Source organism: Streptomyces sp. HSS9-12, from assembly GCF_054963655.1.
In genome coordinates this window covers 173,015-230,685 of the sequence record NZ_JBUEGC010000002.1, presented here as the reverse complement: position 1 = coordinate 230,685, position 57,671 = coordinate 173,015, and the positions used below count along the sequence as shown (strand labels likewise).

The window sequence follows — 57,671 nt, the reverse complement described above, 5'->3', positions numbered from 1 at the left end:
GAACCTGCGCAAGTGGGCCCACATGCTCGGCTTCCGCGGCCATTTCTCCACCAAGACCCGCGCCTACTCCACCACCCTCGGCGCCCTCCGGGCCGCCCGAGCCGCCTGGCACCGCCGCCACACCCTTCCGCCCTCCCCGGCCACCCTCGTGCTCGCCCACTGGGCCTACGACGGCACCGGCCTCACACCCGACCTCGAACGCCTCGCCGCCCTCATCGGCGGCGGCCCGACACGCGAACAGGAGGTAGCGACTCGTGCGTGACGACGAACTCCTCACCGTCCCCGAGGCCGTGGCCCGCCTCAAGATCGGCCGCTCCGCCCTCTACGACCTCCTGCGCACCCACCGCCTCGCCTCGCTGACCATCGGCCGCGCCCGCCGCATCCCCGCCCACGCCCTCGCTGACTACGTCCAGCGCCACCTGGAAGAGGCCACCCGATGACCGCCCCCAAGCGCAAAAAGGCCCGCGCCAACGGCGAAGGCACCATCTACCAGCGCAAGGACGGCCGCTGGGAAGCCGCCGGCTACGTCCTCGCCGCCAACGGCACCCGCAAACGCGTCCGCGTCTACGGCAGCACGCGGAGGGAAGCCGCCGACAAACTCGCCGAGAAGATCACCGAAAGCAACCGCGGACTGCCCGTCGCCACCGCAGACAGCACGCTCGGCGACTACCTCACCTACTGGCTCGGCAGCGTCGCCGTCCACCGGCTCCGCGAGAACACCCACACCCGCTACGCCGCCTGCGTCCGCCTCCACCTCATCCCCGGACTCGGCACCAAGAAGATCGCCCGCCTCACCGCCAAAGACGTCCGCACCTTCCTCGACCAGATCCGCACCACCTGCCAGTGCTGCACCCAGGGACTCGACACCGAGCGGAAGAAGTGCTGCGCGGTCGGCGAGTGCTGCCAGAAACGGCTGTCCCCCTCGACCGTGACCTACGTGCACTCGGTACTCCCACCAAGACCCGCGCATCCGAACGCCGCATCGCCCTCCCGGCCGAATGCCTCCGCTCCCTCAAGGAGCAGAGAGGACGGCAGGACAAGGAACGCGAGACGGCAGGAACGGACTGGAGCGACAGCGGCCTCGTCTTCACCACACCGACGGGCGGACCTCTCGACCCTGCCAACCTCACCCGCCGCTTCCGCAGCTTCCTCAACCGGGCCGGACTCCGACGCATCCGCTTCCACGACCTCCGCCATTCGACCGCCACCCTGCTCCTCGAACAGGGCGTCGACCTCGTCGTGATCAAGGAGCTGTTGGGTCACGCCCACATCGGCGTCACCGCCGGCGTCTACGCCCACGTGAGACTCCGACTCCAACGCCAAGCCATCGACGCCCTGGGCCACGCACTCGATGCGACCGACGACGGCACTGACGACCCACCCGCCGTGGCGGCTGTCCGCTGACGTTGCCGTCACCGTTGCCGTCAAACGCCCCAGAAGCCCCACCGGAATGAAATCCGGCGGGGCTTCTGGTGAACCCGATTAACGATCAGACTCTGGCAATCCGAGCCCATCGCGATGCGCTCTGGCGAGAGCACCCTCTTCGATGCCGATTTTCCCTTCATCGGCAACATGAAGGAGCGCAACTCTCATGGACGAATAATCAACATGCGGCGGCACATCGATTGCCCACAAGTAGCCCGTCGTATCGATCTCCCAGGAACAATCAAAGCTGTGGAGCATGGCGTCAATCTCGTCCCTCGCGTCGTCATCATTGATGATGACGCGGACCGTCGAATGCCCGGCCTCCGACACGAACTCCTCGAACACGAGCTCTCTGCGCTCGTGATCAGCTCTGACTCGCACAATGTCCCCGAAGGCGATTCCCTTCACATAGAAAGGAGTGTTACGAACCTGGACCTCCATCTGTACGGATGTCTTCCCAGTCCAGAGCCGTTCCGAAGAGGCATGGGCCCAATCGGCTGTCTCGTCGGGGAGGTCGAAGGCCACCTTGTACAGCCTCTCAGGCTTACCCGCCGGCACCGACTCGCCGCCGCTAGGGGCCGAGGAAGTCTCTGAGCTCATCGTCCCACTCTTCCATGGTCTTTGTGGACTTATCCCTGTTGCATCGACGGCAGGCTACTGCACCATTATGCGCGCCGCCATGCCCACCACTGGCCCTCGGCTCGATGTGATCGATCTGGGCGTCGTCGGGCCTTCCCGGGACGGGGTTGCCATTGGCATCTCGCGATCCCCGCCGCTCCACCTTCTGCCCGCAGTAATCGCACCTGTACTCGCCGCCATTCTTCGCGGCGTTGGCGTCGTAAACCTTCTGCCTCTCAGCATCGGTGAAATCCAAACCGGCTCTATTGCAGTTGTGCACCAGGACCGGCGCCTTCCCCGCCAGCACATAGTACGTGTGGAGGTCCGCGACCGTGAGGTTGTGGACGGCAGCGTGCTGGGTCCAGCGCTTTACCGACGTGATCAGGACATGCGTTCCGGCGCTCGTGCGGAGCCACTGGCCCGGGTGTAGGGCGGTGGCGTTCGCCCAGGCACGCAGTTCGGGAACCCAGAAGGGGTGGCCGTCGGTCGCGGTGACCGAAGCGGTCTTCTTGCCCTTCTTGCCGTCGGTGTCGACAGTGACCTTGACCAGGTGCTTGGTGCCCTTGCCCTTGATCTCGGCCGTGACCGTTTCCAGCTTGGTTCTGCCGGTCTCCGGGTCGGTGGCAAGCACCTTGTCACCGATCTCGACGTCCTCGATCGGCTTCGTACTGCCATCGGCCATCAGGACTCTGGTCTTCGGCGTGAAACTATTGACCGAACAGCTGGCGGCCTCCTCGGCTGCCTCTCCCAGCCTCTCGGCCCGCTTGCTGTTCTTCAGCCACGCCATGAAGCCGTTCTTGAGCTTCTTGAGCAGACCCCATGCGCGCTTGGCCAGCGCGGCAGCCTTGGCCCACTTCCACGGCAGGCCGTATTTCGCCGCGAACTTACCGGCCATGCCGCCTACGAAGCTTGCGGCGATGTTCAGCGCCGTCGCACCGCAGGCGCCAAGGCTGCCCGTCGTGAAGCAGTCAAGCGCATCGGTGAGGCCGAGTTCGTCGGCAATGATCGTGGCAAGTTCCTTTGCTGCCATGAGCGCGCGCTGCTTGGCCGCGTTGGCCCTGGCTCGTGCGGCTGCCGCCTTGCGTTGTGCCTCGGCTCTCCACTCGGCGTCCTGGCTGGCCGTCCACGCTATGGACCTGTCACGGCTCTCAGGCAGGAAGGACTGGGGAGCACGGGGGATGTACAACTCACCCGACGGGTCGGAGAAGGACACCGGGTTGTTGTTGCTGTAGCCATAGCCGTTGATCTGCTGCGGGTCAGTGAAGTCGACTACGGGGTCGGCCGATATGAACCGGCCGTTCTCCGGCTCGTACTCCCTCGCGCCAACATGTGTCAGCCCTGTTGACTTGTCGACCGGCTTGCCGAGGAAGCCCTTGTCGTCGACCCACGGCTTCGAGGCGTCACCGCGCTGGTTGCCGAAGGGATCCATACGCCGCCGGGTCGTCTCGCCCGTCGCCGCGTTGATCGCGATCTCGGCAGTGCCGTGGTGGTCGCCGGCGAGGAACTGCACGCCGTCCTTGGTGCGCAGGGCCACCGTCTGATCGCCGAGGCCGTAGTAGCGCGTCGCCGTGATCGCTTTGCTGGCCGCATCCAGCCGCAGTTCCATGCCGGGCAGGTAGAGCGTCGTCGCAGTGGGCTCCTTGCGGAGGAAACGCTCGCCCGCCGCGTCGTAGGCGAAGGTGGCCTCCTGGGTACCCTTGGTGGACTTGATCAGGTTGCCTTCGGCGTCCCAGTCCAGGTTCTGGGTGTCGCCGTTGAGGATGCGCTTGTTGGTGTTGCCCGCCACGTCATAGGTGAAGGTGTCCTGGGAGTGGACCGCCGGGTTCTGCCCGCTGGCGGGGACGTCCTGGACGACCTTGGTGAGCGTGTGCGGACCGCCGTCGCCGGCCTCGCCAGGTGTGCCGTCCTGGTCGGCGTCGCCGTAGCTGTAGGTACGAGTGGTGTCGCCTGCGCCGCCGACGCCGTGGATGATCTGCTGGCTGCGGTTGCCCGAGGCGTCGTACTCAAAGGAATGCCAGTACGGAGCCGGACCGCCGATGGTGCTTGCGGTCGGGGCATTCGCGCACGCCGCATTCCCAGTGCCCGAACCGACCGCGCCGTCCGACGCATTGGTCGTGGTCCAGGCGTTGGACAGCCGCCGCTCCCAGTCGTAGGTGAAGCACTGGACATCGGCCTGGCCGCCAGTGGGATTGTCGGCGATGGCGGTGACATTGCCCGACGCGTCGTAGGTGTAGCGCGCGTCGTATGTGACAGCGGACGCACCTTCGCGGTCAACCCGGGAACGAGTCATGCGGTCGGTACCGCGCTCGTACTCGTATGTGAGCCACGTCTTCTTGTCCGCCGCGCCCCCAGTCGTCAGCTCAAGCTGCTGCAACTGGCTTGTCGGGGCGTAACGAGCCGCGTTGATGTACGTGGTGCCGAGCGATGTCCTCAGCTGCGTGGGGCGTTGCAGCTCGTCGTAGACGTAGGAGACCGTCTCGGCGGGAAGTCCGCCTGCGGCCGGGATGGCGAGGGACTGGACCGTACCGTCACGGTTGTACTGAGTCGAGAACTCGTAGGTGGCATTGAGCTCCGGCGCGACAGTGCCCGCGAGGGTATAGCGGGTCTTGGTCGGCTGGTACATCTCATCCAGTTCGGCGATCACCGTGCTGGACTGGACGGCGCCGTTCGCGTAACGGTACGTCCCGTACGGCTCGCCTTTGGCAAGCTTGTCGTAGGTCGAGACGGTCAGTTTCGTGCCGGTGTCCGGTTCTCCCTCCCACGTGGAGAGGGTGCGGCCGATCGCGTCGTACTTGGTCGAGATTTTTTTGCCGCGCGCATCGGTCGTGGAGGTCATCCGGTCGAGTGCGTCGTACGTGAACGTCGACTTGCCCGTGTCCGGGTCGTTGGCCTCGATCCTCCGGCCGCGCTGGTCGTAGGAGTAGGACCAGGTGTTGCCCGCGGAATCCTTGACGGTCTTGAGCTGACCGGCCGGGGTGTAGGTGTAGCGGGTCGCCTCGTAGTCGGCCGTCGTACCGCCGGGCAGCGGTTTGTCACCCTTGTAACGGCGGATGTCGGTGGTACGGCCGCGGCCATCGGTGATGGTGGTCGTCGGCGTCTGGCCTGCGGGCGGGTCGACGTGTACGCGGTCGCCGCCGTAGGAGTAGGTGGCGCGCCACTTCTCCTCGCCCGCGACCTGGAAGATTTCCGCGGTCTTGCGGCCCGCGCCGTCGTACTCCATACGGGTCTGGGCGTCGACGTCACCGTTGACGGCGTTGAACAGCTGATCGCTGGGCGCGCCGGTTGTGTAGTAGGTGGAGTTCGCCTTGGCGATGTTGCCCAGACCGTCGTAGAAGGTGTCGGCGACCATCCGGCCGCCGTCGGGTCCCTCGGTCTGCTCCTGGCGGGGCCGCAGCAGACCGTCGTACAGGGCGTACTCGACGCCGTACGAGCCGTCGTTCTCGACCTTCTCGGTCTTGACCGCGACCGGAGCGGTCTTGCGGACCAGGTAGCTGTACTTGATCGAAGGGGTGAAGGCAGACGCCTTCGGCCGGTCCGGCAGCCACACCGAGGTGAGACGGCCCAGCGCGTCGTAGCCGACGTCGGTGCGCTTGCCATTCATGTCGACCTGCGCCGATGGCACGCCCCACGCCGGCGCATACTCGGTGGTGGTCACCCAGCCCAGCGCGTTCGTCTCTGTCTTCTTCGTCGTCAGACCGTCGGTCTCGGTGTAGGCGACGGTGGTGGCATTGCCCGCCGCGTCCGTCACCTTCGTGAAGCGACCGTAGGCGTCGAAATCCGTCGGCAGGCTCTCGGTGACGGTCTGGTACGTGGCCGTGGTGCCGTCGTGCGAGGCCAGCCTCTGGACCTTGGTGGTGTCACCCTTGGCCGGTGCCTCGCCGAGCCCCTTGCCGTCGTAGAAGGTCAAGTCATCGGAGATGACCTGGGTCTTACGGTCGACAGAGTCTCCGCACGACACGGCCACCTGCTCCACCCGGGAGACCAGAGCGAGCATGTGCTGTGCCGTGTTGTCGGCGTAGCTGGTGCGGATGCACTGGTTGTCGCCACCGTCGCCGACTGTGCCGTAGTCGTCGACCTCGGTGGCTCGCCCGTGTGTGGCGTCGTAGCGTGTGGTGCTCTTGGTCTCCTGCCAGCCGCCCCCCTCGAGCGCCGTGTAGGTGCTGGTCGTCTCCGGGCGGACATACCAGGCTTTGGTGGTGGCCCAGCTTCTCACCCGCGTCGCCGTCGTATGCGTCCACGGTGTGTTGATGCTCTTGGTGACGATCTTGTCGGCGGTGTACGCGCCGTTGTAGGCGATGGTCTCAAGCTCGAAGCCGGACAGCTCATCGGTGTCGGGATGCGAGCCGCCTTCGGAGTCGATGACTGGGTCGCCGTCGAGGCCGCGCAGGAAAGTGTGCTCGGTACGTGCGTTGGCCGCGCTTACGGTGCCGTCGGAGTTGGTGACTCGTACCTTGCCGTAGCCGCGCCAGTCACTGCGTGTGCGGTACTTGTCGTCGCTGATGCCGTCGGCCTTCGGCATCTTCCAACCGGCGTCCCCGAGGTAGTCGTAGGTGCTGACCATGTCCGGCGCGCCACCGGTCAGGTCGGTCTGGACTACTCGGTCAACGACGTATTTGTGGAACCAGTCGGTGATCGGATCGGTCACGCCCGGCGGATTCCATTTGACCGGGTAGCAGCGCTTCGTGGAGGAGTCGGTGGCAGGCAGGGAGTCAGCGGTGCAGTCCGCAGCTGCGTAAATGACGTCCACTTGGCCGCCGGTGTCGTTGTCGACGGCCGAGAGCCGGAATCGGTTCATCGGCTGGATGTTGTCGCCCGCCTTGTCCACCCGGTTCGGCAGCTGCTGGCCGAGAAGCTCCACGGATGGCATCGAGGCCGTGGAACCACCGGCGAGTCCGGTGTGGTCGATGTTGTTCAGCCACAGCGATTTGGAACCGTCGCCGTTGTCGGTGAACAGGTGGGTGAGCTTCCAGGAGTCAATGTCGCTGTAGTCGGCACCTGAGCGGATTTGCGTGGTGACCTTGTTCAGCTTCTTGCGCGTCCAGAAGGTCGGAGAGTTCTGACCTTCGCACTTGGTGTTGGGTTCGCAGTTGCGGTCCCAGGGGACGTCGGGCCAGCGCGAGGCCGTGGCATCGGTGAGGTCTCCCGGCTCGCAGTCCGCGGCCGCACCGGTGCAGCGCTCGTCGGTCTCGAAGACCACACGTGCAGAAGCAGCAGTGGTGTAGACCTGACCGTCGCGCTGGCCGTAGTCGATGCGCTTGGGATAGCCGCCGCGAATGTACGGCTTACCGTTCTCCGTGGTCTTCAGGCCTTGGGTGTAGTAGTTGGTCTCCCGGCCGTAGTAGAAGGACATCACGTTGCCGTGCGGGTCCTTGACGTAGTCGAGATTCCAGCGCCAGGCCTGGGTGCAGTAGGCATCGGCGAATGTCGCGTTGTAGCAGGGCTCTCCGGAGTCGTCGCCGTAGACAGGGACGGTCCAGGTGGAGTTCGTCTCCTCTTTCCCGGTCGTCCAACCAGGCAAGCGGTCAAGGCCGAAGTAGTACTCGGTGCCGTCGGTCGTAGTGATCCGCCAGTACTCGCCGTTGTTGTCCTCGTTGGCCCCGCCGGTCAGGCGCTCTACCTTGGAGTCGTTGTCGGATTCGACGCGCCAGTCACCTGTCGCGTCGTCCCAGATAAGTTCCCCCGAGGGGCCACCGGCGATCTGAATGGTGGCGTTGTAGTTGCCCCAGCACAGGTCGCCGTTGGTGTCGGCGTGGCCGTCATCCGCGCAGGCCTTGTAGCGGCGCTCGATGAAGCCCGGTTCATAGCCAAAGCCCTGGCCGATCCAGGAGCCCTGGTTGTTGGTAGTCGCAGTCTGGCCGTCGATGGACTGGGAGTTGTATCCCAAGTCCATCGACGGTGTGAGTCCGCCGGGAACCGGCGGCGTACGCAGCGGGTAGTTCCAGTTGAAGGCGCCTGAGGAGTTGGAGACGCTCCACTCCGCGGACGGCGAAAGCGAGGTCGCTCCGAAGGTGCCCTGGTCCGAGCCCGCCCCGGCAGTTGCCGCGAGGAGGGTGGTGGAGCCGGAGGTCGCGCTCGTCCCCGCCCTCATCAGCTGCGTGTGGGCACCCTCCTTCGAAGGTGCCACCGACACGTCCGCGCTCAGGGTCTGGTCGTCGGCGTCATTGCTGCTGGGTAGCTCACGCGGGGTCGAGCACCGCTTCTTCTTCGGCGTCGTGAGCAGGCACTCGGGGTACTGCACGAGACTCAGTCGGGAGCCGTAGTTGCCGCCGTAGGCGTCGGCGAAACCGGAGTAGTCCAGTTGCAGCCGGGCCATGCCCTGCTTATCGCTGTCGTCCGTACGGGCAACCTTGAGCAGCACACCGTCGATGCCTGCGGCCGTCGACTTCTTGCGGCTGATGACCTCGACCTTGACGGAGGCGGGGGACGGCCTTGCCTTGGTGGCTTTCTTCGGCCGCCCGACCTTCAGCGGTAGACCGTCGGCCTTCGCCGCCTTCGTGCCGAGCCGTATCTCATCGACGCCGGACTTCGGCCATACGACCTTGGCCGGCCTCTTCACCTTTGCGTTCTCGGCGGGATTGGACTTGTGTGACTTGTACTTGGCGTTCTTGCCGCGTACGGGGTTGCCGAGGTCCTGCAGACCAGGACGCTCGAGCCCCTTGGCCACGGCCGACGGCGCGTACTGCGGCAACAAGCCGACAGTGAGCGCTACACCGACCGCGATGGTGACGCGGCGCTGGGTGGAGCGTCGCCGGAATGGTTTCCGGCCCCTCCACCATGAGGGCATGGACATGACTCTCCGGTCCGTTGATTGAATCCAGCGCGGAGCGATGACATGGGGGGTGGAGAACAAGAGCAGGGGTGGGCGAACCAGTGGTCCGCCCACCCCTGTGGAGGTGACTACGACTCGCTCAGGCTTGAGCCTGAGTGCAGCCCGGCCACCGTTGCGACGGTGCTCGCGTCGAGAGCGCCCTGGTAGACGCGCACCTCGTCCAGTGCTCCGGAGAAGTACTCACTTCCCGTCGCACCCGTGAGGTTCCTTCCGACCTGCACGCTCGCCTTGGAGAAGTCCCAGGTGTTGCGCCAAGTGGTCTGCGCCCCGGCCAGCTGGCCGTTCACGTACAGCCGGACCTCGCCGAACAGCGCGTCGTAGACCAGCGCGAGATGATCTCCGTCGCCCTCGGCGCTGGGCAGTGCCGCCGTGTCAACCGCCGTTGTGGTGACGGCTCCCGTGGCGTCCTTGTCGGTCACCGCAAGTTGCCATCGGTCGGCCGTCTTCGAGTAGCGGACCACCACCGCGGTGGCGTTCGTGCCCGGGAGTGCCAGAACGGTCTGGTCCTGTGTTGCGGTGGGCGACGACAGTCTCGCCCGCGCGCTGAGCGTGAAGCTTCCCTCGGCCGGCAGCAGTCCGCTGCCGCGCGACGCGTAGTCCGTCGCGCCGTTCAGCGCCAGGTGACCGTCGCCTTTCAGCGGCTCAGCAACCGGCGGGCACTCCGGCTCGATATTTATGTCGCAGGAGTCGTCCGCCTGATAGATGGAGCTGTTGCCTGCCAGCGTGAGTCCCGTGCCGCCTGAGACCTCCGGAGTGCTGCCCGAAGCGGCCTCATTCAGCGGCCAGTAGGCGAGCTGGTGGGGCGGAATGCCGCCCACGAAGCTGCCTTCGCTCTTGGCGATGACCCGGTCGTAGATCTCGACATCCGCGATGTTGCCTTTGAAGTTGTACCGGTAACCGTCGAGTGACAAGGCTCGCCCTATCTGGACTCCGCCACGAGCGTTCCAGGTAGTACGGCGGGGCTGGATGTCCTCCTCGATGAGGTATCCGTTGACGTACATCTCCATCTCGCCCCGCTCGGCGTCATAGACACCGATCAGATGTGTGGGCACATTCTTCTGCGCCTTGATGCCCATGACCTTCCAGGAGCCCAGCGAGTCGATCTCGCTGACGGGTGCCCGGAACGACCACATCTGCGACTCGCCGTCGTAGCCGAGAGTGAAGCCAGATTCAGCGGTACCGTCTTGGCTCACCACCGCCATCGATTCGCTGGGCAGCTCCGAAAGGGTCACCCATGCCGAGACCGAAAAGGTCTTGCTGGTGTCGACAGCCGGCTGGCCGGCGTCGAGGTAAGCACCTGCGGTGCCATCCAACGCAGCCGATGTCTCATTCGGGCGACCCGGGACGGGCTCTCCAAACCTCACCCCGGACCCGGCGATGGCCGCCGGCGTGCCCGCCGATCCCGCAGCCTGAGTGGACCCCGCTGCATCACCAAGCGACCAGGCGACCTTGGGTGCCCGGCCATCGTTTACCAGGAAGGTGTGTGCGACCGCAGTCTCCTGGGTGTGGCCTGCTCCATCGACCGCCTTTGTCTCCAGGTTGAACGGACCCTCCCGGTCAGGCATGAAGCGGATTGTCGCCGCAGCGCCGGGGGAGGGCGCGTTCACCGTGGTCCAGCCCGATTGACCTGTGAAGCGGTACTGGTACTTGGTCACATCCGTGGACGGCGAGTCCATGGTGAAGCTGCCGTAGTCGCCGACGCCGTCGTGCCAGAGATCGTCATCCGGGTAGTCAGGGGAGCTGACCACGGGGGGCTTGGGCTTGGTCGCGTCATAGATGAACTCACAGCGAGTGGCGGCGTCACCAGAGCTGCTCCACGGGCCCGCCGAGGCCTCGTCCAAGCCCTGGACCTCCCAGGAGATGACCACATTCTGCGGGATGCTGAAGGTACCCACACCATCGCCGGGAATGTCAGTACCGACTTTGTATGAGAAGACGGCGTATCCAATATCTGGGTTTTTCTCGACACTGTGCGTCTGCTTCGCCTCTGCGACCGGGTAGTAGGTCTTCGTCACCCCACCCGAGGTCCAGTAGACCTTGAACTTGGCCTGGAGCCGTTCCGTGTTGCCACCGACATCGTTGTGGTCAGGATCACGGATGACCGCCCTCAGCGTCGGAACCTCGTCCGCGTAGTGCTCCTCGGCTGCCCCGTACTCGCAGCTGCCGCCGTGGTTCATCGACAGCTCGGACATCATCGGCTGGTACGGCGGGCGGTTGTACGTCACCTCGAGCTGCGCGTTACCGCAGAAGCGCTTCCAGTACGCATACGAGTCCTCGGAACCGGCCTTGAGGCGGAACGTCGTGGTGTCCCAACCACTGTCGGCCGCCTTCTGCACCGTGCTCTTGACGTTGAATCGCACATTTTGGTTGGTCGAGGTGCACGAACCTGCCGGGTTCGTCGGCGCCTGCGAGGCGATCGTCTCCTTGAGCGACGGCTGATTGCTCCAGTTGGTGCTGGAGCTGATCGCGCTACCGCCTGAGCTGTTGACCCGGCCGAGCTCGACGGACTTCCCCGTTGAGTCGTAGGTGTGCACCATCGTCACGGCGAACTCGGCCCCAAGGATGGTCTTGTCCTCGTAGAAGGCCGTCGGAATGGCAAAGAACTGCCGTTTCCGGTCATCGGGGCTCGCGCAGCGGTAGGACACGTCCGCTGGGCAGCGGCCCACGCCCTCGTCATCGGAGAACTTCCAAAACTCCGCGCTCGGGTAGTAGGAGGAGACCATCGTCCAGCCGGTGCGGCTGGAGGTCTTGGTCACCGGGTCGATGTAGACCGGGTAGATCGTGTCCTCGCCCTTGAGCAGCTTGGGGTCCGGCGTCAGCACCATAGCGCCGGACTTCACCTTGAGGCGGACGTCGGCGACCTTGGCCCCTTCTTTGGGCCCGTCCTCGGGCTTGCCCTTGTCCGCGTCCTCGCCGCCGCGGTCGGCGGAGGGCATTTGTACGGCTGTGTACGCGGCCGTCTTCGACGCGGTGTACGAAGTCTTCTTCGCCGTGCTCTCAGGCGTCTTCGACGCGGGCGCCTCCTTACCGGAGTCCCACATCATCGGTTGTGGGGCCTCGAATACCGGCCCGCCGACGGCCTTGTCTTCGGCGACCAGGCCGCCGCTCTCCTGCGTCGCCAGCTCCACGCCGTGGGCGGTTACCGGGAGTTCGATCGTCGACAGCTCAGGATTCGCGGCTGCCTTCGCCGACTTCACGACGAGCAGGTGGGAGAAGCCATCGTTGTCGGCACGCACGACAAGGTCGACGTCCGGCAGGACGTTCGAGTACGTGGCAGTGCTGCCCTCGACCGAGGGCTTGGGCAGTTTCTTCGGCCACGAGAGGGACATCGTCTTGCCGGTCCGCTCGATGGTCGCAAAGACGTTGTTCCCGCCGCCCGAGAAGGCCATGCCCGTGGTCGCGGCCCGGGGGGCGTAGGTGCCGTTGGGCTGCTTCAACAGCGTTGAGTCGAGGTCGACCCACTTGTCGTTCTTGCGGGTACGGACTGGCTGGACGTACTGCCTGGTGGTGAAGGTGCCGTCCGGATTGGCGAAGGTATCAGAACGCTCGTCCCGGAGGGACAGCACCTCCACCCGGTCACCGGACTTGGCCGCCGCAGCTTGCGCTGCCTGCTCGCTGACAGCGGCCTTCGTCCCGCTGTCGGCGGCCGCCGCCTCCTGGGCGATATCCGACGCACCGGTCGGAAGCCCTGTGAGTCCCGCGGCCAGAACGGCCATCAGCACGCTGGTCACGGCTGTGGCCCGACGCCTCCTGCGCCGCGCTCTGCTGGTGTTCACTCCCCCACCCTCGAGGTATCTTGCACCTTTTCTCACCGGATCACCGTGCCGAGTGCCTTGCCTGCGTCCGGCATCCCGTCGGCCCCGGGCTTCAGGGTCTTCACCGTGCCCGTGCCGCCGCTGATGGTCGCCCACGGCACCACGTACACCACGCCCTTCGGTTCACCTGCGGACTTGCTGTAGGGCACGCCGACGTACAGGTCGGTGGCGGAGGCAAACAGGCCCATGCCGGCGAAGTCCCGCTGCGTAGCGCTTCCGGGGATGATGCCTGCGCCCCGGGTAAGGATCTTGTCGCCGGTTCCTGCGGCTCCGAGAGCCGGGAGGACGTGCACGGATCCGGCATCCGATGCTCCGGTGACGTCGTGGCCCGGGACGCCCACCGCGAGCTGCATGGTCGTGGCCGTACCCACGGCTCCGGGGCTGGTGTTCGCCAGCGCGACTCGCTGTCCGAAGAAGTCTCCGGCCATCGGGTCACCTTCGACGTCAACTGTGCCCCGGTCAACGATGCTGATCTCCGCGTACGCGCCCGACGAGGGAATCTGCAGGATCTCAATCAGGCCTGCGTCGGCGGTGGTGCCGATGTCCTCGTTCGGGACGCCGATCGCCAGCAAAGCGTCAGTCTCCGACGAGGCGCCGGACGGTCGGTAGGGAACCAGGGAGATCGAGGTGCCGAAGCCGTCCCCGGTTTCCGCTGTTCCACTGATGCCTGGCTGGTCCTGGTCCAGTCCGGCCAGAGCGGTAGGCACTCCGTTGGCGATGGTGTGGTTGAACACTGCCACACCGCCTGCGAACGTCTTGTCACCGATCGCCTCGCCCGGCGCGCCCACGGCCACGTAGCGCGGAGTGGCCGCGAGCGAGTATCCGAACCGGTCATGCGCCTCAACCGTGCCGGGGACACCGGGGTCATCCTCGTTGGCCGTCGTCTTCGTCGTGCCCTGGACATAGTGGAGGCATCCCGCGTCGGCGATATCGCCGACGTTTTCGCCCGGGGCGCCGATCGCCAGGAAGGGCTTGCCCGCGGATGTCTTGCCGGCGGCTAGGGAATAGCCGAACCAGTCGTAGGCTTCGGTGCTTGTGCTCGCGTCGAAGCCCTGCTGGGAGTAGCCCTCGATCGGCGATCCGGCTCCGATTCCGGTAGCTGTGCCATGGATGATGTAGACAGCGCCGGCGTCGACCAAGTCGACCCCACCTTGAGTGATGTCCTCGTACGGCGCGCCCACGACCAGGTCACTGCAACCGTCGGCATCGGCGTCGTACGTGGCCACCGAGAGACCAAAGTGATCCCCGGCCTCCGGCGTTGCGTTCATGCCCGCGGTCGCCTGCGAGATTTCGCTGATCCCCTTGCCGCCGCCGAGAACCACGCGGACAAGACCGGCCCTCTGCGCACCGTTGACTGTCGCGAGCGGATCAGCGATCGCCGTGTCGCGAATGCCATCCCCATTGAAATCGGACTCGGTTTCCGCCGTACATGTCGCGGCGGACGCGGGTGCCGCACCGAAAGGTGACAAGCCGCCCGACAAGGTCGCAGCAGATAGCACCGCCAGACCGATCATGCCTACGCGTATGCGCACACACCCCACCCCAATATTCAGTAAATGTTCCCCCTGAACCGAGTTAAACAGCGGCTAAGTTACGGGCAAGATCAGCAGTCCTGTCAACCCCAACTTGCCGAAAGAGATGCCAAGTTCACTCGATAGCAATAGCAATGCCCACAGGTCACGACCTCTCTCGTAAATCCGGACAAATGGCCCACATCGTCCTTCGCGCGTTGACATTCCATTTGACGGCCCGTAATAGTTCGCTTGCTCGATCAAGCAGACGTTCGAGCTCCCCCCACGTTCATTGCGCCTGCCCGGAGTTCGGGCGTGCGCGCTTGTCGATGTACGTCTGCACACGGGGAGGCAGGCTTTGGTGGGGCGTCTTCTGGGCTCTCTCGCCTTCTGTGTCGCGCTGGTCGCGGCACTACTGACCGTCAACACGCCGGCAGGTCATGCAGCTACCGCACGCAGTGAGGTCACCTACTCATACGGGTCCCATGCCCGGCAGAAGTTGGACGCCTACTGGAATGCGACCGGTACCCCGCAGCCAGGGATCGTCATCCTGCACGGGGGCTACTGGTACGAGGACTCTGGCTGGGCCACCTGGTCCCGGACGTTCGCCGATAACGGGTACGCCACCTTCTCGGTCGACTACCGGCTCAACTTCGACGCTCCCTGGCCAGCCCAGCGAGACGACGCGCTCGCAGCGATCGACTGGATCAAAGCGCACGCCGCCCAGTTCGACCTCGATGCGCAGCGCATTGTGCTGCTGGGCTCATCGGCGGGCGGTCAGATCGCCACGTCGGTGGCCACGTACGGATCCGGCGGCAGCCGGGTCAAGGGCGTGGTCGGTCTGTCGCCTGTCGCCTCCCCATACCGTGCCTGGAGCGACGGCAACCATGACACAAGCAGCGACAAGGAACGCAAGGTACGCGACACCGCCGCTATCCTCGCGCGCTGTTACGCCGATCCAGCCGACATCGACACGTCGATGCACGCCAGTTGTTGGGACACCTGGAAGGACATGGTCGTCAAGAACCGTGCTTCCGGTGCCAACGACGCCCCCATGTACCTGATCCACTCCGAGGGCGACTTCATCCCGGTCCGCCACTCCCTCGACCTGGAGGCTGCCGAGGAAGTCGACCACGACATGTCCCCCGACGGGGTGACCGTCGAGAATGTCGCGGGAAGCAGCGCCCACGGCGGCGCCCTGCTCGACATCCCGGGAATGCCAGAGAAGGTCCTGGCCTGGATCGGATCCCACGTCTGACCCATCTGCGATCGAAGACAGACCCTCACACGATTCAATCCGCTGTCGTGTTTCACCCGGCGCTCACAGGCTCAGCAGCCCCGGCGCCGGGTGCGCGCTGGAGAGAGAGAACCGGACACGCCATGCCGTCACGTTTGAAGGCCGCCGGAGAACGTCTGCTTCCCGCCCGTATCCGCGATCGGCGGAAGCGGGAACGCGAGGAGCGGCGTCGCCGAACCGAGGCGGAGGCGGCCGAGCGAAAGCGGCGGGAGGCCGAGTGCGAGCGGGCCGAGAAGATCGCGGCCCGCCGCAAGGCGCTGCTGGAGGGCGACGCGGACCTGGTGGAGGTGACCATCGATGGTCGGTCCTTCTTCGGGCGACGGGTGGAGTCGTTCACGGCCGCCGAGGCATCGGCCCGGAACCTGTCCCTGGTCGCAGACGCCTTGGAGCACGCGGGCGTCGAGTACTTCCTGGTTCCCGGCCGTTCACCGCTCCGGCACGTGGTCGGCGTGCGCCTGCGGGACCGCAAGGCACTGCTGGAGGCGCTGCGCGAGCTGTACGGGGACACGGCGTTCTACGCGATAAAGCCGGGCAAGGAGGTGTGGCCGGCCGAGGCCGCGCTGTACGCGGACGGCGCCCTTCCCACCGCCCTCAAACGACAGGACACCATCCGCTTCGGCGTGATCCTGCTCGGCCCCGCTGACCAGGTGCTCGCCGACCTCTCTCAGGGCTGCGACGTGGAGTTCTGGCGCGAGGGGGACCACCTCCTCGCCGACGGCGACAGCGGTGACGAGCGCGCCGCCGAGCGGATCGCCGCCCTGCGCACACAGGCCCCGCCCGCCGTGCTCTCCAGCGCCCTGGTCGGCCCCCGCCCCAACGCTGTCTCCGACGTCCTGCCCGCCGACGCCCTCATACCTGCCACCCGCGAGATATCCAGCCGTGCGCACCCCACTTGGGCCCACTTTCTCCAGCCCCGCATCGACACCGTCGACTTCCCGGTCGACGTCGTCTACACCTGGGTCGACGGAAGTGACCCCGTCCTCGCCGCCAAGCGCGAGGCCTACCGCAGCAGCGACAAGGCCCGCATACATGCCCGCGAGACCGGCGCCTCGCGCTACACCAGCCACGGCGAACTCAAGTACTCCCTGCGCTCACTGGAGATGTACGCCCCGTTCATCCGGAACATCTACATCGTGACCGATGGCCAGACCCCAGACTGGCTGGACACCAGCGCTGCGGGCATTCAGATCGTCGACCACAAGGACATCTTCAGCGACCCGACTGCCCTGCCGGTCTTCAACTCCCACGCCATCGAGACCCAGCTCCACCACATCGATAGCCTGTCCGAGTACTACCTCTACTTCAACGACGACGTCTTCCTCGGCCGTCCCGTCACCGCCGACCACTTCTTCCACGGCAACGGAATCGCCAAGCTCCCTTTCTCCCCATTCCAGTTGGGTCTCGCGGCCCCACATCCGGATGAGCCCGCACCCAACGCCGCCGGCAAAAACGTGCGTCGGCTCCTCCTGGACGAGCACGGCCGGTTCACCGTCAACAAGTTCATGCACACCCCGCACCCGCAGATCCGGTCCGTCATGCGGGACATCGAGGAGCGATTCGCCGAGGACGTCGAGCGCACCAGCCGCTCCCGCTTTCGCGCCACCACCGACATCGCCATGGCCGCCTCGCTGCACCACCACCACGCCTACCTGACCGGTCGCGCCGTGCCCGGATCCTTCAAGCTGCGCTACGTGGACGTCGCCCAGCCCGATGCGGCCGGCCGCATGGCCGACCTGCTCGCCACCCGCCGCTTCGACTTCTTCTGCCTCAACGATGTCAACACCCCCGCCGACCAGCAGGAACGCATCAGCTATGAACTCCACGCCTTCCTGGAGTCGTACTTCCCGTACGCCAGCCGCTACGAGCGCCCGGCGACGCGGCAGCTCGCTGCCTGATCCCGTGATCCGCCACTACGTCCGTCCGCGAAGGCTCCTCCTGTACTTCGCCGCCTGCGTGACCTTGATCGCCGGATACCTCACCTTCGGCCCCGGTGCCGGCACCAGCCAGGCGGCCTCGCGCCTGGAGCGGTCGTACTCCTACGGCAGCCACGCGCGGCAACAGCTGAAGGCATTCTGGTACGACACCTTGAGCAGGCCGGCCTCCATCAGACGGTCCAGCATCACCTGCAACAGCCGATCGGCGGCGCCGTCCTGTCCGGCCAGCCGGGCCCGGAACTCGCACAACACCGAGTGATCGAACCCCGGATCCTCCAGCTCAAGGCCGAGGGCATACTTCCAGTCGATCCTGGTGCGGACCGCGTCCACCGCCGCGCGGTCGGACAGATTCTCCGCGAACTGCAGCACCGACACCAGCGCCAACTGCCCGGGCGACAGCCCCGGCCTGCCGTCACCGGGATACAGCCCGGCGAACTCGTCATCCTCGAACAGGACATCGAGCCGGTCCCGGATGAGCATCGCCGGAGTGCCCTTCGGGCACGCCGCCCGTGCTGTCCGCAGCGTCCGCACCGGAATCCGCTGAAAATTCCTCGGCCGTAACGACACCGCACCCACCCCCAGAACCCGAAGCCCCCCACACCTCTTCAGCGAAGCACCCCACGGCCCTCCCGTCAGCACCCCACACAAGATCACCAACAGAGTCATGTCGTCACCTTCAGCTACTCCTTCACGGGAGGCAGCCCCTGCAGCTTCCGGATCTGGTCGAGCACCGTCGTGATCGCGGCCAGGCTCCCCGGCTGCAGCCCGACGGCGCGCAGCGCGACCGCGCGGACCCCTGCCTGGTTCCACTCTTCCAAGGCGGCCAGCTGGGCGCTGACGCGATCGGCATGCCCGGAGTCGAGGAAATAGGCCGTCGAAACGCCGAAGAACTCCGCGAGCGCAACCAGGAGTTCCATGGACGGGCGAATGCGCTTACCGGTGCGAAGCGCCGACAGATACGCACCGCTGACCTTGATGTCCGGGTGCTTCCGCTTGATCTCCGCGGCCACCTCGTCATTCGTCCATCGGCGCCCGGCGGGACGGATCTTCTGGAAGAGCTGATCGAGCCTCTCGGCAAGCGGCGAGTCGTCCTGGTGGTCAGTCAATAACCCGACGGGAACCGCGGTACGCGCCCGCGACCTGGATGCCTTCCTGGCCCGCGTGCCGGAGAGTGTGCTCGTCGTCCTGGACGAGGCCTACCGGGAATTCGTACGCGACCCGGAGGTGCCGGACGGCATCCGGGCGAGCCACGAACGCTGGACACCAGGGCCGGGTCACAGCAGCTCCGCGTCGACCGCGCCCGGGCGCTCCGCGCCCTCCTCGCCGCGCACGGATGCGGGCAGTGGCTGCTCGGCCCAGATGACCTTGCCGGCAGCCGTGTACCGCGTGCCCCAGTGCTCGGCGATCTGGGCCACCAGGAACAGCCCGCGGCCGCCCTCGTCCGTCGTGGCCGCGTACCGCAGATGCGGCGAGGTGCTGCTGCCGTCCGAAACCTCGCAGATCAGGCTGCGATCGCGCAGCAGCCGCACGCGGATCGGCGCGGAACCGTAGCGGATCGCGTTGGTGATCAGCTCGCTGAGCACCAGCTCTGTCTCAAACGTCAGCTCGGACAGTCCCCACTCGTCCAGCTTCTCGGTGACGGCCGAGCGGATCCCGGCGACGGCGGCGGGATCGCTGGGCACGTCCCACTCGGTGACGCAGTCCGGCCCGAGTGCCTGGGTGCGTGCGATGAGCAGCGCCACGTCGTCCTTCGGACGGGCGGGCAGAAGCGCGTCGAGTACCGCCTGGCAGCTGGCCTCCGGCGGCCGGTCGGGGTGGGCCAAGGCCTGACGCAGCAGCTCGATGCCGACGTCGATGTCCCGGGTGCGGTCCTCGATCAATCCGTCGGTGTAGAGGACGAGTTGGCTGCCCACGGCCAGGTCCAGCTGGGCTGCCTCGAAGGGCATGGACCCCAGTCCCAGGGGCGGCCCGGCCGGCAGGTCGGGGAACTCCACCCTGCCGTCGGGGTGGACCAGCGCGGGCGGCGGGTGCCCGGCCCGCGCCAGGGTGCAGCGCTGGGCCACGGGGTCGTAGATGGCGTACAGGCAGGTGGCTCCCATGGCTCCCGCGCCGATGTTCGTGCCCGGCTCGTCCTGGTCGATACGGCCCACCAGGTCGTCCAGGTGGCCGAGGAGCTCGTCGGGCGGCAGGTCGAGCGTGGAGAAGTTGTGCACCGCCGTGCGCAGCCGCCCCATCGTGGCTGCGGCGTGGAGTCCGTGCCCGACGACGTCGCCGACGACCAGCGCGACGCGGCTGCCCGGAAGGGGGATGACATCGAACCAGTCGCCGCTCACCCCGGACTGCGCGGGCAGGTAGCGGTGGGCGACGTCGAGGGCGCTCTGCTCGGGCAGGGCACGGGGCAGCAGGCTGCGCTGCAACGTCACCGCGAGGGTGTGCTCGCGGGTGTAGCGGCGCGCGTTGTCGATGCAGACGGCGGCGCGGGCGACCAGCTCCTCGGCCAGCGACAGATCCTCCTCGTCGAACCTGGGCTTCTCCGAGCGCCAGAAGTTCGCCACGCCCAGCACGATGCCCCGGGCCTTGAGCGGGACCGCGATGAGCGAGTGGATGCCGTACTCGACGACGGCCTGGGCCAGTGGCGGGTCCTGGGCCTGCCAGCCGGGCGCCTTGGAGAGGTCGGGCACCACCTGCGACACACCGCTGCTGTATCCGCGCGCCTGGGGTGTGGACGGGACGAAGTCGATCAGCATGCCGCGCGGGTAGAGCGGGGGGTCGTCGCGGATGCCGGTGAAGGCGGTGCGGCGCATGTCCGCGCCCCTGCCGTCCGGCTCCTCACCGCGCAGTACGGGGTCGGCGAGGTCGACGGTGACGAAGTCGGCGAAGCGGGGGACCGCGACCTTCGCCAGTTCCTCGGCCGTGCGCACCACATTGAGGGTGGTGCCGATGCCCACGCCGGCGTCGTACAGCAGGGCCAGGCGCTTTCGTGCCTCCTCCGCCCTGCCGGACAGGGCGCGCAGTTCCGTGGAGTCGCGGATGGTCGCGACCGTGCCCATGGGGCTGCCGTGGCGGTCGGTCGGCCGTTGGTTCACCACCAGCAGCCGGTCTCCGGCCGGGTGCACCTCGTCCGTGGCCGTGCGGCCGGAGCCCAGCAGCTCGGCCGTGCCCGGGTCGAGGCCGGGCAGGTCTGCGGCCTTCCGCCCCTCGGCCTCGCGCGGCAGCTCGAGCAGCCGCTTGGCCTCGTCGTTGGCCAGCAGCAGCCGGCCGTCGGGACCGACGATGACCACACCCTCGCGGACGGCGTGCAGCACCGCGTCGTGGTGCTCGTACATGCGGGTCATCTCGGTCGGGCCGAGGCCGTGGGTCTGCTGCCGCAGCCGCCTGGCGACCAGCCATGTGCCGCCGGTGGCCAAGGCGAGCGCGCCCGCGCTGGAGCCGAAGATGATCGGCAGCTGCCGGTTGACCTGGTGCGTGACGTTCTCGACCTTGAGACCGGCGGACACCAGGCCGACGACCGAGCCCTTGGGGTTGGTGACGGGGACAACCGCCTGGACCTCGTGGCCGAGGGGACCTTGGACGCTCTCCAGGTGGACACGGCCGGCCAGCGACGGCTCGATGGTGCCGACGAACCGCTTCCCGATCCGGTCGGGAAGCGGGTGCGTGTAGCGGATCCCATGGGTGTCCATCACGACGATGAAGTCGACGCCGGCCCTCCGCCGCGCCGTCTCGGTGAGCGGCTGGAGCACCTTGGAGGGCTGGGGGGTCTTCAGCGCCTCCAGGATCCCGGGAGAGTGGGCGAACGATTCCGCGACGGCGACCGATCGGCTCCGGGCCTCCCTGTCGCTGTCGTGCCGGGCCTGGAACACGACTGTCAGCAGCGCGGCGATCGCGAGCACCAGGACAACCGCCACCTGCAGGATGAAGACCTGCCCGGCAACGCTTCGCGGTCGCTTGCCGACAACTGATCGCACCGATACACCACGAAATCGGGCAAAACTGCCGAACACGTGCCTTTTCTAGCACTGCTCCGCCCTGTGTGGCCATGGGTCACCGCCCGCGGGTATTCCACCGTCGGCGATGCGGGCAGCGCAGCTCAGCCCAGGTGTGAAATGCCCGCGGGGCTGGGGCCCAAACCGCCGCGGGGCAGGCATACGGAAAGGCGCCGCCGGTCAGGAAGGCGGCGCCGGTCAGGAAGGCGGCGCCGTTCCGGCCCGTGTTCCGGCCCCGGCGGCTCAGGCCACCGAGCCGATGCGGCCCGCCGCCGGGGCCGCGTCATGGTGGATCGGAGTGTGGGCGCCGGTGAGCGGGACGCCCGAGCCGCCGCGCCGGTCGGCGACGATCTCCGCGGCGATCGACAGGGCCGTCTCCTCGGGCGTACGGGCGCCCAGGTCCAGGCCGATCGGGGAGCGCAGCCGGGCCAGCTCCAGCTCCGTGACACCCGCCTCGCGCAGTCGGTCCAGGCGGTCGAGATGCGTACGGCGCGACCCCATCGCGCCGACATAGGCGACCGGGAGCTTCAGGGCCCGCTCCAGCAGCGGGACGTCGAACTTCGCGTCGTGCGTGAGCACGCACAGGACCGTACGGCCGTCCAGTTCCTGCGAGTCGAGATAGCGGTGCGGCCAGTCGACGACGATCTCGTCGGCCTCGGGAAACCGCCCCGCGGTCGCGAAGACGGGCCGGGCGTCGCACACCGTGACGTGGTAGTTCAGGAACTTGCCGACCCTGACCAGGGCCGAGGCGAAGTCGATCGCGCCAAAGACGATCATGCGGGGCGGCGGGACGCTCGACTCGACGAGCAGGACCACCGGCTGCCCGCAGCGGCTGCCGTCGGCGCCGATCTCGACGGTCGCGGTGCGGCCCGCGTCGAGCAGCGCCCGCGCCTCCTCGGCCGCCGTACGGTCCAGCTCGCGGTGGCCGCCGAGGGTTCCGGCGTAACTGCCGTCGGAGCGTACGTACAGGGCCCGGCCCAGCAGCTCAGCCGGGCCCTGGACGATGCGCACCACCGCCGCCGCCCGGCCACGGGCGGCGGCGGTCAGCGCCGAGGCGAGCGTCTCCCGGTTGGTGCTGTCCACCGGGGAGCCGCTCGCCCGTACCGGGGTGACGAGGATGTCGATGATGCCGCCGCAGGTCAGGCCGACCGCGAAGGCGTCCTCGTCGCTGTACCCGAAGCGTTCGAGCACGGACGCACCCGTCTCGAGGGCCTGCCGGCACAGTTCGTAGACGGCCCCCTCCACACACCCGCCGGAGACCGACCCGATGGCCGTGCCGTCGGAGTCGACGGCGAGGGCCGCGCCGGGCTGGCGGGGCGCACTGCCGCCCGTGGCCACCACCGTGGCGACGGCGAAGTCGCGTCCCCGCTCGCACCACCGGCCCAGCTCGTCGGCGATCTCCAGCATGGGGGCTCCTTACAGATGACAGATGGGTGAAGGGGGTCGTGGGCTGTTACTTGACTCCCAGCCAGCTCTCGATCGGACCGAGCGAGAAGAAGACCAGGAACACGCCGGCCAGCACCCACATCAGCCAGCCGGGCTGCCGCCACTTGCCCTGCGCCGCCTTGATCACGACGTAGGCGATGGAGCCGGCGGCGATGCCGACGGTGATGGAGTAGGTGAACGGCATCAGGACGGTCGTCAGGAAGACCGGGATGGACGTCGCCGGGTCACTCCAGTCGATGTGCCTGGCGTTGCTGAGCATCATCGAGCCGATGACGACAAGGGCGGCGGCCGCGACCTGGCTCGGGATGATCTGGGCCAGCGGGGTGAAGAAGAGCGCGAGCGTGAAACCGATACCGGTGACGACGCTGGCGAAACCCGTGCGCGCACCGTCGCCGACGCCCGCGGTGGACTCCACGAACACGGTCTGGCCCGAGGCACCCGCAAGGCCGCCGAACGCACCGCCGGCCCCGTCGATGGCCAGAGCCTTGCTCAGACCGGGCATCCGGCCGTACGCGTCGGCCAGGTTGGCCTGCTGGCCGATGCCGATGATGGTGCCCATGGCGTCGAAGAAGCCCGCCAGCACCAGAGTGAAGACGATGACGCCCACCGTGATCGCACCGGCATGACCGAAGCCGCCGAAGGAGACGTTGCCGAAGAGCCCGAAGTCGGGCGTGCTGATGATGCTGCCGCTGATCTCGGGGGCGTTCAGCCCGCCCCAGGCCTTCTTGTCGAGGCCGAAGACCTGGTGGACCACGGCCGCGAAGACCGTGCCGCCCACGATGCCCAGCAGGATCGCGCCGGGCACCTTGCGCACCTGGAGGGCGAAGATCAGCAGAACGGTGAGGGCGAAGCAGAGGACGGGCCAGCCGGTCAGGGTCTCGTGTACGCCGAGCTGCAACGGCTTGGCGCCGGCCACACCATCGGCCGCGGTGCCGGTGACGAAGCCCGCCTGGACCAGACCGATGAGGGCGACGAACAGGCCGATGCCCATGGTGATCGCGTGCTTGAGCGCCAGAGGTATGGCGTTCATGATCAGCTCGCGCAAGCCGGTGACGACCAGCAGGACGATCAACAGACCGTAGATGACGCACATGCCCATGGCGCTGGACCAGGTCATCTGTGGTGCGACCTGGAAGGCGACCACGGCGGAGACGCCCAGGCCGGCCGCGAGGGCCAGCGGCACATTGCCGACGAGCCCCATCACGATCGTGGTGACGGCCGCGGCGAACGCGGTCGCCGTGATCAGCTGCCCGCGGTCGAGCGTATGCCCGGTCACGTCGGGCACACCGAGGATCACCGGGTTCAGCAGGAGGATGTAGGCCATCGCCATGAACGTGGTGATGCCGCCGCGCACCTCCTGCGCGACCGTGGATCCTCTGTCGGAAATGTGGAAGTACCGGTCGAGCCAAGACCGGCCGGCGGGCTGGCGGGAGCCTTCGCCCGCCTCCTCCGCCGTGGTCTTCGGCTCTGCTGACGACTGGGTCATGGTGCCTGACTCCCAAGGTTCAAAGGGGCACCCGCACGATCCGCGGGGAGCGGAGGGTGCGGGATTTGGGATCGTTTTACGGCTGCACGACCCGGGGGACGGCCCGAGGCGAACGTCGTACTGCGTGGGTACTGCGGGGGGTGGTGCGTGGGTTGTGCGTACCGCCGAGCGGAAGCGGTACGTGCGGGGGGTGGGGGGTGGTTACCAGGTGGATGCTCCGGGCGGTGCGGTTGGGTTCCCCACGCCGCCCTCCCGGAGACCCGATCAGGTGCCGGTGAGATGCTCCGGGCGCACCGGCGTCTTGTTGAGCTCCAGCCCCGTCGCGTTCCGGATCGCCGCGAGGACGGCCGGAGTGGACGACAGGGTCGGGGCCTCGCCGATGCCACGCAGACCGTAGGGCGCGTGCTCATCGGCCAGTTCGAGTACGTCGACCGGGATGGTCGGGGTGTCGAGGATCGTGGGGATCAGGTAGTCCGTGAAGGAGGGGTTGCGCACCTTCGCGGTCTTCGGGTCGACGATGATCTCCTCCATGACCGCCACGCCGAGGCCCTGGGTGGTGCCACCCTGGATCTGGCCGACGACGGACAGCGGGTTGAGCGCCTTGCCGACGTCCTGGGCGCAGGCCAGCTCGATGACCTTGACCAGGCCGAGTTCGGTGTCCACCTCGACGACCGCGCGGTGCGCGGCGAAGGAGTACTGGACGTGGCCGTTGCCCTGTCCGGTGCGTAGGTCGAAGGCCTCGGTCGGGCGGTGGCGCCACTCGAGCTCGATGTCCACCGACTCGCCCTCCAGGACGTCCACCAGGGTGGCGAGGACCTCGCCGCCGTCGGTGACGACCTTGCCGCCCTCCAGCAGGAGTTCGGCGGTGGCCCATGCCGGGTGGTACGAGCCGAACTTCCGCCGGCCGATCTCCAGCACCTTCTCGCGGACGGCCGCACAGGTGTGCTTCACCGCTCCGCCCGTGACGTACGTCTGGCGGGAGGCGGAGGTGGAGCCGGCGGAGCCGACCTGGGTGTCGGCGGGGTGGATGGTCACCTGCGTGACGCCGAGTTCGGTACGGGCGATCTGGGCGTGCACGGTGACACCGCCCTGGCCGACCTCGGCCATGGCGGTGTGCACCATGGCGACCGGCTCACCGCCCACGACCTCCAGCCGCACACGGGCGGTGGAGTAGTCGTCGAAGCCCTCGGAGAAGCCGACGTTCTTGATACCGACCGCGTAGCCGACGCCGCGGACGACGCCCTCGCCGTGGGTGGTGTTGGACAGACCGCCCGGCAGGGCCCGTATGTCCGCCTGGCCGCCGGCGACCTCCCACTGTTTCTCCGGCGGAAGCGGCATCGCCTTGACGCGGCGCAGCAGCTCGGCGACCGGGGCCGGGGAGTCCACGACCTGGCCGGTGGGCATGATCGTGCCCTGCTCCATGGCGTTGAGCTGCCGGAACTCGACGGGGTCCATGCCGAGCTTCGCCGCGAGCTTGTCCATCTGGGCCTCGTAGGCGAAGCACGCCTGGACCGCCCCGAAGCCGCGCATCGCGCCACACGGCGGGTTGTTGGTGTAGAGCGCGATGGCCTCGATGTCGACGTCGTCGACCACGTACGGGCCGACGGACAGCGACGAGGCGTTGCCGACGACGGCCGGGGAGGCGGAGGCGTACGCGCCGCCGTCCAGCACGATCCGGCACTTGATGTGCGTGAGCTTGCCGTCCCTGGTCGCGCCGTGCTCGTACCAGAGCTTGGCAGGGTGCCGGTGCACATGGCCGAAGAAGGACTCGAACCGGTTGTAGACGATCTTGACCGGCTTGCCCGTGTGCAGGGCGAGAAGGCAGGCGTGGATCTGCATCGACAGGTCCTCGCGGCCGCCGAAGGCGCCGCCGACGCCGGAGAGCGTCATCCGCACCTTCTCCTCGGGCAGACCGAGCACGGGGGCGATCTGGCGCAGGTCCGAGTGCAGCCACTGGGTGGCGACATAGAGGTCGACGCCGCCGTCCTCAGCGGGCACGGCGAGGCCGGACTCGGGGCCGAGGAAGGCCTGGTCCTGCATGCCGAACACGTACTCACCGGAGACGATCACATCGGCGCGCTTGGCCGCCTCGTCGGCGTTGCCGCGGATGATCGGCTGGCGGTGGAGGATGTTCGGGTGCGGGACGTGCGGGGCGTGGTGGTCGGTGCGGCCGGGGTGCAGCAGTGGGGCGTCCTCGGCGAGGGCGGAGGCCTCGTCGGTGACGACGGGCAGCTCCACGTACTCGATCTGGATCTTCGCGGCGGCGCGGCGCGCGGTCTCCGGGTGGTCAGCGGCGACCAGGGCCACCGGCTCACCGTGGTGCCGGACCCTGCCGGCCGCGAGGACCGGGGTGTCCTGGATCTCCAGGCCGTAGTTCTTCACCTCGGTGGGCAGGTCGTCGTAGGTCAGTACGGCGTGGACACCGGGGGTCCCCAGGGCCTCGGCGATGTTGATGGACTTGATCTCGGCGTGCGCGACGGTGCTGCGGAGGGTGAAGCCCCACAGCATGTCCTCGTGCCACAGGTCCGAGGAATACGCGAACTCGCCGGTCACCTTCAGGGTGCCGTCGGGGCGGAGGGTGGACTCGCCGATGCCGCCCTTGGTGCTGCCCTGGGTGAGGTTGGTGGGTGTACGGGTGACGCCGCCCATGTCAGGCCCCCGTTCCTGCGGTCTCGGCCTCGCCGCGGGCGGCCGCGAGGCGGACCGCGTCGAGTATCTTCTCGTAGCCCGTGCAGCGGCACAGGTTGCCCGACAGCGCTTCACGGATGTCGGCGTCGCTCGGGGAGGCGGTGCGCTCCAGCAGCTCATCGGCGGCGACGAGCAGGCCCGGGGTGCAGAAGCCGCACTGGACGGCGCCGGCGTCGATGAACGCCCGCTGGATCGGGGAGAGTTCGGCGTTCTCGCCGATCTGGGAGTCCGACGGAGGCTTGGCCTGCCAGTGCTGGGCGTCGCTCACGCTGGTGCCACAGGCGCCCGACGCGCATCCGCCTGCCGCACGCTGCTTGGCGTACTCGGCCAGGCCCTCGACCGTGACGACCTCGCGGCCCTCCACCTGGCCGGCGGCGACCAGGCAGGAACACACCGGAACGCCGTCGAGGCGCACGGTGCACGAGCCGCACTCGCCCTGCTCGCAGGCGTTCTTCGACCCCGGCAGCCCAAGGCGCTCACGCAGGACGTAGAGCAGGCTCTCGCCCTCCCATACGTCGTCGGCCTCCACCGCGCGGCCGTTGACCGTGAAGTTCACGCGCATCGTTCGATCCCCTTCTTGCTGTCGCCGAAGCCGCGGTATTCGTCCCAGGTCCAGCCGAGGGTCCGGCGGGCCATGACGGCGACCGCGTGGCGCCGGTACTTCGCGCTGCCGCGCACGTCGTCGATCGGATTGCAGGCGCCCGCGGCCAGCTCCGCGAACTGCTTGGCGATCGAGGGGGTGATGGTCTTGCCGCTCTCCCAGAAGCCGCCCTCCTCCAGCGCGGCGGCCAGGAACTCCTCGGCCCCACGGGCCCGGACGGGCGTGGGTGCGGCGGAGCCGATGCCGGTCCGTACGGTCCGGGTCCCGGGGTGGAGAGCCAAGCCGAAGGCGCACACCGCGATCACCATCGCGTTGCGGGTGCCGACCTTGGAGAACTGCTGCGGGCCCTCGGCCTTCTTGATGTGGATGGTCTTGATCAGCTCGTCTGCGGCGAGCGCGTTGCGCTTCACGCCCTTGTAGAACTCGTCGATCGGGATGAACCGGCTGCCACGGACGGACTCGACCTCGACCTCGGCACCCGCGGCCAGCAGCGCCGGGTGCGCGTCACCTGCCGGCGATGCGGTGCCGAGGTTGCCGCCGACGCCGCCACGATTACGGATCTGCGGGGAGGCGACCGTATGGGAGGCAAGCGCCAACCCCGGCAGTTCGGTACGCAGATCCTGCATGATCTGCGTGTAGGGCACAGACGCACCGAGCCGGACGTTCTCCTCGCCGACCTCCCACTCCCGCAGCTCGGGGATACGGTTCAGGTCGAGCAGGTACTCCGGCCGACGGTGGTCGAAGTTGATCTCGACCATCACATCGGTGCCGCCCGCGATGGGCACAGCAGTGGGGTGCTCGGCCTTCGCGGCGAGCGCCTCCTCCCAGCTGGCGGGGCGAAGGAAGTCCATGGGTGGCTCTCTTCTACGAATGGGGGTTGTCCGGTCCAGCTCGGTCCAGCCCGGGGAGTATCGGCGGGTACCGGCCCCAGCTGGTGTCGTTCACGTCCTGTTCACGCCGCGTGCGCCCAGTACACAGAGCCGGGCCTATCGAGTGCAGTCACGGAAACCATGAAGCGGTTGGCTGGCCACAGGCCGCGTCTTGTAGATTCGAACGAAAGACGGGGTTTCTTAACCTCGCAGCATTGAACTGGCACCACACAAACGATCGGCGGGCGACGAGATGCGGCTGCGCGCACTGCTGGAGACCGACGCACTGGGCCTTCGGCTGCTGAGCGGCGAGGACGAGCTGGACCGCACGGTGCGCGGCGTGATGACCACAGACCTGCGCGACCCGAGCCGCTATCTGTCCGGCGGCGAACTGGTCCTCACCGGCCTGGCCTGGCGGCGCAAGCCGGAGGAGTCCGAGCGCTTCGTCCGCATCCTGAACCAGGCCGGGGTGGCCGGACTCGCGGCGGGCGAGGCCGAATTGGGCGCCATACCGGACGATCTGGTGGTGGCCTGCGCCCGCAACCGGCTGCCGCTGTTCGCGGTCAGCGAGGACGTGGCCTTCGCGACCATCACCGAACACGTGGTGCGGCAGGTCTCCAGCGAGCGCGCCGGGGACCTGGCGGCCGTTGTGGACCGGCACCGCCGGATGATGACGGCCGGGCCCGCGGGCGGCGGCCCGGAGGTGGTCCTGGACCTGCTGGGCAGCGACCTCGATCTGCGCGCCTGGGTGCTGTCCCCCACCGGCCGGCAGATCGCGGGGCCGGGCCTGGACGGCGAGGGTCACGAACTGCCCCCGGCGGTGTGCACGGCGCTGGCGGGCGAGCACCTCGCGGCGACGCGCGCCGGGCGCCGCGGCCCGCACCGGCTGGTCGCCCACGGGAGCACGTACTCCCTCTTCCCGGTCCGCAGCGAAAGCCGTGGCGCCCCGAGCGGGCGGGATGTGCGCGAGACGGTCCTGTCGGACTGGCTGCTGGCCGTGGAGGCGGACGCCGGGGACTGGCCGGAGGAGCGGCTGGACCTGCTGCACGGGGTCACCCAGCTGATCGCGGTCGAACGCGACCGGCGGGAGGCCGCCCGTACGGTACGGCGCCGGCTGGCCCAGGAGGTCCTGGAGCTGGTGCAGACCGGGGCCGCGCCGGCGGAGGTGGCCGCCCGGCTGCGGGTGGCCGCGCCGGTACTGCTGCCGGGGCTCGGCACCGCGCCGCACTGGCAGGTGGTCGTGGCCCGGGTCGAGTGGGAGGACAGCCCCGTCGAGGGCGGGCCGGTCACCCAGTCGCTGCTGGAGGAGATCCTGGTCGATCCGTGGATGGGCGGGCCGGAGCCATCGGACCGGATCGCGGTGGCGCACACCGGCGACGAGGCGGTGGCACTGGTGCCGCTGCCCGCGGTGCCCGACAGCACGGAGGGAGCCGCCCCGGAGGGGCTGCAGGCCGGTCAGCTGCTGGCGGCGGTCGGCGAACCGCTCTCGCGCGGGCTCGACGGCGACGGCCGGCTGACGATAGGTGTCAGTGCCGCCGTGCACTCCGCGGAGGGTCTGCGGGGCGCTCTGGAGGAGGCCCGGCACGCCCGCCGGGTCGCGGCGGCGCGCGTGGGGCGGGTGGCGGCGGCCGGCCACCAGGAGCTCGCCTCTCACGTCCTGCTGCTGCCGTTCGTCCCGGACGACGTACGGCGCGCGTTCACCGCGCGGCTGCTGGACCCGCTGCGGGAGTACGACCGCCGCCACCGGGCGGAGCTGATCCCGACCCTGGAGGCGTTCCTGGAGTGCGACGGGTCGTGGACGCGCTGCGCGGCCCGGCTGCATCTGCACGTCAACACGCTGCGGTACCGAGTGGGGCGGATCGAGCAGCTCACCGGACGCGACCTGGCGCGGCTGGAGGACAAGCTCGACTTCTTCCTGGCCCTGCGGATGAGCTGACACGGAACTCAGGCCACTTCGACCCCAGTTTGTGAATCAATTCACCCACCCCCTTGGCTGGGCAGCGGATTTCGTGCTGAGATTTCCGCCACGACTTCCGGCTCGACGGCGCGCTTGGGGAGGGAATGTGGCGGACACCGCCATGTCACGGTCTGGTTCGTCGGATTCCGGTACGGGTTGGGGAGAGGACCCGACTCAGGACGCCGTGTGGCGATTGCGCTCGCGCGGCTGCTGGAACGACGCGGCCGCCCTGCTCGCCCCGTCGGCCGTCGCCTCTCCGGCAGCAGCACTGCAACGGACCGCGGTGCTGATCGAGCAGTGCATGTTCACCGCCGCGGGGTGGGAGACGGCAGAGGATGCGCTGCGGGCGGCGGAGGCCCTCGCCCTCACCGATGAGGAGCGCGGCGCGGCCGCCTGCGAGCGGGGCTGTCTCGCGTACGCCTCCACGCTGTTCGGGGTACGGGACCGGGCGGATGAGGCGCGGTCCGCCCTGGGCCGCGCGGCCGCGCTGCTCACCTCGGGCTCACCGACCAGACCACTGCTGAACTTCCGGCGCGGCCTGGTCGCCCAGCATCTCGCACAGGACCCGGCTGGTGCGCAGGCCGCCTTCGCCCGCGCGCACGCGGGAGCGACCGCGAACGGCGACGACCTGCTGCTCTCCTTCACCTGGCGGCATCTCGCGGCCATGGCGAAGCAGGAGGGCAATCTGGCGGAGGCCCGGCACGGTTTCGCCCAGTCGCTGCGTATCCGCGAGGAGCTGGGCTATCTGGTCGGCATCGCCCCGGCGCTGATGGCCCTCGCCGAGGTGCAGCCGGACGCGGAGGCGGCCCAGCTCCGCGTGGAGGCACATCGCCTGGTGCGGCTGCTCGGCGTACCCCACTGGCTCGCCGACGAACTGGACACCGCCCCGGCGGCGTAACGGCCTGCCGCCCGGCATGGCATGCTCAGGGTCGAGGTCCTGCGGGAGCACGTGCTCGAAGCCGGCGCCGCCCGGCCTCAGTGGGGTCAGGACACACGCTCCCGACCCCCCGTCAGCTGACGCGGCCCCCGCCCAGCCTCCGTGCCCGGCACTCCACGCCCGGTCTCTTCCCCGCCCGCCTTACGGGCGGGCTGGAAACGCGCGCCGCGGCCCCGCCGGGGTCACACGTCGCGGCGCAGCAGGTCCTCGTACGTCTCACGCCGCACCACCTCGCGGGCCTCACCGGCGTGGCAGAAGACCACCGGGGGACGGCGGGCGCCGTTGTAGTTGTTCGAGAGCGAGTAGCAGTACGCCCCGGTGACCGGGACGGCGATCACGTCACCGACGCGCGGGTCGCGCAGCGGGACGTCGCGGATCAGGGTGTCGCCGGACTCGCAGTGCCGGCCGACGAGGTCACAGGCCCTGCCGCCGCCCACCCGCGTGGCGACCGTGGCCTCGAAGCGCTGCCCGTACAGCATCGGTTCGAGGTTGTCCCCCATGCCGCCGTCCACGGCCACGAGCGTGCGCGGTCCGCGTTTGACGGTGACGGCCCGGTAGAGGGTCGTGGCGGCGCCGGCCACCAGGGAACGGCCGGGCTCGATGAGGATGCGGGCCGTCGCCGGAAGATGCTTGCGAGCGGCGTCCGTCAACGTCCGTACGTACTCCTCGATCGTCGGCGGCTGGTCCGCGTACGTGTAACGCACGCCGAGCCCGCCACCGAGGTCGTACACCGCGTGCTCCCCCAGCTCCCCGATGGCGCCGACCGCCTCCACCGCCCTCGCGAAGGGCTCGGTGTCCAGCAGCTGGGATCCCACGTGCACATGGAGGCCGTCCAGCCGCAGCCGCTCGCCGGCCCGCAGCCGGGCCGCGGCCCGGACCGCGTCAGGCACCGCCAGGCCGAACTTCGAGCCCCGGTGTCCGGTGGCCATCGCCTCGTGGGTGTCCGCTTCGACGTCCGGCATCACCCGTAGCAGAACCCTCTGCTCGCCGCCCCGCGCCGCGACCAGGCGCTCCAGGCGGTCGATGTCGTCGAAGTTGTCGACGACGATCGTGCCCGCGCCGGCACGCAGCGCCAAGGCCAGCTCATCCTCGGTCTTGGCGTTGCCGTGGACGACGATGGCAGCCGGGTCGGCTCCGGCGGCGACCGCGGTGACGAGTTCCCCGCCGCCCGCGACATCGACACCCAGGCCCTCCTCGACCAGCACGCGGACGACCGCCGTGCACGGGAAGGACTTCGACGCGAAGACCACTTGGCTGTTCGGCCAATGCTCCGCCAGGGCCCGTACATACCGCCGGGCCCCCTCCCTCAGCGCACCCTCGTCGACGACCACCGCGGGCGTGCCGAAGTGCGCGGCGAGGTCGGTCACGCGGCAGCCGGCGACGACCAGCTCACCGTCTTCGTCCAGGTGAGAGCCGGGAGGGAAGAGTCCCACGAGATCGGCGGCGGTGGCGGCGGGCTGGTCGGTGACAGGCGTCACAACGGCTCCTTCGGCTCGGAATCGGGCCTTATCCTGGCGGCCCGCCCCAGAGGCCGCCCGTGCCGATCGGCTCAGGATTCGAGGTGTGCGTTGTCCGATCTCACAAACCCGGTCAGCGCCGGTCTGCCGGACGAGCGGGCGGCCGGCTCGCTGCGGCTGCTGCTCGAGAGCCCGGACAGCGCGGCGATCGTGCGGGCGCTCGCGGCCCCGGCCGGGCTGGACGTACCGGTCCGCGGCACGGTGATCCACGACCCCGGCGATCCCCTCCCCCCGGTGCCCGCCGCCCTGCTGCTGCTCGTCGGCGCGGGGCCCGCGGATCCGCGCTCGCGGTCCGTGCTGCGGCAGGCGGCACGGCAGGGCTACGCGGCGGTGGTCGTCAAAAGCCGCGGGCAGGACCCGGCGCCGCTGGTGGCGGAGGCGGGCAGCTGCGGCATCGCGGTGCTCGAGGCCGGGGACGCGCTCCCCTGGCGGCAGGTGGACGCGGCGCTGAGCTGCGCGCTGGCGGCGTACGGCGTCGGGGACGCGGCCGCGTACGCCCCGGCCGGCGGCGAGGCGCTGTTCGCGCTGGCCGACTCGCTCGCCGCCGTGGTGGGCGGTTCGGTGGCCGTCGAGGACCTGGACCAGCGGGTCGTGGCCTACTCCCACATCCCGGGACAGCGCATCGACGCCCTGCGCGAGCGCGGCATCCTGCAGCGCCGGGTGCCGGACATGCCGGAGCAGCGCCGGCAGTACCGCGAGGTGCTCGCCGCGCCGGGCGTCGTCCGATTCCCCCGGCAGGGCGAGGAGTTGGCGCGCGCGGCCGTCGCCGTACGGGCGGGCGCGCTGCCATTGGGCACGCTGTGGGCCATCGAGCCGGACGGCGGGCTGGGCGCCGAGGCGGAGGCGGCACTGCTGGACGGTGCCCGGCTGGCCGCGCCGCATCTGCTGCGGGCGCTGAACGCCCCGGAGGCCGAGCAGCGGATGCGCCGGGACACGCTGCGCGCGGTGCTGAACGGGTACGGGCCGCAGGCCGACGAGGCGGCGGCCCGGCTGGGTCTGCGACCCGGGGACGGCCTCTGTCTGACCGCCTTCGCACTGGGCTCGGGGCCGGACGGGGGCAGTGGGACGGCTCTGGTCGCACACGTCGAGTCGGTCCTGGTGCGCTACTGCGCCGCCCACCGGCCGGACGCGACGGTCGCGGCGACCGCTCACGCCGTCTATGTGCTGCTCCCTGCGGACGCGGGCGCCGCTCGGCGGTTCGCCGACGCCGCGCTGGCCGCGGTGCGCTCGGCGGTGGGCGGACCGGTGCGGGCCGCGGTCACCCGCCCGTACGGCGATCTGCTGCGCCCGGCTGCGCTGCGGCGCGAGGCCGACGATGTGCTGCGGGCCACGGCGCCCGACGGCCACGCCGGGCCGGCGGCGACCGCCGAGGACGTGCGCCACCGGGTGCTGCTGGACCGGCTCGGCGACGAGCTGGAGCGGGAACCGTGGCTGCGACTGCCGGGCCTGGCCGAACTGCTGGCGCACGACCGCGAGCAGGGCACGGACTACGCCGTCACGATCACCACGTGGCTGGAGGCGGTGGGAGACATCGCGGACGCCGCAGCGCGGCTGCGGGTGCATCCCAACACCGTGCGGTACCGGCTGCGGCGGGTCCGCGAGCTCTTCCGCGTCGACCTCGACGACCCGGACGTACGCCTGGCCGCGTGGCTGGAATTGCGGCTCGTGGCCGCCGCGCGACGTACGTGGCTTGGTAGTTGACGACACGTCAGGCGATGGCCGGTTGGCCGCCGCTCGCCGGCAGCGTCCGCCGTGCGCGCTGCGGAGGCCGCCGCGAAAGCGCTGCACCAGCCGCCTGGCGCGCCCCAGCCGCCTGGCGCGCCCCAGGGGCCTGCGCGCGCTGGCCGCAGCAGCCGGCGCGCGGCCCACCCGCCCCTGCAAAGGGGGCGGGTGGGCGGGGAAACGCCCGGCGCAAAGCACCCTGAGGCGCCCGGCCTTGCGCCGGCGTCGGTCGACGCCGGCGCACCGGCAATGGGCCGACTGCGGGCTCAGACCTGCTTTGCCGGCACCGGCTCCCGCTCCTGCGGGGACACCTCCGCGCCCAGCGCCGAGTTACGGCGGCCGAACGCCAGGTACAGGCCCGCGGCGAGCAGCAGCCACACTCCGAAGAGCGTCCAGGTGATGCCAGGCAGCTCGTAGGCGAGGTAGAGGCAGGCGAGCGCGGACAGCACCGGCACCACCGGGTACAGCGGCACCCGGTACGAGCGCGGCGCGTCCGGCGCGATGCGGCGCAGGACGACGACCGCGGCCGCCACGGCGACGAAGGCGACCAGCGTTCCCATGCTGGTGAGGTCGGCGAGGTACTGGAGCGGCACGAACGCCGCCAGAGCGCCGACCAGCGCCCCCACGATCCAGGTGTTGTGCACCGGGGTGTGCCGCTTGCGGTCGACCCGGCGGAACAGCTGCGGCACCAGCCCGTCGCGGGCCATGGAGAACAGGACCCGGGTCTGTCCGTAGAGGGTGACGAGGACGACGCTGAAGATGGAGATGACGGCTCCGGCCGACAGCAGCAGCGCGGGCCAGCTCGAACCCGTGACGTCCCGCAGGATCTGGGCGAGGACGGCTTCGCCCGCATCCGCCTGCCGGCCGAACTTCGCGGCCGGCTGGGCCCCGACGGCGGCGATGGAGACAAGGATGTAGAGAACGGTGACCGCGCCGAGGGTGAGCAGCAGCGAGAGTGGGATGGTGCGCCGCGGGTTGCGCACCTCCTCGCTGGCGGTGGAGACGGTGTCGAAGCCGACGTAACTGAAGAAGACACCCGAAGCGGCCGCACTGATGCCGGCGAAGCCCTGCGGCGCGAAGTCGCTGAAGTGCTGGGCGTTGAAGGCCGTCAGCGCGACGGCGACGAAGAGCACCAGCACGCCGATCTTGACGGCGACCATCACCGCGTTGACGGCCGCGGACTCACGGGTGCCACGCGCCAGGAGCAGCGAGCACAGCAGGACGACCACCAGCGCGGGGATGTTGACCACGCCGCCGGCTCCCGGCGGCTGGCTGATGGCGTCCGGCAGGGTGAAGCCGAAGAGGGTGCCGAAGACTTCGTTGAGGTACTGGCCCCAGCTGACGGCGACGGTGGAGACCGCCACGCCGTATTCGAGGATCAGGCACCAGGCGACGAGGTACGCGGTGCCTTCACCGAGCGAGGCGTACGCGTAGGAGTACGTGCTGCCGGCCACCGGGACCACGCCGGCCAACTCGACGTAGCACAGCGCCGCCAACCCGGCGACGACTGCCGCGAGCACGAAGGAGAGGATGACGCTCGGGCCGGCCTTGGGGACGCTCGTGCCCAGAACGAAGAAGATTCCGGTGCCGACGACCGAGCTGATGCCCAGCAGCGTCAACTGCCACAGCCCCATACTGCGCTGGAGCGAGGCACCGGACGCGTTCCCGGCGGAGGACGAATCCGCCTCGGCGATCATGCTGTCCAGCGGTTTACGGCGACACAGCTGACTGATCAATCGGCCCATTGGCTCCTCCTGGAGATCCCGTCGCACCCCCGCCTGTCGCGCGGGTTTCGGGGATCCTGTGGGAGCGCAAAAAATGAGACAACCACAGAGTTGTACAAGAGGAAGAGCGGCCGTTAGCCGAATCGGAGAAAGAAATTCAGCGAGTTCGGCGCTTGTTGGCGAGATGTTCCCGTATGAGCCGCTCGACGGCCGCGACATCGTGCGCCGCCAGGGCGTCCAGCAGCGCGGTGTGCTCCGCCGCATGAGCCAGCAGGTCGGTAGCGCGGACGATCGCGCCATCGGCGACCGGACCCTGGGCCCGCAGGTGCAGATCATCGCCGAGCAGGACGAGGTGCCGGTTCCCGGTCAGGCCGAGCAGGGCGCCATGGAAGGCCCGGTCCGCCTCGGCGTAGGCGGCTCGGTCACCGCGGGCCGCTGCCGCGACGGTCTCGGCGGCGAGCGGCCGCAGTTCGTCCCACGTCTCCGGCGGCCTGGTCCGCGCGAGCTTGAGCACCACCGGCACCTCGAGCAGGGCCCGGATCTCGGCGAGCTCGGCGAGATCGCGAGCGCTGCGCCGGGCCACCAGGAAGCCCCGGTTGGGGACGACCTCGACGGCGCCCTCGGCGGCGAGCCGCTGCATGGCCTCGCGGACGGGCGTCGGCGAGACGCCGAACCGCGCAGCCAGGGCGGGGGCGGAGTACACCGTTCCGGGGGCCAGCTCGCCGGTGACCAGGGCGTGCCGCAGGGCGTCGAGGATCTGCGCGCGGACGGAGTGGCGCTGCAGGGGCTTGCGGGGCGCGGGGCAGGGAGGGGCGGGCGGCTCACTGTGCCCGTGTTCTCCTCTGACCTCTCCCCCAGGACCGGCCTCTCCCCCGGGATGCGGAACCGGAGCCGCCACGTTCGGCGCAGTGTCATGTGCGGGTATCCGCGAGCGCAGGCGCGGCGCGGCGGCGTCGGCTCTCGCCTGCTCCATGAGGGCTCCGTTCCAGTTCTGGCGACGCCCCTTCCTGACGTCCCCCAGAACCATAGGCGGGGCCCGCTCGAGTTCAAACCTCGATCACTTGGATAAGGTAAGGCTTACCTCTGCAAGGTCGCGTGATCGGTGGTCCCGCATGTCCGTACAACCGGCGGCGGCGACCGCCCTCTCGCCCCTCGTCAGCGAGGCGTACGCCCGGCTGACCGAGGTGTTCCCGGGGCTGCGCGTGACCGAGGAGGCACCGCGCTCGGGCGGCGGCTGGGTGTCGGCGACCGAGCTGGCGGCGGGCGGCCCGGCGCTCGAGGCGTTCCTCGGCTGGGAGGACGGCCGACTGCTGCGCGTCTACGGGCAGCAGGCCCGGCCCGATGTGGTGGCGAGTTTCGGGCTGCACCAGTACGCCTGGCCGGCCTGCCTGCTGATCACCCTCCCCTGGTTCCTGCTGCGCCGCGTGCCCAGGATCCCGGCCGGGCAGGTGTCCTTCCAGCGGTCCCGGGGCCGGATGACGGTACGGTTCCGCGATATCGCCTGCCTGCCGGGCGATCCGGCGGCCGCGCTGCCCTCGACTCGGGTGGTCCGCGACGAGGAGGCACTGCGCGCGGAGGTCCGGGCGGCGGTGGCCGAGCACCTCGCTCCGGTGCTGGAGGGGTTCGGGCCGCGCATGCGCCGCGGGCCGCACGCCCTGTGGGGCATGGTGACCGACGAGATCGTCGAGGGCCTGTGGCATATCGGGCATCTCCTCGGCGAGGAGCAGCGGGCCGTGGCCGAATTGGAGCGGTTGCTGCCGGGCTCCACGGCGCCGTACATCGGCGGCTCGGCCTTCCGCGAGCTGACCGGGCCGAACGGCGAGGCGCTACGGGCCCGTGACCGGGCGAGCTGCTGCCTCTTCTACACGCTGCGGCCACAGGACACCTGCGTCACCTGCCCGCGCACCAGCGACGCGGAGCGTATCGCGCGCCTGAGCGCAACCTGATCCGATCAACACCACCCGTTCGAATGACATCACTCGAACACAACTCCCTTTGTTCATCAGCGAGTTCGAGCGACAACCCCTTATCTGAACGTCCAGGCCTGCCAATGGCGGTCAGTTACGCCGAAACCCCTTGGCGCAAGGTGGAATTCCGCCAGGATGGCGCCGACAAAAGCCGTCAACGGGCGACCCTGACGACGCTGACGGAAGTGAGGCAAGGGGCACGGGATGAGACTTACGGACATGTCGCTGAACTGGGTGCTTCCGGGCGCGGTGCTGATCGGCGGAATCCTGGCAGCGGCGATCGTCCTCACCCGCGGCCGTCGCGCCGGGGAGGACACCACCGCCGACTCCTGGGAGCGCAGCGAGGAGCGCCGGCGGCGCAAGGAAGCGGTCTACGGCACGGCCTCGTACGTGCTGCTGTTCTGCTGTGCCGCGGTCGCCGCCGCGCTGTCCTTCCATGGCCTGGTCGGCTTCGGACGGCAGAACCTCAACCTCTCGGGTGGCTGGGAGTACCTGGTCCCGTTCGGCCTCGACGGCGCGGCGATGTTCTGCTCCGTCCTGGCCGTGCGCGAGGCCAGCCACGGCGACGCGGCCCTCGGCTCCCGGATGCTGGTGTGGACATTCGCAGGGGCGGCGGCCTGGTTCAACTGGGTGCACGCGCCGCGGGGCCTGGACCACGCGGGCGCGCCGCACTTCTTCGCCGGGATGTCCCTGTCGGCCGCGGTGCTCTTCGACCGGGCGCTGAAGCAGACCCGCCGGGCGGCGCTGCGCGAGCAGGGGCTCGTACCGCGCCCGCTGCCGCAGATCCGGGTCGTGCGGTGGCTGCGCGCGCCACGCGAGACCTTCGCAGCCTGGTCGCTGATGCTGCTGGAAGGCGTTCGGACGCTGGACGAGGCGGTGGATGAGGTCCGCGAGGACCGGCGCGAGAAGGAGCGGGACCGGCGGCGCCGGCGCGACCAGCAGAAGCTGGAGCGGGCGCGCTTCAAGGCCATGAGCCGGCAGCACCGGGTGTGGGGACGCGCCCGTGGCGGCCGGCAGGTGGACGTCGCGGGGCTGGCCGCGGCGTCCCCGCAGGTCGGCGCGGAGTCTGCCATAGCCGAGCAGGGACACCTGCCCGCGCGATCACGTCCGGCCCTGCAGGCGGTAGGCGGTGGTGAGAGCGAGACCGCGGACGGGCCGGAGCGGCCGCGGACCGTCGATCTCACCGCAGAGGACGACACCCTGACGATTCCTCGGCTCGACTCGCTCGAGGAGAAGCTCAAGAGCCTCGAGCGGCAGTTCGGCTGAGCGCCGCCGGCTGCTGGGGCGGGCCGGCCCGACCGTCGGGACGCGAGCGGGCCGCGGTGACCTCAGCGGCCTCCGGCCGCGGAGCGCGCCGGTGCCGGAATCCCCCGGGGGGAGAGCCTGGAAACAGGCGTCAGGCCGGCCCGCCCTCGAGTTCGAACCACACCACCTTGCCCGGCCCCTGTGGCCGCACGCCCCACGCATCGGCCAGTGCCTGGACCAGCAGCAGCCCCCGACCGTGCGTACCTTCGCCGTCCGGCACCCGGCACCTCGGACGCCCGGTGACGAAGTCCCGCACCTCCACCCGCAGCCGCTCCGCCGCCGAACTCAGCCGCCCCTCAACGAGGGTCGCCCTGACCTCGGCCCCCCGGTCGGTGTGCACCAGGGCGTTGGTGACAAGTTCGCTGATGAGCAGTTCGGCGACCTCCGACTGATCCGCTCCGCCCCAGGCCCGGTGCCTCAACAGGTCACGCAGCTCGGCCCGGATCTCGGCGACCGCCGACAACTCCGAGTGCCGCAGCCGTCTGCGCAGCCCCTGGTCCGAGGCCGCCGCCACCGCCGGACCGGCCGTCCACCGGGGCCTGGCTTCGCCGCCTCCGGTACGCTTCCCCGTCCGCTGGTGCACCATCATCCCCCGCCCGTTGGCCGACTGGTCCTGCTCACCTCGAACAGGCCCCACGGTGATGCATGCCCCGTCACGGGGCATGGCAATGCCCGGCACCGCCGGGAGAACGGTGCCGGGCAATCAGGGGAGGACGGTCGCGCGGGTTACCCCGCTGAACAACAGTCGACATATGGGATATTCCGCTCACCATGGCCGGGAATTCCCTCCCGAGCCGCCCTGCCACCCGTACGGCGCAACGAAGCCCCTCGTACGGCGCAGCGGACAGGCCGCGGAGGACCGTACGCCGCCTCACGGCCGCGGGATGTTCCGCAGATTCGAGCGGGCCATCTGAACCATCCGCCCGACCCCGCCGGCCAGCACGATCTTGCTGGCCGAGAGCGCGAAACCCGTCACCATCTCGGCGCTGATCTTCGGCGGGATCGACAGCGCGTTGGGGTCGGTCACCACGTCCACCAGCGCGGGCCCCTTGTGCTTGAAGGCGTCGTGCAGCGCGCCTCGCAGCTGCTTCGGCTTCTCCACCCGCACGCCGAACGCGCCCGCCGCCTGGGCGACCGCGGCGAAGTCGGGGTTGCGGTTGGCGGTGCCGTACGCCGGCAGGCCGGACACCATCATCTCCAGCTCCACCATGCCGAGGGAGGAGTTGTTGAACAGGACGATCTTCACCGGAAGGTCGTACTGCAACAGGGTGAGAAACTCGCCCATCAGCATGGCGAATCCGCCGTCGCCGGACATCGAGATGACCTGGCGCCGGCGGTCCAGGAACTGGGCGCCGATGGCCTGCGGCAGCGCGTTCGCCATCGAGCCGTGGGTGAAGGAACCGATGACCCGGCGACGGCCGTTGGGGGTCAGATACCGGGCCGCCCACACATTGCACATGCCGGTGTCGACGGTGAAGACGGCGTCGTCCGCCGCCTCCTCGTCCAGCACGGACGCCACGTACTCGGGGTGGATCGGAGTGTGCTTCTCCACCTTGCGGGTGTAGGCACTGATGACCCCTTCGAGCGCGTCGGCGTGCTTCTTCAGCATCTTGTCGAGGAACTTCCGGTCCGTCTTGACCTGGACCCTCGGGGTCAGGCAGCGCAGCGTCTCGCGCACATCGCCCCACACGGCGAGGTCCAGCTTCGAGCGGCGGCCGAGGTGTTCGGGCCGGACGTCGACCTGCACGATCCTGGCGTCGTCCGGCAGGAAGGCGTTGTACGGGAAGTCGGTGCCCAGCAGCAACAGCAGGTCGCACTCGTTGGTGGCCTCGTACGCCGCGCCGTAGCCGAGCAGTCCGCTCATGCCGACGTCGTACGGGTTGTCGTACTGGATGTGCTCCTTGCCGCGCAGCGCGTGCCCCACTGGGGCCTTCACCCGCTCCGCGAACGCCATCACCTCGTCGTGCGCACCGGCCGTGCCACTGCCGCAGAAGAGCGTGACCCGCTTGGCCTCGTCCACCATCCGCGCGAGGGTGTCGATCTCCTCGTCGCTGGGGCGCACGGTCGGACGGGACGTCACCAGGGCATGCTCCTCGGCACGCTCGGGCGCCTGCAGGGCCGCGATATCGCCGGGCAGGGACACCACGCTGACGCCACCGCGGCCGACCGCGTGCTGGATGGCGGTCTGCAGCACACGCGGCATCTGCCGGGTGTTGGAGATCAGCTCGCTGTAGTGGCTGCACTCGCGGAAGAGCTGGTCGGGGTGGGTCTCCTGGAAGTAGCTGGACCCGATCTCGCTGCTGGGGATGTGCGAGGCGAGAGCGAGGACGGGCGCGAACGAACGGTGCGCGTCGTACAGGCCGTTGATGAGGTGCAGGTTGCCCGGGCCGCAGGAGCCCGCGCAGGCCGCGAGCCGCCCGGTGAGCTGCGCCTCGGCGCCCGCGGCGAAGGCGGCGGCCTCTTCGTGGCGGACCTGGATCCACTCGACGGCGGAGTTCCGGCGGACGGCGTCGACCACGGGATTGAGGCTGTCGCCGACGACTCCGTAGAAGCGCCGCACCCCGGCGCGCGCCAGGATGTCGACGAACTGCTCGGCCACGGTCTGTTTCGGCATCCGTCCACCTCTTCAGGTCATGGGTCGGGAGTCGTGTCGCCGATCGCTGTGGTCGGCTCCCGATCCATCAACCCACGGATGCGGCTGTCACGCCTCCCAGACGGCGGCCGCCGTACGGTCGTCGGAGTACCCCTTCACCCGTAGTTGGACATCGGCGAGGAACGCGGCGAGGCCGGGCGGCGCGGGTGCGGCCCACCGCTCGGCGAGCAGTTCGGCGAGCGCCTGCTCGCCGCGCAGCGGTTCGGCGAAGCCGCCGCCGCAGAGCAGCAGGGTGTCACCCGGGCGGCCGACCGAGGCCCGGAACCGGAAGGGTGCGGCGGGCGGCGGCCGCGCCGGATCGGCTGGGGGCGGTTCCTCGTGGACGGGCGGCTCGAGGTCCTGCCACGCCCCGTCCCGCAGCCGGAACAGGCCGCCGTTGCCGACGCCGAAGAACACGCGGGTACGGCACCGAGGGTCGGCGGGAAGCAGCAGGCACCGGAGGGTGGCGATGTACTCGGCCGGGTCCACGCCGAGTTCGGCCGCCCGGGCGCGGAGCTTGCCGCAGGTGCGGTCGGTGAGCCGGTGCAGCCCGGACTTCAGCGCGGCGTGCCGGTCCGACCGGATGTCCTCGGCCAGCTGGGCATGGCTGCGGCCCACGGCCGCGCCGATCCACCGGCAGGCGTGCGCGGCGGCCCGGTGCGCACCTTCCACGCCGCGCACGCCGCCGGCCACGACGACCAGCAGTAGGGCGTGCTCGCCGCTGCCGAACCGCGCGGTGAGCATGGCGTCGCGGCGGGGCTCACCGCGGTAGCGCGCGGAGTCGCCGCGCAATGAGGCGGCTCGCAGGGTGAGCGCCCCGAAGCGGGCGCCGTCCAGCACGGTGTCGGGTACGAGATCGCCGAGATCGCCGGGGTCGGCCTCGGGCAGCGTGGTCGGTTCGCTTTCGTAGGTGGGCGGGCCCGCCCCGACGAACTCCGCTTCGGCAGGCGGCCGTGACTCGCCTCCGGCAGGCGGGCCATCTTCGGTGGGGCCAGAGCCTTCTCGTGCGGGCTCAGCTCCCCCGGACGTCTGCGTGTCACCGTCTACCCAGGTCGTATCGGCTGCGGGCCGGCGTGGCGGCTGTACCGGAAGCTGCGTGCGGTGGCTTGCCGGTGGCTCCCAAGGTTCGCGGGCTTGGGGGACCGCGGGCGGGTTTTCGTCCCGGTCGGCGGGGGTGCCCGACACCCCGGCTTCCTCCTCAGCGCAATCCTGCCGGCGCGAGGGAGCGGGCCATGTCGGTTCCGGCCATTCTTCCGGCGCCGGGCCGGTCGGGGGCTCGCCGAGCGAGGTGGGCGAGCCCTGCCACCACTCGCCTTCCTCAGCCGTCCGCTGCGTCCAGTCCTCGCCGGCGGGAGTCCGCCGGCCCTGAGCCGCCTCCCGTGTGCCCAACGCCTGGGAGGCTGAGTCGAACCGGTCGTCGAGCGTGTCCGCCACGGCGGCGGACCCGGTGTCCGGCTTCTCCTCGTCGTACAACTTCCGCCACCAGTCGTCCTCGTGGCCGCGCCGCTCCCCCAGCTGACTCATGTCCCTCATTGTCCCTGGAGCAGCCCTGACGGGAAGGGCGCACGGCAGCAGCGCACACCTTGCCGGAGGGGCGGGTGAACCAGGAATGATGTCCGCTGCGGGCTCATGGCCAGGGGGAGGACGTGGATGCTGAGTGCGATCGGGCTGGACCAGGACCAGGAGTCGGCGTATCGCGCGCTGGTGGCGCTCGGGGCCGCCGACCTCCCCGATCTCGCGCGCCGGTTGACGCTTCCCGAGGAGGAGACCGTACGGACCCTGCGCCGTCTGGAGCGCCAGGGCCTGGCCGCGCAGTCCTCCGCACGCCCCGGCCGCTGGGTGGCCGTACCGCCCGCGGTCGCACTCGGCGCGCTGGTCACCCGGCAGCGCCACGAGCTGGAGGAGGTCGAGCGGGCGGCGGAGCAGCTCGCCGACGAGTACCGAGCGGAAGCGGCCGACCCCGTGCACGACCCCGTTGAGGTTGTGCACGGCGCGAGTGCCGTTGCGCACCGCGGCCTGCAGCTGCGGCTCGGCGCCACCACGGAGGTCTGCGCCCTGATCGCCGGTCCTCCGACCGGTTCCAGCGGCACCGACAGCGGCGCCGAGCGGCAGCCTGCCGTCGGCTACCGGGTGGTGATCGAGCGCGAGGTGCTGGCCGGCCCGTCGGGCGTCAGCGACCTCGCGACGGCACTCGGCCGGGGCGAACAGGTACGGGTCGTCGAACGGGTGCCGGCCCACCTGGTGCTCGCGGACCGTACGCTCGCGATGCTCCCGCTCACCCGCGGCACCGCCGAACCGGCCGCGCTGGTGGTACGTGCGAGCGGACTCATGGAGTCGCTGACGGCCCTGTTCGAAGAGGTGTGGCGGAGGGCTCTGCCGCTGCGTCTGGGCAGGGACGGCACACCGTACGAGGAACGGCCGGGCGGCCCGGACAGCACCGATCTGGAGATCCTTTCGCTGCTGCTGGCCGGGCTGACGGACGCGAGCGTCGCCCGGCAACTGGACCTGGGGCTGCGTACGGTGCAGCGCCGGGTGAAGCGGCTGATGGAGCTCGCCCGAGTGACGACCCGGCTGCAGCTGGGCTGGCACGCGTACGAGCGCGGCTGGGTGGCCCGCGAGGAGCTCCGACCGGAACAGGGCTGAGCGGGCGGCGTCTGTGACCCGATGCGGTCCCGGCCCCCGGGTGTGATCCTGACGCCATGGCCACATCGAACAAACCAGCATCAAACGACGCCCAATTCACCGAAGCCGAACGCGCCTATCTGGCGAGCCAGCGCCTGGGGCGGCTGGCGACGGTCGATCCGCGGGGGCACCCGCAGGCGAACCCGGTCGGGTTCTTCCCGCAAGAGGACGGCACGATCCTGGTCGGCGGCAGGTCACTGGGCACCACCAAGAAGTGGCGGAACCTGCGGGCGAATCCGCATGTGGCCCTGGTCGTGGACGACCTGGTCAGCACCAAGCCGTGGAAGGTGCGCGGGGTGGACATCCGCGGCGAGGCCGAGCTGCTGATCGGCCCGCACGGGCTGGGCCCCCACTACAGCGAGGAGGTCATCCGGATCCACCCGCGACGGATCATCAGCTGGGGCCTCGACGGGGACGGAGACGGGGACTGACCGCTCACGCGGCGCTCAGTGCGCCTTCGAGGGCGAGCAGGGACTGCTTGCGTTCCAGGCCGCCCGCATAGCCCGTCAGCGTCCCGTCGGCGCCGATGACGCGATGGCAGGGGCGGACGATCAGCAGCGGGTTCGCGCCGATGGCGCCACCGATCGCCCGGACAGCGGCGCGGGACGCCCCGATCTGCGCGGCGATCTTGCCGTAGGTGGTCGTGGCGCCGTACGGGATGGTGTCGAGCGCGGCCCAGACCTGCTCCCGGAAGGGCGTGCCGAGGGTGGTGAACTCGAGGTCGAAGGAGTGCAGTTCACCGGCGAAGTAGGCCTTCAGCTGTCGCTCGATCTCGGCGAAGGCTGCCGGCTCGCACCGCCAGTCCGGGGCGATCTGGGCTCCGCCGCGCTGCTCCGGAACGGAGAGCGAGGCCAGGGCGGTGCCCCCGGGGGCGGCGGCCGACTCTTCGCCGACCAGGAGCAGTTCGCCGATCGGACTGTCGACAGTGGTGTAGAGGGTCGTCATGAGTTCGTCTCCGAGGTCGTCGAAGTGGTCTGGTGAATCAAGGTCGTTGATGCCGCCCCGGGCCGCTGTGGCCAGAGGTGGTGCATGGCGTACGAGCGCCAGGGCCGCCAGCGCTCGCAGGCCGGGGCGTACCCGGGCAGGGAGACGTCCGGGTCGCCGAGTGCCCGCATCCTGATGTAGCCGGCGGTCCATGGCCCGATCCCGGGCAGCGCGAGCAGAGCCTGTTCGGCCGTGTCGCGGTCGGTGCCGGGGTCGAGACGGACCGTGCCGTCGGCGAGCGCGGCGGCCAGAGCTCCCAGCGTCCGGCGGCGCGCGGCAGGCAGGCCGAGCCCGTCCAGCGGTGCGTCGGCCAGTTGCTGGGCCGTGGGGAACACGTGGGTCAGTCCGCCGTCGGGGGCGGGCAGCGGTTCCCCGTATGCCACGACGAGGGCGCCCGCCAGCCGCCGCCCGGCTGCGAGGCTCACTCCCTGGCCGAGCACGGCCCGCAGGGCCGACTCATCGGGCTCGGCCGACCCGGGCGAGCGCAACCCGGGCCGCATCCGGACCAGTGCGCCCAGCTCGGGGTCGCCGCCGAGGCGTTCGGCGACGGCGTACGGATCGGCGTCGAGGTCGAAGAGCCGCCGCAGCCGCTGTACGGCGGTGGTGAGATCGCGCAGATCGGTGAGGTGCAGCCGGCAGTCGAGCCAGCCGCCTTCGGCGTATGTGCGCTCGGCTACGGGGTACGCGCCTCGGCCGGCAGCAGTGCCTCGGCCCAACGCAGCCGCGCCGCGGGTGCCACGCCGGGCGGGCGGGCTGCCGGTCCGCTCGTGGACCTCGGCGACGCCGGTGCCGTGCGGAAGGTTCAGCGTCCGGCGGTAGACCCGGTCGCCGGGCTCACCGAGCATCTCCTCGATGCCGATGACGGCCCGCTGACCGAGGAAGTCGAAGATCTCGCGTGCGGCGTACGGCCCGCGGTGGGCGAGCCGCAGCGGAATGCCGGCGGGGGCGGCGAGCGCCCGCCCGGCGCCCGCAGGCGCCGCGCCCCGCCGTGCGCCGGCTCGCCCGCCCGCTCGCCGCGCGGTGGCCCTGGCGGTCCAGGCGCGGAGTTCGCTCGGAGACGCGGCGTAGATCTCGCGGATCGTGTCATTGAACTGCCGGACGCTGGCGAATCCCGCCGCGAAGGCGATCTCCGTCACCGGCAGCTCGGTGGTCTGGAGCAGCACCCGAGCGGTGTGGGCACGCTGGGCACGGGCCAGGGCGACAGGGCCTGCGCCCAGCTCGGCGGTGAGCTGGCGCTGGACCTGGCGGGTGCTGTACCCCAGCCGTACGGCGAGCCCGGCGACACCCTCGCGGTCGACGACACCGTCGCCGATGAGCCGCATGGCGCGGCCGACCAGGTCGGCGCGCGCGTTCCACTCGGCGGAACCGGGCACGGCGTCCGGACGGCACCGCCGGCAGGCCCGGAAACCGGAGCGCTGCGCGGCGGCGGCCGTCGCGTAGAACCGGACGTTCTGCCGCTTCGGCGTCACCGCCGGGCAGCTCGGACGGCAGTAGATGCCGGTTGTCGTCACGGCGAGGAAGAACTCCCCGTCGAAGCGGGCATCACGGCTGCACACCGCCTCGTACCTGGTCTCTTCGTCCGTCACGCCTTCCAGTCTCCGCCATGACGGGCCACCCCACTGGCGGAAATCGGACATGGTGCTGCCCCCGCCCCGGCCGGGCGCACACCCGGGGCAATACGCAATACGCCCTAAGGCCGTGGCGAGGGGGAACCCTTCACGACCGACGACCGCACCAACGTATTTCCGGCGCCGCGAAGAGCTTGCCGTCAGGGGGTTTCCGGATCGGTCCGCGGCAGGTCGGCGCGGTTGTCCGCGCGGACCTTCGCCACCTCGCGCTCGCGCCACGCCTGCAGACGGGCGCGAAGGTCCTGGTGGGGCAGGAACTGCGCCCAGCGCTCGGGGAATTCGGACGGCGGTTCCAGGTCCGGCCCGTCCAGCCCCTCGTCCCAGTCCTCCTCCTCGTCCGCCTCCTCCTGCTGAGCGCGGGCGGCGGCGCGCGCGGCCGCGGCCCGGGCGACGAGCTCCGCCGCCGCCTCCTCGCGGACGCGAGCGCTCACCTCGCGGGCCGCCGCCGTCGCGACCGATGGCCACACCCGGTCGATCGCGGCGTTGACCGCGGCCCCCACGAGCACCGCGAACGCGGAGACACCGATCCACAGCAGTACGGCCACGGGCGCGGCCAGCGACCCGTAGATCGTGAGCCCCTCCACCGTGCTGGTGAGGTAGATGCGCAGCAGGAAGCTGCCGAGCACCCACATGGCCAGCGCGACCAGGGCCCCGGGGATGTCTTCCTCCCACGGTGAACGCACCGGGACCGACACGTGGTAGAGCGTGGTGAGGAAGACCACCGACAGGACGATGACCACCGGCCAGTACAGGACGCGTACGACGTCCGCGCTCCACGGCAGGATCTCTATGACGGTGTCCGGCCCCGCCACCATCATCGGCAGCACCACCGCCCCGATCACCAGCGCCACCAGATAGAGCACGAAGGACAGCAGCCGGGTCGCGACGATGCCGCGGTGGCCGTCCAGCCCGTACATCACCGTGATCGTGTCGATGAAGACGTTGACCGCGCGGGAGCCGGACCACAGGGCGAGGGCGAAGCCGAGGGAGATCACATCCGGGCGGCCGCCCTTGATGATGTCGTCCAGGAGCGGCCGGGCGATCTCGTTCACGCCCCGGTCGGACAGCACGGCCCCGGACGCGGTGAGGATGTTGTGCCGGATGCTCTCGATGGTGTCGGTGCCGATCCAGGAGTCGAGGTATCCGAGCAGCCCGATCAGGCCCAGCAGCAGTGGCGGCAGCGACAGCAGCGTAAAGAACGCCGCCTCGGCGGCGAGGCCGAGGATGCGGTATTCGATGCAGGAGTTGACCGTGTCCTTGAGCAGCAGCCAGGCCACCTTGCGCTTGGAGACGTGGGCGTACAGGGCGCGGGCCCTGCCAAGGCGGCCACGCGACCGCCGCTCGGGGGATGACTCTGCTGCTTGCACCTCCTTAACGTATCTGCCATGGGAGCCTCCACTCACACCGTGACCAATCAAGCTCCGCCCCTGGTCGGATACGACGTCTTCACCGCCGACGCCGCCCTCACCGAGGCGGTCGGCCGCCATGCGGCACCTGAGCACCTCGAGGAGGTGCAAACCGAGCTCAGCGAACTGGGGCGGGCGGCCGGCTCGGCCCAGGCGCAGGAGTGGGGGCGACTGGCCGACGAGAACCCACCGGTACTGCACACCCACGACCGCTACGGCAACCGCATCGACGAGGTGGAGTTCCACCCCGCCTGGCACCGGCTGCTGGGGCACGCGGTCAGCGCGGGGCTGACGGACGCCTGGACCCGGCCGGACGGGCATCTGCGGCGGGCCGCCGGCTTCCTGGTGTGGACGCAGACCGAGGCCGGCCACGGCTGCCCGCTGTCCATGACCCACGCGGCGGTGCCCGCGCTGCGCGCCGAGCCGAAGCTGGCCGCCGAGTGGGAGCCGCGGCTGACGGCGCGGACGTACGAGCCGGAGCTGCTGCCCGCGGACCAGAAGCCGGGCGCCCTGTTCGGCATGGCCATGACCGAGAAGCAGGGCGGTTCGGATGTGCGGGCCAATACGACCCGTGCCGAACCGCTGGCCACGGAGGGCGAGTACGTCCTGACGGGCCACAAGTGGTTCTGCTCGGCCCCGATGTCGGACGGCTTCCTGGTGCTCGCCCAGGCTCCCGGTGGCCTCACCTGCTTCCTCCTCCCCCGCGTACTGCCCGACGGCTCCCGCAACTCCTTCCGGATCCAGCGGCTGAAGAACAAGCTCGGCAACCGCTCCAACGCCTCCTCCGAGGTGGAGTTCGACGGCACGACCTGGGTGCAGCGGGTCGGCGAGGAGGGCCGCGGCGTCGCCACGATCATCGAGATGGTGGCCGCGACCCGGCTGGACTGCGTCACCGGCTCGGCCGCGCTGATGCGCCAGGCGGTCGCGCAGGCCATCCACCACACGGCGCACCGCAGCGCCTTCGGCGGCCTGCTGATCGACAAACCGCTGATGCGCAACGTGCTGGCGGACCTGGCGCTGGAGTCCGAGGCGGCGACGACGCTGGCACTGCGACTCGCGGCGGCGTACGACGCGGCCCTCGGCTCCGGGAACGAGCAGGAGCGGCAACTGCTCCGGCTGGCGGTCCCGGCGGCCAAGTACTGGGTGACCAAGCGCTGCCCGGCGCTGGCCGCCGAAGCCCTCGAATGCCTGGGCGGCAATGGCTATGTGGAGGATTCGGGCATGCCCCGGCTGCTGCGCGAGTCGCCGCTCAACTCGATCTGGGAGGGCTCGGGGAACGTCCAGGCGCTCGATGTGCTGCGCGCCCTGCAGCGGGAGCGGGCGGCGCTCAACGCGTTCCTGGCCGAAGTCGGGCTCGCGCGGGGCGCTGATCACCGGCTGGACGGTGCGATCAAGGACATGCTGGCCGAACTGGCCGACCTGGAGGGGATCGAGGCGCGGGCGCGGCGGCTGGTCGAGCGGATGGCGCTGGTGCTGCAGGGCTCACTGCTCGTACGGTTCGCGCCGCCGGAGGTCGCGGACGCGTTCTGCGCCTCGCGGCTGGGGCGGGACTGGGGCGGTGCGTTCGGCACGCTGCCGGCCACCCTGGATCTGGCGGCGGTGGTGGAGCGGGCGCGCGTGCCCGTCTGACGCTGCGGTGTACGTCACCGGGATCCCGGCGCTGCGAGGGTCAGTCCGGGGCGACGGCTGCCCCGGCAGTGTCCGTATCGTGAGATCGGCCGAGACCGCCCGTGGCTGCGTGGCGCGGTGAGACGACGACCCGGAAGTGGCCTGCGGTGACCGTCCGGCCGCCGCAGGTCGCGGTGACGGAGTATGTGCCGGGCTCCGCGGCGGAAAAGATCTTCGGGCCGGCGATCGACAGGTCCTTGCCGGGCAGGCCTGTGAGCTGGGCGCGCGGGAAGGCGTTGGACTCCACGATGGCGTCGTACGGCTTGCCCGTCCCCCGGCAGGAGACTCCGGCGACAGTGATCGTCAGGGTCGCGTCCTGCTGCACCACCCTGGGGGCGACGGCGATGGCTCCGGGCCCGCGCCCGCCGCCGTGGACGCTGCCGGCCTCCGCGACGGCGGGGGAGGCAGGGGGGCCGAGCGCGGCGCCGGCCAGCACGGCACCCGCCAGGGCGGCGCCCGCCACGACGGCGGCTGCGGCAGCACGGCGATCGAGCATGATCTCCTCCGCAGGACGCGTTCCGGGACGTCCCCCGGTGATTGCGCGTTCGGCATGCGCGTCCACGACGACACTCGCCCGCCGCGTGCCCCCGCGCACGCCGGTGATACTCCGTTGGAGCTATGGGTTGGGCATGCCAGGCACCCTGCCACCCGTTCGCACGTCTGCTGTCGCCACCCCAATCCGGCGGTCCTACCGTGCCGTTGTGTGACATCGGCGTGGATCGACACCGCGCCCCGAGGGAATCCCGAGGGGAGACCGAGATGCAGGCGACGGGTGACCAACCCGGCGGCCATAGTCCGCCGCCGGGGCACAATCCGGACAAGCCGCCGGGGATGCGGGGGCTGGTGCGCGCTCCCTGGGGACTCATAGCCCTGCTGCTCCTCACCGGTATCGCCCTGATCCGAAGCGGCACGGAGGAAGCGTCCGGCCCCCCGCAGCCGACGGCCGAGTCCGCGTCGGACGGTCACGCCGACGCCATCCTGACCGCCTCTCTGCCGCCCTCCACTCTCCCGCCCGCCCCCGACCCGCTGCCCTACTCCCGCCCCACCCGGGTGCGGATCGCCACGATCGGGGTGGATGCGCCGCTGATACGGCTCGGGCTTGAGGAGGGGGGCTGGATCGATTCTCCGTCCCCGCAGGAGAAGAACCTCGCGGGCTGGTTCCAGGAAGCGGTCACCCCCGGCGAACGAGGCACGGCAGTACTCGTCGGCCACGTGGACAACGCATCCGGGCCGCTCGTCTTCCACGGACTCGGCGCCCTGAAGAAGGGCAGTGAGATCGAGGTCGCCCGCCGGGACGGACGCACCGCCGTATTCGTCGTCTACGGCGTCGAGGTCTTCGACCAGAAGGCCTTTCCCGCACAGCGGGTGTACGCGGACACCGGACACCCTGAGATCCGCGTCATCACCTGCGGCGGCGCTTTCTCAAAGACGTCCGGATATGCCGGGAATGTAGTTGTCTTCGCGCGGATGACCGAGGTGCGGTGAGCACCTGAGCCGGCCCGCCCCTTCGGCCGCCTGGCTCAGGCGGCCGAAGGGGCGGGCTCCGGCATCCGGCTCCACACGCGGTCATGGTTGGCTGGTCGTCATGAGCATCACCGTGACCACCTGGTCTTTGGAGCAGACCTCGCCCGACGACCTGCTGCCCGCCGCGCCCCCGGCCGGCAATGGCGCGGAGGGTGACATACGGATCGTCCGGGCCGAGGTCCCCTCGCCCGAGTTCAGCCGGTTTCTCTACACCTCCGTCGGCGGCGACATCATCTGGACCGACCGGCTCAGCTGGTCGTACGAGCGGTGGCGGGAGTTCCTCGACCGGCCTGGCGTTGAGACCTGGGTCGCCTACGATCGGGGCACCCCGGCCGGATACATCGAACTGGACGCCCAGGACGCGGGCGTGGTGGAGATCAGTTACTTCGGACTGATCCCGGCCTTCCGGGGGCGGCGGATCGGCGGTCATCTGCTGAGCGAGGGCACGGCCCGGGCCTGGGACCTCGCGGAGCGCTGGCCGGGGCGGACCCCGACCAAGCGGGTGTGGGTGCACACCTGCAGCAAGGATGGGCCGTACGCGCTGGACAACTACCGGCGCCGCGGCTTCCGCGTCTTCGACACCGCCGTTGAGGAGGAGCCGGAGGTTCCGGCGCCCGGGCCATGGCCCGGAGCCTTCGTCAGCCACTGAAACAGCCTGGCGAAACCTGACGTGACCAAGACCACACCGTCTCACATCCCAGGACAATGCTGTCCACATTTTGGATAGTGGTGGACGCTCCCGAGACCGCGTGACACGCTTCCGTCATGTCTCGAGCTGGAATTGCCTTGGTGAGTCGACTGCACGTCGACCTCGGCCGCATGTCCAGCGCCATCTGTCCGGCGGGCTGACAGTCCCAGCACCGCCGGAAATTTCGCCGTCCCCACCGATGATGCGGGCGAGCGAGCACCCCGAACTTCGCCGCCGCACAGCGCCTTGCGCAGTGCCCAGCGACCTCCCCCAGCTACCACTGGGGGGTGCCCCCAGCATCGGCGCAGGTCAGAAGGGTGCCGAACCACGAACCGCCACCCTTGAGCCGCTCAGAAGGACAATCACCCATGGCCGCCAACCCAGAACGCGCAACCGCTGCCACGACCCGCCGCAAGGCCGGCCGCCACCGCGGCGAGGGCCAGTGGGCCAAGGGCCACTTCACCCCGCTCAACGCCAACGAGCAGACCAAGAAGGACGACGACGGTCTCAATGTGCGGACACGCATTGAGACGATCTACTCCAAGGCGGGCTTCAACTCGATCGACGGCGCCGACCTGCGCGGCCGGATGCGCTGGTGGGGGCTGTACACCCAGCGCAAGCCCGGAATCGACGGCGGCAAGACCGCGATCCTGGAGCCGGAGGAGCTGGACGACGAGTTCTTCATGCTCCGCGTTCGCATCGACGGCGGCCGGCTCACCACGGAGCAGCTGCGTGTCATCGGCGAGATCTCCCAGGAGTTCGCCCGCGGCACCGCGGACATCACCGACCGGCAGAACGTCCAGTACCACTGGATCCGGATCGAGGACGTGCCCGAGATCTGGCGCCGGCTGGAGGCCGTTGGCCTGTCCACCACCGAGGCCTGCGGTGACACCCCGCGTGTGATCCTCGGCTCCCCCGTGGCGGGCATCGCCGAGGACGAGATCATCGACGGCACCCCGGCCATCGAGGAGATCCACCGCCGGGTCATCGGCAACAAGGCCTTCTCCAACCTGCCGCGTAAGTTCAAGACCGCGATCTCCGGCTCTCCGCTGCTGGACGTCGCCCACGAGATCAACGACGTCGCCTTCGTCGGCGTGAACCACCCCGAGCACGGGCCCGGTTTCGACCTGTGGGTCGGCGGCGGCCTGTCCACCAACCCCAAGCTGGGTGTGCGGCTGGGCGCCTGGGTTCCGCTGGACGAGGTCCCGGACGTCTTCGAGGGCGTTGTCTCGATCTTCCGCGACTACGGCTACCGCCGCCTGCGCACCCGCGCCCGGCTGAAGTTCCTGGTGGCCGACTGGGGCGCCGAGCGGTTCCGAGAGGTGCTGGAGAACGAGTATCTGAAGCGCAAGCTGATCGACGGCCCCGCCCCCGAGCAGCCGGTCCAGCAGTGGCGCGACCACGTCGGTGTCCACCGCCAGAAGGACGGCCGCTTCTACGTCGGCTTCGCCCCGCGCGTCGGCCGCGTCGACGGCACCCTGCTCTCCAAGATCGCCGAGCTGGCCGAGCAGCACGGCTCGAACCGCGTGCGCACCACCGTCGAGCAGAAGATGATCGTGCTCGATGTCGAGGAGTCCAAGGTCGAGTCGCTGGTCGCCGGACTGGAAGCGCTGGACCTGCGGGTCAGCCCGTCGCCGTTCCGGCGCGGCACCATGGCCTGCACCGGCATCGAGTTCTGCAAGCTGGCGATCGTCGAGACCAAGTCCCGCGGGGCGTCCCTGATCGACGAACTGGAGCGGCGGCTGCCCGACTTCGACGAGCCGCTCACCATCAACATCAACGGCTGCCCGAACGCCTGCGCCCGTATCCAGGTCGCGGACATCGGTCTCAAGGGCCAGCTGGTCATGGATGCCGACGGCAACCAGGTCGAGGGGTACCAGGTGCACCTGGGCGGCGCCCTGGGTCTCGAGTCGGGCTTCGGCCGCAAGGTCCGCGGCCTGAAGGTCACCGCGGCCGAACTCCCCGACTATGTCGAGCGCGTCGTGCGCCGCTTCAGCGAGCAGCGCAAGGACGGCGAGCGTTTCGCGCAGTGGACTGCGCGGGCCGATGAGGGTGATCTCAAGTGACTGAGAGGGCCGCGCCGTTCTACTGCCCCTACTGCGGTGACGAGGACCTGCGCCCGTCCGAAGAGGGACACGGGGCGTGGGAATGCGCGTCCTGCAACCGCGCGTTCCGGCTCTCGTTCCTCGGGCTGCTGGCGAAGGGCCTGCAGCGCGACCGCGGCGAAGGGGGCACCACGGCATGACAACCGCACAGCAGCGCACGGCGGATGAACTTCAGCAGCTCGCCGAGCAGGCGGGCCGCGAGCTGGAGGACGCGCCGGCGCTGGACATCCTGCGCTGGGCCGCCGACACCTTCGGCAGCCGCTTCTGCGTCACCTCCTCCATGGAGGACGCGGTCGTGGCGCACCTCGCCTCGCGCACCTTCCCGGGCGTGGACGTGGTGTTCCTCGACACGGGTTACCACTTCCCCGAGACCATCGGCACCCGGGACGCGGTCGCGGCCGTGATGGACGTGAACGTCATCACGATCACGCCGCGCCAGACGGTCGCCGAACAGGACGCCGAGTACGGGCCGAAGCTGCACGACCGCGACCCGGACCTGTGCTGCGCGCTGCGCAAGGTCAAGCCGCTGGAGGAGGGCCTGACCGCGTACGACGCGTGGGCGACCGGTCTGCGCCGCGATGAGTCGCCGACTCGCGCGAACACGCCGGTCGTCGGCTGGGACGCCAAGCGGCAGAAGGTGAAGGTCTCGCCGATCGCCCGATGGACGCAGGACGACGTGGACGCGTACATCGCCGAGCACGGCGTACTCACCAACCCGCTGCTGATGGACGGCTACACCTCCGTCGGCTGCGCACCGTGCACGCGCCGCGTGCTGGAGGGTGAGGACGCGCGGGCCGGCCGCTGGGCGGGCCGCAACAAGACCGAGTGCGGGCTGCACGGCTGATGACCGAACGAATCGACGAGGGACGACAGATGAGCGGGACGACAGACCACGGCGCGCGAGCCGAAGGGCGCGCCGGTGTGGAAAGGGAGGAGGCACAGGGAGCGAGGGCTGCGGCTGGAAATGCGGCTCCGCCGCGCGGGCTCCCGAAGCCGACGACCGTCGACACCGGGTCTGAGCGCCCGGAGGTGAGCGCGCCTCAGACTGGCGCCACGGTGTGGCTCACCGGTCTGCCGAGCGCGGGCAAGACCACCATCGCCTACGCGCTGGCGGAGCGGCTGCGCGGCGAGGGGCACCGGGTGGAGGTGCTCGACGGCGATGAGATCCGGGAGTTCCTCTCCGCCGGGCTCGGCTTCAGCCGCGAGGACCGGCACACCAATGTGCAGCGGATCGGCTTCGTCGCCGAACTGCTGGCGTCCAACGGCGTCAAGACCCTCGTCCCCGTCATCGCGCCGTACGCGGACAGCCGCGAGGCGGTGCGCAAGCGCCACCAGGCCGCGGGCACCGCGTACCTCGAGGTGCATGTGGCGACGCCGGTCGAGGTCTGCTCCGTCCGCGATGTGAAGGGGCTGTACGCCAAGCAGGCCGCGGGCGAGATATCCGGCCTGACCGGCGTGGACGACCCGTACGAGGCTCCCGAGGACCCGGACCTGCGGATCCACGCGCACGAGCAGTCGGTGGCGGAGTCCGCGGCCGCGCTGCAGGGGCTGCTGACCGAAAGGGGACTGGCGTGACCACCGTGACCGAACTGAGCGAGGGCACCGACAACCCGTTTGCCCTGTCGCACCTCGACGCGCTCGAGTCCGAGGCCGTGCACATCTTCCGCGAGGTCGCGGGCGAGTTCGAGCGGCCGGTGATCCTCTTCTCCGGCGGCAAGGACTCCATCGTCATGCTGCACCTGGCGCTGAAGGCGTTCGCTCCGGCGCCGGTCCCCTTCGCTCTGCTGCACGTCGACACCGGCCACAACTTCCCCGAGGTCATCGACTACCGGGACCGTACGGTCGCCGAGCACTCCTTGCGTCTGCATGTCGCCTCCGTCCAGGAGTTCATCGACGCCGGTCGACTGCGCGAGCGCCCGGACGGGACCCGTAACCCGCTGCAGACCGTTCCGCTGCTGGACGCCATCGAGAAGAACCGGTTCGACGCGGTCTTCGGCGGCGGCCGCCGGGACGAGGAGAAGGCCCGCGCCAAGGAGCGGGTGTTCTCCCTGCGCGACGAGTTCGGCGGCTGGGACCCGCGCCGCCAGCGGCCCGAGCTGTGGCAGCTGTACAACGGCCGGCACTCCCCCGGCGAGCATGTCCGCGTCTTCCCGCTGTCCAACTGGACGGAGCTGGACGTGTGGCAGTACATCGCCCGGGAGAAGATCGAGCTGCCGGAGATCTACTTCGCGCACGAGCGCGAGGTCTTCCAGCGGGGCGGCATGTGGCTGGCGCCCGGCGAGTGGGGCGGGCCGAAGGACGGCGAGCGCGTCGAGACCCGGCTGGTGCGCTACCGCACCGTCGGCGACATGTCCTGCACCGGCGCCGTCGACTCGGACGCCGTGACCATCGATCAGGTCATCGCCGAGATCGCCGCCTCCCGGCTGACCGAGCGCGGCGCGACACGAGCCGACGACAAGCTGTCGGAGGCCGCAATGGAGGACCGTAAGCGCGAGGGGTACTTCTGATGACCAGCACGATCACCGAGCAGACCGCGGCCACCTCGCTGCTGCGCTTCGCCACCGCCGGCTCCGTCGACGACGGCAAGTCGACCCTGGTGGGGCGGCTGCTGCACGACTCCAAGTCGGTGCTGGCCGACCAGCTGGAGGCCGTTGAGCACGCCTCGCGCAACCGTGGCCAGGAGGCACCGGACCTGGCGCTGCTGACGGACGGTCTGCGCGCGG

Annotated in this window: 43 protein-coding genes and 2 pseudogenes (2 of these 45 running past the window's edge); 23 read left to right on the top strand and 22 right to left on the bottom strand. The window is 69.9% G+C overall.

All coding sequences use genetic code 11. From position 1 onward, the window contains the following. The 3 genes and pseudogenes from ACY34J_RS02040 to ACY34J_RS02030 all read left to right on the top strand — a co-directional run. The coding region annotated (locus tag ACY34J_RS02040; RefSeq protein WP_462761932.1) for a replication initiator crosses the window boundary (this coding region is incomplete at its 5' end): on the top strand, positions 1–262 show 262 of its 565 nt. 303 nt of the annotated region lie to the left of the window's left edge. Continuing rightward, a complete protein-coding gene (locus ACY34J_RS02035) occupies positions 255–440 on the top strand; it encodes a helix-turn-helix domain-containing protein (protein ID WP_462724524.1) in 186 nt (61 codons plus the stop codon). The genes ACY34J_RS02040 and ACY34J_RS02035, both read left to right, overlap by 8 nt. After that, a pseudogene (locus ACY34J_RS02030) lies at positions 437–1,404 on the top strand (tyrosine-type recombinase/integrase). The gene ACY34J_RS02035 and the pseudogene ACY34J_RS02030 overlap by 4 nt, the downstream one beginning before the upstream one ends. A gap of 78 nt (positions 1,405–1,482) precedes the next feature. On the opposite strand, the gene ACY34J_RS02025 reads toward ACY34J_RS02030, so the two are convergent. From ACY34J_RS02025 to ACY34J_RS02010, 4 genes are all read right to left on the bottom strand, one after another. Beyond that, positions 1,483–2,025, bottom strand: coding sequence for a DUF4265 domain-containing protein (locus ACY34J_RS02025; protein WP_462724523.1), 543 nt, complete (start codon positions 2,023–2,025; stop codon positions 1,483–1,485). Continuing rightward, on the bottom strand, positions 1,997–8,833 hold the full coding sequence (locus tag ACY34J_RS02020; protein ID WP_462724522.1) for an RHS repeat-associated core domain-containing protein: 6,837 nt from the start codon (positions 8,831–8,833) through the stop codon (positions 1,997–1,999). Before ACY34J_RS02020 ends, ACY34J_RS02025 begins: the two co-directional genes overlap by 29 nt. A 107-nt stretch (positions 8,834–8,940) precedes the next feature. Further along, positions 8,941–12,648 (bottom strand): LamG-like jellyroll fold domain-containing protein, encoded by a 3,708-nt coding sequence (locus ACY34J_RS02015; protein ID WP_462724521.1) that lies wholly within the window; start codon positions 12,646–12,648, stop codon positions 8,941–8,943. A 32-nt stretch (positions 12,649–12,680) separates the two neighbouring features. Continuing rightward, positions 12,681–14,201 (bottom strand): integrin alpha, encoded by a 1,521-nt coding sequence (locus ACY34J_RS02010; RefSeq protein ID WP_462724520.1) that lies wholly within the window; start codon positions 14,199–14,201, stop codon positions 12,681–12,683. 358 nt (positions 14,202–14,559) lie between these two features. Between ACY34J_RS02010 and ACY34J_RS02005 the strand changes: the two genes are divergently transcribed. After that, complete coding sequence (locus ACY34J_RS02005) at positions 14,560–15,456, top strand: alpha/beta fold hydrolase (protein WP_462724519.1); 897 nt, start codon at positions 14,560–14,562, stop codon at positions 15,454–15,456. A 122-nt stretch (positions 15,457–15,578) separates the two neighbouring features. Continuing rightward, on the top strand, positions 15,579–17,390 hold the full coding sequence (locus ACY34J_RS02000; RefSeq protein WP_462724518.1) for a stealth family protein: 1,812 nt from the start codon (positions 15,579–15,581) through the stop codon (positions 17,388–17,390). A 141-nt stretch (positions 17,391–17,531) separates the two neighbouring features. On the opposite strand, the gene ACY34J_RS01995 is transcribed toward ACY34J_RS02000, so the two are convergent. Together ACY34J_RS01995 and ACY34J_RS01990 are read right to left on the bottom strand one after the other, a co-directional pair. Then, positions 17,532–18,095: a transposase gene (locus ACY34J_RS01995; RefSeq protein WP_462761931.1), complete on the bottom strand. Its 564-nt coding sequence runs from the start codon at positions 18,093–18,095 to the stop codon at positions 17,532–17,534. A gap of 14 nt (positions 18,096–18,109) precedes the next feature. Further along, on the bottom strand, positions 18,110–18,535 hold the full coding sequence (locus ACY34J_RS01990) for a helix-turn-helix domain-containing protein (protein ID WP_462724516.1): 426 nt from the start codon (positions 18,533–18,535) through the stop codon (positions 18,110–18,112). Between ACY34J_RS01990 and ACY34J_RS01985 the strand changes: the two are divergent. Next, positions 18,534–18,686: pseudogene (locus tag ACY34J_RS01985) on the top strand (aminotransferase class I/II-fold pyridoxal phosphate-dependent enzyme); the annotation flags it as partial. The gene ACY34J_RS01990 and the pseudogene ACY34J_RS01985 overlap by 2 nt on opposite strands. A gap of 17 nt (positions 18,687–18,703) precedes the next feature. Here ACY34J_RS01985 and ACY34J_RS01980 read toward each other — a convergent pair. The 6 genes from ACY34J_RS01980 to ACY34J_RS01955 form a co-directional block, all read right to left on the bottom strand. Then, positions 18,704–21,394, bottom strand: a complete 2,691-nt coding sequence (locus tag ACY34J_RS01980) for a SpoIIE family protein phosphatase (RefSeq protein ID WP_462761930.1) — start codon at positions 21,392–21,394, stop codon at positions 18,704–18,706. 261 nt (positions 21,395–21,655) lie between these two features. Further along, on the bottom strand, positions 21,656–22,819 hold the full coding sequence (locus tag ACY34J_RS01975) for an XdhC family protein (RefSeq protein ID WP_462724514.1): 1,164 nt from the start codon (positions 22,817–22,819) through the stop codon (positions 21,656–21,658). Between the two features lie 46 nt (positions 22,820–22,865). After that, positions 22,866–24,344, bottom strand: a complete 1,479-nt coding sequence (locus ACY34J_RS01970) for an NCS2 family permease (RefSeq protein WP_462724513.1) — start codon at positions 24,342–24,344, stop codon at positions 22,866–22,868. A 264-nt stretch (positions 24,345–24,608) separates the two neighbouring features. Continuing rightward, positions 24,609–26,993, bottom strand: coding sequence for a xanthine dehydrogenase family protein molybdopterin-binding subunit (locus ACY34J_RS01965; RefSeq protein ID WP_462724512.1), 2,385 nt, complete (start codon positions 26,991–26,993; stop codon positions 24,609–24,611). A 1-nt stretch (position 26,994) separates the two neighbouring features. Then, a complete protein-coding gene (locus tag ACY34J_RS01960; protein ID WP_462724511.1) occupies positions 26,995–27,594 on the bottom strand; it encodes a (2Fe-2S)-binding protein in 600 nt (199 codons plus the stop codon). Then, positions 27,585–28,484, bottom strand: a complete 900-nt coding sequence (locus ACY34J_RS01955; RefSeq protein WP_462724510.1) for an FAD binding domain-containing protein — start codon at positions 28,482–28,484, stop codon at positions 27,585–27,587. The genes ACY34J_RS01960 and ACY34J_RS01955 overlap by 10 nt, the downstream gene beginning before the upstream one ends. A 271-nt stretch (positions 28,485–28,755) precedes the next feature. Between ACY34J_RS01955 and ACY34J_RS01950 the strand changes: the two genes are divergently transcribed. Both ACY34J_RS01950 and ACY34J_RS01945 read left to right on the top strand, forming a co-directional pair. Then, positions 28,756–30,438, top strand: a complete 1,683-nt coding sequence (locus ACY34J_RS01950) for a PucR family transcriptional regulator (protein ID WP_462724509.1) — start codon at positions 28,756–28,758, stop codon at positions 30,436–30,438. A 142-nt stretch (positions 30,439–30,580) separates the two neighbouring features. Beyond that, entirely contained in the window at positions 30,581–31,357 is a 777-nt protein-coding gene (locus ACY34J_RS01945) for a hypothetical protein (RefSeq protein ID WP_462724538.1), read from the top strand. A 221-nt stretch (positions 31,358–31,578) separates the two neighbouring features. On the opposite strand, the gene lysA is transcribed toward ACY34J_RS01945, so the two are convergent. Beyond that, positions 31,579–32,874 (bottom strand): diaminopimelate decarboxylase, encoded by a 1,296-nt coding sequence (gene lysA, locus ACY34J_RS01940; protein ID WP_462724508.1) that lies wholly within the window; start codon positions 32,872–32,874, stop codon positions 31,579–31,581. A gap of 90 nt (positions 32,875–32,964) precedes the next feature. Here lysA and ACY34J_RS01935 point away from each other — a divergent pair, with 90 nt between their 5' ends. Beyond that, complete coding sequence (locus ACY34J_RS01935; RefSeq protein ID WP_462724507.1) at positions 32,965–34,614, top strand: PucR family transcriptional regulator; 1,650 nt, start codon at positions 32,965–32,967, stop codon at positions 34,612–34,614. Positions 34,615–34,901: 287 nt separating this feature from the next. Here ACY34J_RS01935 and ACY34J_RS01930 read toward each other — a convergent pair whose 3' ends face one another. Both ACY34J_RS01930 and ACY34J_RS01925 read right to left on the bottom strand, forming a co-directional pair. Further along, positions 34,902–36,380, bottom strand: a complete 1,479-nt coding sequence (locus tag ACY34J_RS01930; protein WP_462724506.1) for an APC family permease — start codon at positions 36,378–36,380, stop codon at positions 34,902–34,904. A gap of 136 nt (positions 36,381–36,516) precedes the next feature. Next, positions 36,517–37,332 carry a GntR family transcriptional regulator gene (locus tag ACY34J_RS01925; RefSeq protein ID WP_462724505.1) on the bottom strand — a complete coding sequence of 272 codons (816 nt, stop codon included), beginning with the start codon at positions 37,330–37,332 and terminating at the stop codon, positions 36,517–36,519. Positions 37,333–37,471: 139 nt separating this feature from the next. On the opposite strand from ACY34J_RS01925, the gene ACY34J_RS01920 reads away from it, so the two are divergent. Both ACY34J_RS01920 and ACY34J_RS01915 read left to right on the top strand, forming a co-directional pair. Continuing rightward, positions 37,472–38,305 (top strand): (2Fe-2S)-binding protein, encoded by an 834-nt coding sequence (locus ACY34J_RS01920; protein WP_462724504.1) that lies wholly within the window; start codon positions 37,472–37,474, stop codon positions 38,303–38,305. Between the two features lie 225 nt (positions 38,306–38,530). Further along, positions 38,531–39,592 (top strand): DUF2637 domain-containing protein, encoded by a 1,062-nt coding sequence (locus tag ACY34J_RS01915; RefSeq protein ID WP_462724503.1) that lies wholly within the window; start codon positions 38,531–38,533, stop codon positions 39,590–39,592. A 130-nt stretch (positions 39,593–39,722) separates the two neighbouring features. On the opposite strand, the gene ACY34J_RS01910 is transcribed toward ACY34J_RS01915, so the two are convergent. From ACY34J_RS01910 to ACY34J_RS01900, 3 genes are all read right to left on the bottom strand, one after another. After that, on the bottom strand, positions 39,723–40,145 hold the full coding sequence (locus ACY34J_RS01910) for an ATP-binding protein (protein WP_462724502.1): 423 nt from the start codon (positions 40,143–40,145) through the stop codon (positions 39,723–39,725). A gap of 357 nt (positions 40,146–40,502) precedes the next feature. Continuing rightward, on the bottom strand, positions 40,503–42,245 hold the full coding sequence (locus ACY34J_RS01905; RefSeq protein WP_462724501.1) for a pyruvate dehydrogenase: 1,743 nt from the start codon (positions 42,243–42,245) through the stop codon (positions 40,503–40,505). Between the two features lie 87 nt (positions 42,246–42,332). Then, positions 42,333–43,787, bottom strand: a complete 1,455-nt coding sequence (locus ACY34J_RS01900; RefSeq protein WP_462724500.1) for a protein phosphatase 2C domain-containing protein — start codon at positions 43,785–43,787, stop codon at positions 42,333–42,335. A gap of 126 nt (positions 43,788–43,913) precedes the next feature. On the opposite strand from ACY34J_RS01900, the gene ACY34J_RS01895 reads away from it, so the two are divergent. Beyond that, the gene (locus ACY34J_RS01895; RefSeq protein WP_462724499.1) at positions 43,914–44,906 is read left to right on the top strand and encodes a helix-turn-helix domain-containing protein; all 993 of its coding nucleotides are present in this window, start codon (positions 43,914–43,916) and stop codon (positions 44,904–44,906) included. 56 nt (positions 44,907–44,962) lie between these two features. Continuing rightward, positions 44,963–45,376, top strand: a complete 414-nt coding sequence (locus ACY34J_RS01890; RefSeq protein WP_462724498.1) for a PPOX class F420-dependent oxidoreductase — start codon at positions 44,963–44,965, stop codon at positions 45,374–45,376. A gap of 4 nt (positions 45,377–45,380) precedes the next feature. On the opposite strand, the gene ACY34J_RS01885 is transcribed toward ACY34J_RS01890, so the two are convergent. From ACY34J_RS01885 to ACY34J_RS01875, 3 genes are all read right to left on the bottom strand, one after another. Next, positions 45,381–45,890, bottom strand: a complete 510-nt coding sequence (locus ACY34J_RS01885; RefSeq protein ID WP_462724497.1) for a methylated-DNA--[protein]-cysteine S-methyltransferase — start codon at positions 45,888–45,890, stop codon at positions 45,381–45,383. Next, positions 45,887–47,566, bottom strand: a complete 1,680-nt coding sequence (locus ACY34J_RS01880; RefSeq protein ID WP_462724496.1) for an AlkA N-terminal domain-containing protein — start codon at positions 47,564–47,566, stop codon at positions 45,887–45,889. Before ACY34J_RS01880 ends, ACY34J_RS01885 begins: the two co-directional genes overlap by 4 nt. 131 nt (positions 47,567–47,697) lie before the next feature. After that, positions 47,698–48,924: a YihY/virulence factor BrkB family protein gene (locus ACY34J_RS01875; RefSeq protein WP_462724495.1), complete on the bottom strand. Its 1,227-nt coding sequence runs from the start codon at positions 48,922–48,924 to the stop codon at positions 47,698–47,700. An 18-nt stretch (positions 48,925–48,942) separates the two neighbouring features. Here ACY34J_RS01875 and ACY34J_RS01870 point away from each other — a divergent pair, with 18 nt between their 5' ends. Next, positions 48,943–50,592, top strand: a complete 1,650-nt coding sequence (locus ACY34J_RS01870; protein WP_462724494.1) for an acyl-CoA dehydrogenase family protein — start codon at positions 48,943–48,945, stop codon at positions 50,590–50,592. 40 nt (positions 50,593–50,632) lie between these two features. On the opposite strand, the gene ACY34J_RS01865 is transcribed toward ACY34J_RS01870, so the two are convergent. After that, positions 50,633–51,127 carry a hypothetical protein gene (locus ACY34J_RS01865; RefSeq protein WP_462724493.1) on the bottom strand — a complete coding sequence of 165 codons (495 nt, stop codon included), beginning with the start codon at positions 51,125–51,127 and terminating at the stop codon, positions 50,633–50,635. A gap of 335 nt (positions 51,128–51,462) precedes the next feature. Between ACY34J_RS01865 and ACY34J_RS01860 the strand changes: the two genes are divergently transcribed. From ACY34J_RS01860 to ACY34J_RS01820, 9 genes are all read left to right on the top strand, one after another. Further along, a complete protein-coding gene (locus ACY34J_RS01860; protein WP_462724537.1) occupies positions 51,463–52,116 on the top strand; it encodes a class F sortase in 654 nt (217 codons plus the stop codon). A gap of 100 nt (positions 52,117–52,216) precedes the next feature. After that, entirely contained in the window at positions 52,217–52,804 is a 588-nt protein-coding gene (locus ACY34J_RS01855; protein WP_462724492.1) for a GNAT family N-acetyltransferase, read from the top strand. Positions 52,805–52,920: 116 nt separating this feature from the next. After that, the gene (locus ACY34J_RS01850; protein WP_326614601.1) at positions 52,921–53,004 is read left to right on the top strand and encodes a putative leader peptide; all 84 of its coding nucleotides are present in this window, start codon (positions 52,921–52,923) and stop codon (positions 53,002–53,004) included. Positions 53,005–53,211: 207 nt separating this feature from the next. Continuing rightward, on the top strand, positions 53,212–54,909 hold the full coding sequence (locus tag ACY34J_RS01845; RefSeq protein ID WP_462724491.1) for a nitrite/sulfite reductase: 1,698 nt from the start codon (positions 53,212–53,214) through the stop codon (positions 54,907–54,909). Beyond that, positions 54,906–55,088 (top strand): hypothetical protein, encoded by a 183-nt coding sequence (locus ACY34J_RS01840; RefSeq protein ID WP_462724490.1) that lies wholly within the window; start codon positions 54,906–54,908, stop codon positions 55,086–55,088. Before ACY34J_RS01845 ends, ACY34J_RS01840 begins: the two co-directional genes overlap by 4 nt. Then, entirely contained in the window at positions 55,085–55,792 is a 708-nt protein-coding gene (locus tag ACY34J_RS01835; RefSeq protein ID WP_462724489.1) for a phosphoadenylyl-sulfate reductase, read from the top strand. Before ACY34J_RS01840 ends, ACY34J_RS01835 begins: the two co-directional genes overlap by 4 nt. A gap of 185 nt (positions 55,793–55,977) precedes the next feature. Continuing rightward, positions 55,978–56,523, top strand: coding sequence for an adenylyl-sulfate kinase (gene cysC / locus ACY34J_RS01830; protein WP_462724488.1), 546 nt, complete (start codon positions 55,978–55,980; stop codon positions 56,521–56,523). Beyond that, on the top strand, positions 56,520–57,455 hold the full coding sequence (cysD, locus tag ACY34J_RS01825) for a sulfate adenylyltransferase subunit CysD (protein ID WP_462724487.1): 936 nt from the start codon (positions 56,520–56,522) through the stop codon (positions 57,453–57,455). Before cysC ends, cysD begins: the two co-directional genes overlap by 4 nt. After that, positions 57,455–57,671: the start of a sulfate adenylyltransferase subunit 1 gene (locus ACY34J_RS01820; RefSeq protein WP_462724486.1), read on the top strand. Its footprint extends 1,115 nt past the window's final position; only the first 217 of its 1,332 coding nucleotides appear in the window; its start codon is at positions 57,455–57,457; its stop codon lies beyond the right edge, outside the window. The genes cysD and ACY34J_RS01820 overlap by 1 nt, the downstream gene beginning before the upstream one ends.

Excerpts from the sequence above, each read along its gene's own strand:
- ACY34J_RS02025 (WP_462724523.1), bottom strand. The coding sequence starts at position 2,025 with ATGAGCTCAGAGACTTCCTCGGCCCCTAGCGGCGGCGAGTCGGTGCCG.
- ACY34J_RS02020 (WP_462724522.1), bottom strand. The coding sequence starts at position 8,833 with ATGTCCATGCCCTCATGGTGGAGGGGCCGGAAACCATTCCGGCGACGC.
- ACY34J_RS02010 (WP_462724520.1), bottom strand. The coding sequence starts at position 14,201 with ATGATCGGTCTGGCGGTGCTATCTGCTGCGACCTTGTCGGGCGGCTTG.
- ACY34J_RS02000 (WP_462724518.1), top strand. The coding sequence starts at position 15,579 with ATGCCGTCACGTTTGAAGGCCGCCGGAGAACGTCTGCTTCCCGCCCGT.
- ACY34J_RS01995 (WP_462761931.1), bottom strand. The coding sequence starts at position 18,095 with ATGACTCTGTTGGTGATCTTGTGTGGGGTGCTGACGGGAGGGCCGTGG.
- ACY34J_RS01975 (WP_462724514.1), bottom strand. The coding sequence starts at position 22,819 with ATGCTGGAGATCGCCGACGAGCTGGGCCGGTGGTGCGAGCGGGGACGC.
- ACY34J_RS01970 (WP_462724513.1), bottom strand. The coding sequence starts at position 24,344 with ATGACCCAGTCGTCAGCAGAGCCGAAGACCACGGCGGAGGAGGCGGGC.
- ACY34J_RS01965 (WP_462724512.1), bottom strand. The coding sequence starts at position 26,993 with ATGGGCGGCGTCACCCGTACACCCACCAACCTCACCCAGGGCAGCACC.
- ACY34J_RS01960 (WP_462724511.1), bottom strand. The coding sequence starts at position 27,594 with ATGCGCGTGAACTTCACGGTCAACGGCCGCGCGGTGGAGGCCGACGAC.
- ACY34J_RS01955 (WP_462724510.1), bottom strand. The coding sequence starts at position 28,484 with ATGGACTTCCTTCGCCCCGCCAGCTGGGAGGAGGCGCTCGCCGCGAAG.
- ACY34J_RS01950 (WP_462724509.1), top strand. The coding sequence starts at position 28,756 with ATGCGGCTGCGCGCACTGCTGGAGACCGACGCACTGGGCCTTCGGCTG.
- ACY34J_RS01945 (WP_462724538.1), top strand. The coding sequence starts at position 30,581 with ATGTCACGGTCTGGTTCGTCGGATTCCGGTACGGGTTGGGGAGAGGAC.
- ACY34J_RS01930 (WP_462724506.1), bottom strand. The coding sequence starts at position 36,380 with ATGGGCCGATTGATCAGTCAGCTGTGTCGCCGTAAACCGCTGGACAGC.
- ACY34J_RS01925 (WP_462724505.1), bottom strand. The coding sequence starts at position 37,332 with ATGGAGCAGGCGAGAGCCGACGCCGCCGCGCCGCGCCTGCGCTCGCGG.
- ACY34J_RS01920 (WP_462724504.1), top strand. The coding sequence starts at position 37,472 with ATGTCCGTACAACCGGCGGCGGCGACCGCCCTCTCGCCCCTCGTCAGC.
- ACY34J_RS01915 (WP_462724503.1), top strand. The coding sequence starts at position 38,531 with ATGAGACTTACGGACATGTCGCTGAACTGGGTGCTTCCGGGCGCGGTG.
- ACY34J_RS01905 (WP_462724501.1), bottom strand. The coding sequence starts at position 42,245 with ATGCCGAAACAGACCGTGGCCGAGCAGTTCGTCGACATCCTGGCGCGC.
- ACY34J_RS01900 (WP_462724500.1), bottom strand. The coding sequence starts at position 43,787 with ATGAGTCAGCTGGGGGAGCGGCGCGGCCACGAGGACGACTGGTGGCGG.
- ACY34J_RS01895 (WP_462724499.1), top strand. The coding sequence starts at position 43,914 with ATGCTGAGTGCGATCGGGCTGGACCAGGACCAGGAGTCGGCGTATCGC.
- ACY34J_RS01890 (WP_462724498.1), top strand. The coding sequence starts at position 44,963 with ATGGCCACATCGAACAAACCAGCATCAAACGACGCCCAATTCACCGAA.
- ACY34J_RS01885 (WP_462724497.1), bottom strand. The coding sequence starts at position 45,890 with ATGACGACCCTCTACACCACTGTCGACAGTCCGATCGGCGAACTGCTC.
- ACY34J_RS01880 (WP_462724496.1), bottom strand. The coding sequence starts at position 47,566 with ATGTCCGATTTCCGCCAGTGGGGTGGCCCGTCATGGCGGAGACTGGAA.
- ACY34J_RS01870 (WP_462724494.1), top strand. The coding sequence starts at position 48,943 with ATGGGAGCCTCCACTCACACCGTGACCAATCAAGCTCCGCCCCTGGTC.
- ACY34J_RS01865 (WP_462724493.1), bottom strand. The coding sequence starts at position 51,127 with ATGCTCGATCGCCGTGCTGCCGCAGCCGCCGTCGTGGCGGGCGCCGCC.
- ACY34J_RS01860 (WP_462724537.1), top strand. The coding sequence starts at position 51,463 with ATGCGGGGGCTGGTGCGCGCTCCCTGGGGACTCATAGCCCTGCTGCTC.
- ACY34J_RS01855 (WP_462724492.1), top strand. The coding sequence starts at position 52,217 with ATGAGCATCACCGTGACCACCTGGTCTTTGGAGCAGACCTCGCCCGAC.
- ACY34J_RS01850 (WP_326614601.1), top strand. The coding sequence starts at position 52,921 with ATGTCTCGAGCTGGAATTGCCTTGGTGAGTCGACTGCACGTCGACCTC.
- ACY34J_RS01845 (WP_462724491.1), top strand. The coding sequence starts at position 53,212 with ATGGCCGCCAACCCAGAACGCGCAACCGCTGCCACGACCCGCCGCAAG.
- ACY34J_RS01835 (WP_462724489.1), top strand. The coding sequence starts at position 55,085 with ATGACAACCGCACAGCAGCGCACGGCGGATGAACTTCAGCAGCTCGCC.